The 54,852-nt window shown below is 71.6% G+C and carries 57 protein-coding genes and 1 pseudogene (1 of these 58 only partly in view); 24 read left to right on the forward strand and 34 right to left on the reverse strand.

Annotation, left to right across the window (positions count from 1 at the left end; genetic code table 11):
* Positions 1-145: 145 nt before the first annotated feature.
* Positions 146-319, reverse strand: a complete 174-nt coding sequence (locus ACIP5W_RS22105; RefSeq protein ID WP_366057331.1) for a CsbD family protein — start codon at positions 317-319, stop codon at positions 146-148.
* Positions 320-429: 110 nt separating this feature from the next.
* Between ACIP5W_RS22105 and ACIP5W_RS22110 the strand changes: the two genes are divergently transcribed.
* Together ACIP5W_RS22110 and ACIP5W_RS22115 are read left to right on the forward strand one after the other, a co-directional pair.
* Positions 430-684 carry a type II toxin-antitoxin system Phd/YefM family antitoxin gene (locus tag ACIP5W_RS22110; protein WP_401476075.1) on the forward strand — a complete coding sequence of 85 codons (255 nt, stop codon included), beginning with the start codon at positions 430-432 and terminating at the stop codon, positions 682-684.
* Positions 681-932, forward strand: a complete 252-nt coding sequence (locus tag ACIP5W_RS22115; protein WP_401476078.1) for a type II toxin-antitoxin system RelE/ParE family toxin — start codon at positions 681-683, stop codon at positions 930-932. The genes ACIP5W_RS22110 and ACIP5W_RS22115 overlap by 4 nt, the downstream gene beginning before the upstream one ends.
* A 1-nt stretch (position 933) precedes the next feature.
* Here ACIP5W_RS22115 and ACIP5W_RS22120 read toward each other — a convergent pair whose 3' ends face one another.
* Positions 934-1,728 (reverse strand): trans-aconitate 2-methyltransferase, encoded by a 795-nt coding sequence (locus ACIP5W_RS22120; protein WP_401476081.1) that lies wholly within the window; start codon positions 1,726-1,728, stop codon positions 934-936.
* A 176-nt stretch (positions 1,729-1,904) separates the two neighbouring features.
* Between ACIP5W_RS22120 and tamR the strand changes: the two genes are divergently transcribed.
* Entirely contained in the window at positions 1,905-2,402 is a 498-nt protein-coding gene (gene tamR, locus ACIP5W_RS22125) for a MarR family transcriptional regulator TamR (protein WP_356568718.1), read from the forward strand.
* Here the strand turns inward: tamR and ACIP5W_RS22130 are convergent.
* A complete protein-coding gene (locus ACIP5W_RS22130) occupies positions 2,361-3,149 on the reverse strand; it encodes a LuxR C-terminal-related transcriptional regulator (protein ID WP_401476084.1) in 789 nt (262 codons plus the stop codon). The two genes, tamR and ACIP5W_RS22130, sit on opposite strands and share 42 nt — an antisense overlap.
* A 262-nt stretch (positions 3,150-3,411) precedes the next feature.
* Here ACIP5W_RS22130 and ACIP5W_RS22135 point away from each other — a divergent pair, with 262 nt between their 5' ends.
* Positions 3,412-3,867: a GNAT family N-acetyltransferase gene (locus tag ACIP5W_RS22135; RefSeq protein ID WP_401476087.1), complete on the forward strand. Its 456-nt coding sequence runs from the start codon at positions 3,412-3,414 to the stop codon at positions 3,865-3,867.
* Between the two features lie 135 nt (positions 3,868-4,002).
* Here ACIP5W_RS22135 and galK read toward each other — a convergent pair whose 3' ends face one another.
* From galK to galT, 3 genes are read right to left on the reverse strand one after another with little or no spacing between them, the layout of a single operon-like run.
* Positions 4,003-5,160, reverse strand: a complete 1,158-nt coding sequence (gene galK, locus ACIP5W_RS22140; RefSeq protein WP_401476090.1) for a galactokinase — start codon at positions 5,158-5,160, stop codon at positions 4,003-4,005.
* Positions 5,161-6,129, reverse strand: coding sequence for a UDP-glucose 4-epimerase GalE (galE, locus tag ACIP5W_RS22145; protein WP_401476093.1), 969 nt, complete (start codon positions 6,127-6,129; stop codon positions 5,161-5,163).
* Positions 6,129-7,187: a galactose-1-phosphate uridylyltransferase gene (gene galT, locus ACIP5W_RS22150; RefSeq protein ID WP_401476096.1), complete on the reverse strand. Its 1,059-nt coding sequence runs from the start codon at positions 7,185-7,187 to the stop codon at positions 6,129-6,131. The genes galE and galT overlap by 1 nt, the downstream gene beginning before the upstream one ends.
* Before the next feature lie 180 nt (positions 7,188-7,367).
* On the opposite strand from galT, the gene ACIP5W_RS22155 reads away from it, so the two are divergent.
* Positions 7,368-9,047 (forward strand): sodium:solute symporter family protein, encoded by a 1,680-nt coding sequence (locus tag ACIP5W_RS22155; protein WP_401476099.1) that lies wholly within the window; start codon positions 7,368-7,370, stop codon positions 9,045-9,047.
* Positions 9,048-9,074: 27 nt separating this feature from the next.
* Positions 9,075-9,440 carry a hypothetical protein gene (locus ACIP5W_RS22160; RefSeq protein WP_401476102.1) on the forward strand — a complete coding sequence of 122 codons (366 nt, stop codon included), beginning with the start codon at positions 9,075-9,077 and terminating at the stop codon, positions 9,438-9,440.
* Between the two features lie 178 nt (positions 9,441-9,618).
* Here ACIP5W_RS22160 and ACIP5W_RS22165 read toward each other — a convergent pair whose 3' ends face one another.
* Together ACIP5W_RS22165 and ACIP5W_RS22170 are read right to left on the reverse strand one after the other, a co-directional pair.
* Positions 9,619-10,515 carry a hypothetical protein gene (locus tag ACIP5W_RS22165; RefSeq protein ID WP_401476105.1) on the reverse strand — a complete coding sequence of 299 codons (897 nt, stop codon included), beginning with the start codon at positions 10,513-10,515 and terminating at the stop codon, positions 9,619-9,621.
* A gap of 33 nt (positions 10,516-10,548) precedes the next feature.
* On the reverse strand, positions 10,549-10,962 hold the full coding sequence (locus ACIP5W_RS22170) for an ATP-binding protein (protein WP_401476108.1): 414 nt from the start codon (positions 10,960-10,962) through the stop codon (positions 10,549-10,551).
* 193 nt (positions 10,963-11,155) lie between these two features.
* On the opposite strand from ACIP5W_RS22170, the gene ACIP5W_RS22175 reads away from it, so the two are divergent.
* Genes ACIP5W_RS22175 through ACIP5W_RS22185 form a run of 3 tightly spaced genes read left to right on the forward strand, consistent with a single transcriptional unit; the run spans position 11,156 to position 12,459 of the window.
* Positions 11,156-12,007: a helix-turn-helix domain-containing protein gene (locus ACIP5W_RS22175; protein WP_401476111.1), complete on the forward strand. Its 852-nt coding sequence runs from the start codon at positions 11,156-11,158 to the stop codon at positions 12,005-12,007.
* Positions 12,004-12,210: a DUF397 domain-containing protein gene (locus ACIP5W_RS22180; protein ID WP_401476114.1), complete on the forward strand. Its 207-nt coding sequence runs from the start codon at positions 12,004-12,006 to the stop codon at positions 12,208-12,210. Before ACIP5W_RS22175 ends, ACIP5W_RS22180 begins: the two co-directional genes overlap by 4 nt.
* A 57-nt stretch (positions 12,211-12,267) precedes the next feature.
* Complete coding sequence (locus tag ACIP5W_RS22185; protein WP_401476116.1) at positions 12,268-12,459, forward strand: DUF397 domain-containing protein; 192 nt, start codon at positions 12,268-12,270, stop codon at positions 12,457-12,459.
* Between the two features lie 178 nt (positions 12,460-12,637).
* On the opposite strand, the gene ACIP5W_RS22190 is transcribed toward ACIP5W_RS22185, so the two are convergent.
* From ACIP5W_RS22190 to ACIP5W_RS22210, 5 genes are all read right to left on the reverse strand, one after another.
* The gene (locus ACIP5W_RS22190; RefSeq protein ID WP_401476119.1) at positions 12,638-13,072 is read right to left on the reverse strand and encodes a methyltransferase domain-containing protein; all 435 of its coding nucleotides are present in this window, start codon (positions 13,070-13,072) and stop codon (positions 12,638-12,640) included.
* Between the two features lie 176 nt (positions 13,073-13,248).
* On the reverse strand, positions 13,249-13,596 hold the full coding sequence (locus ACIP5W_RS22195) for a hypothetical protein (RefSeq protein ID WP_401476121.1): 348 nt from the start codon (positions 13,594-13,596) through the stop codon (positions 13,249-13,251).
* 308 nt (positions 13,597-13,904) lie between these two features.
* Positions 13,905-14,534, reverse strand: a complete 630-nt coding sequence (locus ACIP5W_RS22200) for a hypothetical protein (protein WP_401476124.1) — start codon at positions 14,532-14,534, stop codon at positions 13,905-13,907.
* Between the two features lie 47 nt (positions 14,535-14,581).
* Positions 14,582-14,929: a hypothetical protein gene (locus ACIP5W_RS22205; RefSeq protein ID WP_401476127.1), complete on the reverse strand. Its 348-nt coding sequence runs from the start codon at positions 14,927-14,929 to the stop codon at positions 14,582-14,584.
* A 112-nt stretch (positions 14,930-15,041) separates the two neighbouring features.
* Positions 15,042-19,241 carry a ricin-type beta-trefoil lectin domain protein gene (locus tag ACIP5W_RS22210; RefSeq protein ID WP_401476130.1) on the reverse strand — a complete coding sequence of 1,400 codons (4,200 nt, stop codon included), beginning with the start codon at positions 19,239-19,241 and terminating at the stop codon, positions 15,042-15,044.
* A 365-nt stretch (positions 19,242-19,606) separates the two neighbouring features.
* Here ACIP5W_RS22210 and ACIP5W_RS22215 point away from each other — a divergent pair, with 365 nt between their 5' ends.
* Positions 19,607-19,900: a hypothetical protein gene (locus ACIP5W_RS22215; RefSeq protein ID WP_401476133.1), complete on the forward strand. Its 294-nt coding sequence runs from the start codon at positions 19,607-19,609 to the stop codon at positions 19,898-19,900.
* Positions 19,901-20,118: 218 nt separating this feature from the next.
* Here ACIP5W_RS22215 and ACIP5W_RS22220 read toward each other — a convergent pair whose 3' ends face one another.
* Positions 20,119-20,352, reverse strand: a complete 234-nt coding sequence (locus ACIP5W_RS22220; protein WP_401476136.1) for a hypothetical protein — start codon at positions 20,350-20,352, stop codon at positions 20,119-20,121.
* 51 nt (positions 20,353-20,403) lie between these two features.
* Complete coding sequence (locus ACIP5W_RS22225; protein WP_401476139.1) at positions 20,404-20,817, reverse strand: ATP-binding protein; 414 nt, start codon at positions 20,815-20,817, stop codon at positions 20,404-20,406.
* Between the two features lie 198 nt (positions 20,818-21,015).
* On the opposite strand from ACIP5W_RS22225, the gene ACIP5W_RS22230 reads away from it, so the two are divergent.
* The 3 genes from ACIP5W_RS22230 (at position 21,016) to ACIP5W_RS22240 (ending at position 22,656) form a co-directional block, all read left to right on the forward strand.
* Positions 21,016-21,867, forward strand: a complete 852-nt coding sequence (locus ACIP5W_RS22230; protein WP_401476142.1) for a helix-turn-helix domain-containing protein — start codon at positions 21,016-21,018, stop codon at positions 21,865-21,867.
* Between the two features lie 9 nt (positions 21,868-21,876).
* Positions 21,877-22,086 carry a DUF397 domain-containing protein gene (locus ACIP5W_RS22235; protein WP_401476145.1) on the forward strand — a complete coding sequence of 70 codons (210 nt, stop codon included), beginning with the start codon at positions 21,877-21,879 and terminating at the stop codon, positions 22,084-22,086.
* Between the two features lie 108 nt (positions 22,087-22,194).
* Positions 22,195-22,656, forward strand: coding sequence for a pyridoxamine 5'-phosphate oxidase family protein (locus tag ACIP5W_RS22240; RefSeq protein WP_401476148.1), 462 nt, complete (start codon positions 22,195-22,197; stop codon positions 22,654-22,656).
* 489 nt (positions 22,657-23,145) lie between these two features.
* Here ACIP5W_RS22240 and ACIP5W_RS22245 read toward each other — a convergent pair whose 3' ends face one another.
* The 7 genes from ACIP5W_RS22245 to ACIP5W_RS22275 form a co-directional block, all read right to left on the reverse strand.
* Positions 23,146-23,472 carry a hypothetical protein gene (locus ACIP5W_RS22245; RefSeq protein ID WP_401476151.1) on the reverse strand — a complete coding sequence of 109 codons (327 nt, stop codon included), beginning with the start codon at positions 23,470-23,472 and terminating at the stop codon, positions 23,146-23,148.
* Entirely contained in the window at positions 23,469-23,816 is a 348-nt protein-coding gene (locus ACIP5W_RS22250; protein WP_401476154.1) for a hypothetical protein, read from the reverse strand. Before ACIP5W_RS22250 ends, ACIP5W_RS22245 begins: the two co-directional genes overlap by 4 nt.
* A gap of 206 nt (positions 23,817-24,022) precedes the next feature.
* On the reverse strand, positions 24,023-24,484 hold the full coding sequence (locus tag ACIP5W_RS22255) for a GNAT family N-acetyltransferase (RefSeq protein WP_401476526.1): 462 nt from the start codon (positions 24,482-24,484) through the stop codon (positions 24,023-24,025).
* A gap of 26 nt (positions 24,485-24,510) precedes the next feature.
* Entirely contained in the window at positions 24,511-25,218 is a 708-nt protein-coding gene (locus tag ACIP5W_RS22260; RefSeq protein ID WP_401476157.1) for a LuxR C-terminal-related transcriptional regulator, read from the reverse strand.
* Positions 25,219-25,504: 286 nt separating this feature from the next.
* Positions 25,505-27,706 (reverse strand): PQQ-binding-like beta-propeller repeat protein, encoded by a 2,202-nt coding sequence (locus ACIP5W_RS22265; RefSeq protein ID WP_401476160.1) that lies wholly within the window; start codon positions 27,704-27,706, stop codon positions 25,505-25,507.
* Between the two features lie 172 nt (positions 27,707-27,878).
* Positions 27,879-29,705: a PQQ-binding-like beta-propeller repeat protein gene (locus ACIP5W_RS22270; RefSeq protein WP_401476163.1), complete on the reverse strand. Its 1,827-nt coding sequence runs from the start codon at positions 29,703-29,705 to the stop codon at positions 27,879-27,881.
* A 325-nt stretch (positions 29,706-30,030) separates the two neighbouring features.
* Positions 30,031-31,836, reverse strand: a complete 1,806-nt coding sequence (locus ACIP5W_RS22275) for an ABC-F family ATP-binding cassette domain-containing protein (RefSeq protein WP_401476165.1) — start codon at positions 31,834-31,836, stop codon at positions 30,031-30,033.
* Between the two features lie 145 nt (positions 31,837-31,981).
* On the opposite strand from ACIP5W_RS22275, the gene ACIP5W_RS22280 reads away from it, so the two are divergent.
* The gene (locus tag ACIP5W_RS22280) at positions 31,982-32,587 is read left to right on the forward strand and encodes a Uma2 family endonuclease (protein ID WP_401476168.1); all 606 of its coding nucleotides are present in this window, start codon (positions 31,982-31,984) and stop codon (positions 32,585-32,587) included.
* 12 nt (positions 32,588-32,599) lie between these two features.
* Here the strand turns inward: ACIP5W_RS22280 and ACIP5W_RS22285 are convergent, their stop codons facing one another.
* The 6 genes from ACIP5W_RS22285 to rsmI all read right to left on the reverse strand — a co-directional run bounded on the left by ACIP5W_RS22285 (position 32,600) and on the right by rsmI (position 38,569).
* Positions 32,600-33,493, reverse strand: a complete 894-nt coding sequence (locus tag ACIP5W_RS22285) for a 4-(cytidine 5'-diphospho)-2-C-methyl-D-erythritol kinase (protein ID WP_401476171.1) — start codon at positions 33,491-33,493, stop codon at positions 32,600-32,602.
* Positions 33,490-34,386 carry a 16S rRNA (adenine(1518)-N(6)/adenine(1519)-N(6))-dimethyltransferase RsmA gene (gene rsmA / locus ACIP5W_RS22290; protein WP_401476174.1) on the reverse strand — a complete coding sequence of 299 codons (897 nt, stop codon included), beginning with the start codon at positions 34,384-34,386 and terminating at the stop codon, positions 33,490-33,492. The genes ACIP5W_RS22285 and rsmA overlap by 4 nt, the downstream gene beginning before the upstream one ends.
* A gap of 158 nt (positions 34,387-34,544) precedes the next feature.
* Positions 34,545-36,014, reverse strand: a complete 1,470-nt coding sequence (locus ACIP5W_RS22295) for a ubiquitin-like domain-containing protein (protein WP_401476177.1) — start codon at positions 36,012-36,014, stop codon at positions 34,545-34,547.
* Positions 36,015-36,142: 128 nt separating this feature from the next.
* Positions 36,143-37,021 (reverse strand): TatD family hydrolase, encoded by an 879-nt coding sequence (locus tag ACIP5W_RS22300; RefSeq protein ID WP_401476180.1) that lies wholly within the window; start codon positions 37,019-37,021, stop codon positions 36,143-36,145.
* A gap of 49 nt (positions 37,022-37,070) precedes the next feature.
* Positions 37,071-37,493: a hypothetical protein gene (locus ACIP5W_RS22305; RefSeq protein WP_401476183.1), complete on the reverse strand. Its 423-nt coding sequence runs from the start codon at positions 37,491-37,493 to the stop codon at positions 37,071-37,073.
* Between the two features lie 218 nt (positions 37,494-37,711).
* The gene (rsmI, locus tag ACIP5W_RS22310) at positions 37,712-38,569 is read right to left on the reverse strand and encodes a 16S rRNA (cytidine(1402)-2'-O)-methyltransferase (RefSeq protein WP_401476186.1); all 858 of its coding nucleotides are present in this window, start codon (positions 38,567-38,569) and stop codon (positions 37,712-37,714) included.
* Positions 38,570-38,697: 128 nt separating this feature from the next.
* Here rsmI and ACIP5W_RS22315 point away from each other — a divergent pair, with 128 nt between their 5' ends.
* The 3 genes from ACIP5W_RS22315 to ACIP5W_RS22325 all read left to right on the forward strand — a co-directional run bounded on the left by ACIP5W_RS22315 (position 38,698) and on the right by ACIP5W_RS22325 (position 44,126).
* Positions 38,698-40,449, forward strand: coding sequence for a dolichyl-phosphate-mannose--protein mannosyltransferase (locus ACIP5W_RS22315; protein WP_401476189.1), 1,752 nt, complete (start codon positions 38,698-38,700; stop codon positions 40,447-40,449).
* Between the two features lie 110 nt (positions 40,450-40,559).
* Positions 40,560-42,191, forward strand: a complete 1,632-nt coding sequence (locus tag ACIP5W_RS22320; RefSeq protein ID WP_401476192.1) for a penicillin-binding transpeptidase domain-containing protein — start codon at positions 40,560-40,562, stop codon at positions 42,189-42,191.
* 270 nt (positions 42,192-42,461) lie between these two features.
* Positions 42,462-44,126, forward strand: coding sequence for a penicillin-binding transpeptidase domain-containing protein (locus ACIP5W_RS22325; protein WP_401476195.1), 1,665 nt, complete (start codon positions 42,462-42,464; stop codon positions 44,124-44,126).
* Positions 44,127-44,201: 75 nt separating this feature from the next.
* Here ACIP5W_RS22325 and ACIP5W_RS22330 read toward each other — a convergent pair whose 3' ends face one another.
* A complete protein-coding gene (locus tag ACIP5W_RS22330; RefSeq protein WP_401476198.1) occupies positions 44,202-44,567 on the reverse strand; it encodes an SsgA family sporulation/cell division regulator in 366 nt (121 codons plus the stop codon).
* 195 nt (positions 44,568-44,762) lie between these two features.
* Here ACIP5W_RS22330 and ACIP5W_RS22335 point away from each other — a divergent pair, with 195 nt between their 5' ends.
* The 6 genes from ACIP5W_RS22335 to ACIP5W_RS22360 all read left to right on the forward strand — a co-directional run bounded on the left by ACIP5W_RS22335 (position 44,763) and on the right by ACIP5W_RS22360 (position 49,763).
* Positions 44,763-45,821 carry an energy-coupling factor ABC transporter permease gene (locus ACIP5W_RS22335; protein WP_401476201.1) on the forward strand — a complete coding sequence of 353 codons (1,059 nt, stop codon included), beginning with the start codon at positions 44,763-44,765 and terminating at the stop codon, positions 45,819-45,821.
* Between the two features lies 1 nt (position 45,822).
* Positions 45,823-46,584 (forward strand): cobalt ECF transporter T component CbiQ, encoded by a 762-nt coding sequence (gene cbiQ / locus ACIP5W_RS22340; RefSeq protein WP_401476204.1) that lies wholly within the window; start codon positions 45,823-45,825, stop codon positions 46,582-46,584.
* Entirely contained in the window at positions 46,572-47,330 is a 759-nt protein-coding gene (locus ACIP5W_RS22345) for an energy-coupling factor ABC transporter ATP-binding protein (RefSeq protein WP_401476206.1), read from the forward strand. Before cbiQ ends, ACIP5W_RS22345 begins: the two co-directional genes overlap by 13 nt.
* Positions 47,331-47,341: 11 nt before the next feature.
* Positions 47,342-47,809: a MarR family winged helix-turn-helix transcriptional regulator gene (locus ACIP5W_RS22350; RefSeq protein WP_401476529.1), complete on the forward strand. Its 468-nt coding sequence runs from the start codon at positions 47,342-47,344 to the stop codon at positions 47,807-47,809.
* 239 nt (positions 47,810-48,048) lie between these two features.
* The gene (locus ACIP5W_RS22355; protein WP_401476209.1) at positions 48,049-48,522 is read left to right on the forward strand and encodes an organic hydroperoxide resistance protein; all 474 of its coding nucleotides are present in this window, start codon (positions 48,049-48,051) and stop codon (positions 48,520-48,522) included.
* 74 nt (positions 48,523-48,596) lie between these two features.
* Positions 48,597-49,763: a serine hydrolase domain-containing protein gene (locus ACIP5W_RS22360; RefSeq protein WP_401476212.1), complete on the forward strand. Its 1,167-nt coding sequence runs from the start codon at positions 48,597-48,599 to the stop codon at positions 49,761-49,763.
* A 75-nt stretch (positions 49,764-49,838) separates the two neighbouring features.
* Here the strand turns inward: ACIP5W_RS22360 and ACIP5W_RS22365 are convergent, their stop codons facing one another.
* Complete coding sequence (locus ACIP5W_RS22365) at positions 49,839-50,114, reverse strand: DUF1876 domain-containing protein (protein ID WP_363086609.1); 276 nt, start codon at positions 50,112-50,114, stop codon at positions 49,839-49,841.
* Positions 50,115-50,513: 399 nt separating this feature from the next.
* Here ACIP5W_RS22365 and ACIP5W_RS22370 point away from each other — a divergent pair, with 399 nt between their 5' ends.
* Positions 50,514-50,912, forward strand: a complete 399-nt coding sequence (locus ACIP5W_RS22370) for a VOC family protein (RefSeq protein ID WP_401476215.1) — start codon at positions 50,514-50,516, stop codon at positions 50,910-50,912.
* Between the two features lie 57 nt (positions 50,913-50,969).
* Here ACIP5W_RS22370 and ACIP5W_RS22375 read toward each other — a convergent pair.
* The 4 genes and pseudogenes from ACIP5W_RS22375 to ACIP5W_RS22390 form a co-directional block, all read right to left on the reverse strand.
* Positions 50,970-51,158, reverse strand: a pseudogene (locus tag ACIP5W_RS22375) (YbaK/EbsC family protein); the annotation flags it as partial.
* A gap of 331 nt (positions 51,159-51,489) precedes the next feature.
* On the reverse strand, positions 51,490-52,074 hold the full coding sequence (locus tag ACIP5W_RS22380; RefSeq protein ID WP_401476218.1) for a lamin tail domain-containing protein: 585 nt from the start codon (positions 52,072-52,074) through the stop codon (positions 51,490-51,492).
* 315 nt (positions 52,075-52,389) lie between these two features.
* Positions 52,390-54,645 (reverse strand): MMPL family transporter, encoded by a 2,256-nt coding sequence (locus ACIP5W_RS22385; protein ID WP_401476221.1) that lies wholly within the window; start codon positions 54,643-54,645, stop codon positions 52,390-52,392.
* 124 nt (positions 54,646-54,769) lie between these two features.
* Positions 54,770-54,852: the end of a TetR/AcrR family transcriptional regulator gene (locus ACIP5W_RS22390; protein ID WP_401476224.1), read on the reverse strand. The gene runs 520 nt beyond the window's last position; only the last 83 of its 603 coding nucleotides appear in the window; its start codon lies off the right edge, out of view; the stop codon is at positions 54,770-54,772.

Here is a 54,852-nt window from a genome sequence, read left to right on the forward strand (position 1 = left end):
GCCCCGCGGGGCCCGGGGGGGGGGGGGGCGGGGGGCGCGCGGCCGCCCCCCCCCCCCCCCCCCGCCGGGCCGCCCCCCCCCCCGCCCCCCCCCCGCGGGGGGGCCCCCCCCCCCCCGCCCCCCCCCCCCTCTGTGCAGATCCGGGTCAGTGCTTGAAGACGTCCTTCGCCTTCTCCTTGGTCTGGCGGGCGTCGCCCTTGGCCTGTTCGGCACGTCCCTCGGCCTCGAGCCGCTCGTTGCCCACGGCCCGCCCGGCCGCTTCCTTGACCTTGCCCTTGACCTGTTCCGTCTTCGCCTTGGACTTCTGCTCGCCTGCCACGATCCATCACTCCCAGTGAGGTACGGGGTCCTGTCGTGTCACTACGGGTGACCCGCTTCAGGCATCCGAAACCACATGCATGAAGAGTAATGTTCTGTCACTATGTGCGCATGACTGAGATTGCGATCAGCGCGGCCCGTGCCCAGCTCGGCGACCTGGTCCGGCGTGCCGCCCACGGCCGCGAGACCATCGCCCTCACCGATCACGGGCATGTGGCGGCACTTCTCGTCTCACCGCAGGTGATAGAGGATCTCGAGGACGCCCTGGCGGTGTCCGACTACCGGCGACGCAAGGCCGAGGGCACGCTGCCCCCCGGCATCCCCATGGCGGAGGTACGCAGGCGGCTGGGGCTCGAGCAGAAGTGACCTACGAGATCGAGTTCGAGCCGCATGCCCTGGACGTGGCCACCCGGTTCCTGCAGGAGGACCCGAGCGGCCTCGCCCTGCTCCTCGACGGCATCGACAAACTGGCCCACGACCCGCGCCCGGCGGGATCGATCCCCTACGGGTCCCCCGACCTCCGTCGCCTCCGCATCGGCGACTACCGGGTCCTGTACGTCATCGACGACGCCGTGATCCGCGTTCTGGTCACCCACCTGAGCCGGACCCCGTAGCTCAGGCCCCCATGCGTGCCACCGCGAAGAGGCGGCGGAAGGGCAGGACCGTGCCGTAGGGGCGGGGCGGGTAGGCCTCGCGGAGCAGGTCGCGGTACTCGGTGACGAAGGCGTCGCGGGCTTCGGGGTCGTCGGCGAGGGCGGTGAGGACGGGGCGCAGGCCGGTGCCCCTGGCCCAGTCGAGGACGGGGTCCTCGCCCGTCAGGACGTGCTGGTAGGTCGTCGTCCAGACGTCGGCCGCGCAGCCGAGGCGGGCGAGGTGGTCGAGGTAGACGCCGGGGGCGTGGACGGAGTCGGCGGGGCGGAGCACCCCGTGGAGGCGGCTTTTCCAGCGGGGGGTGTCGGCGAGGTCGCGCATCAGGGCGTGCAGGGGCGCGTCGATGTTGTGGGGGACCTGGAAGGCGAGGGTGCCGCCGGGGGCGAGACCGGCCAGCCAGGCGGGGAAGGCGTCGAGGTGGCCGGGGACCCAGTGCAGGGCGGCGTTGGAGACGATCAGGTCGTACGTCTCGGTGGGCGCCCAGGTGGTGAGGTCGGCGTGGACGAAGTCGAGGTGTGCGCCGGCGTGCGCCCGGGCCTCGGCGAGCATCCGCGCGGAGTTGTCGTAGCCGGTGACGCGGGCGGTGGGCCAGCGGTCGGTGAGGCGGGTGGTGACGTTGCCGGGGCCGCAGCCGAGGTCGGCGATGCGGGGCGGGGTGCCGGGCAGGTCGGGGACGCGGGCCAGGAGGTCGGCGAAGGGGCGGGCGCGGTGGCCGGCGTGGCGCAGGTACTGGGCGGGGTCCCAGGCGGGGGAGGGCATGGGCGGCTCCTCGGGGTGAGGTCTGGATCGTTGTGGGGTCCGGGTCGTTGCGAGGTCCGGGTCGTTGCGAGGTCCGGGTCGTTCGCGGTGGTTCCACCGTCCCGCCGATTTACCTCGACGTCAAGAGACTCGACGTCAAGAGACTTCACGTCGACACAACCACTACACTGATCGTCATGGAGGACGAGGTCGATCGGCTGGTCGCAGCGTGGCGCCGGGAGCGCCCGGACCTCGACGTGGAGCCGCTGGAAGTACTCAGCCGGGTGAGCAGACTGGCCCGGCACCTGGACCGCGCACGCCGTCTGGCGTTCTCCGAGCACCAGCTGGAGCCCTGGGAGTTCGACGTGCTGACCGCGCTCAGGCGCGCCGGGCCGCCCTACCAGCTGTCGCCGGGGCAGTTGCTGACGCAGACCCTGGTCACCTCGGGCACGATGACGAACCGTATCGACCGGCTGGCGAAGAAGGGCCTGGTCGAGCGGCTGCCCGATCCCAGCGACCGGCGCGGTGTGCTGGTGCGGCTCACGGACGGCGGCAAGGACCGCGCCGACCAGGCGCTGGCCGGCCTGCTCGAACAGGAGCGGGCGATCCTCGCCGAGCTGTCCCACGCCCAGCGCGCCGAGCTGGCCGCGCTGCTACGCCAGCTGACCGCCCCGTTCGACAACATCCCCGGTTAGGGCCTGTCCCAGCTGCACCGGTCCGACGCCTGCCCGCCGGGCGAGGGCGACCGCGGCGAGCGTGGAGTGCACGCCGAGTTTGCCGAGGACGTTCTGCATGTGGGTGCGGACGGTGTGCGGGGACAGGAACAGCCGCTCGGCGACCGCCTTGCGTCCCAGCCCGGCGACCATGCAGCGCAGCACCTCGCGCTCCCTCGGCGTGAGGGACTCCACGAGCCGCTCGCTCTCGGTACGGTGCCTGCGCGCGGCGGTCAGCTCCTTGAGCACGCCGGTGAGCAGGGCGGGCGGCAGGTGCGTCTCCTCCCGCAGCACCCCGCGCACGACGGTGAGCAGCCGCGACAGCGAGCAGTCCTTCGCCACCCAGCCGGACGCGCCGGCCTGGAGGGCGAGGGCCGCGCGGCGCGGGTCGTCCTTCTCGGCGAGCACGACGATCCTGACGTGCGGCTGGGCGGCACGGACGCCGGCGACGAGGGAGAGCCCGTCGACCAGCCCGTCCTCGCCCACCTCCCGCACCTCCCGCACGGGCACGGCCGGCCGCACGCCGGGCAGGCGTCCGCCCAGGTCGGCGTCGACGAGCAGGACGTCGTAGCGGCGCCCCTCGGCGGCGGCGCGGTCCAGGCTGCGCAGGGCGGCCGGGCCGCTGCCGGCGGCGAAGACGTCGACGTCGGGCTCGGCCGCCAGGGCGGCGGCGAGCGACTCGGCGAAGATGCGGTGGTCGTCGACGACCAGAACTCGGATGCGAACCACGAAACCCCCCTCCCCCAGGCTCCTTCACGGAGCAGGGGATACCCCAGGCCCGGAGAACGACGACCGGCGCGGGGCCGGCGCCCGGGAGAGGTGTGCGACCGCACGGCCGCCGCCGTGCAGAGACTGCTACCCCCACCGCGGGCGTCGTACCCGGCTGTCTCGCCCCCTGATCAGCACCGGCCCCCACCGGTGCTGTCGAACAGAGTAGGGCCGTGCGGGGAGAGCGGAAGGGGAATCGCGGAACTGGCCGTCCTGCGCGTTTATGGTGTGCCGCATGTTCCGTCTTGAGGCAGAAGTCGACAGATCCCGACGCGATCTGCTCCGTTCCCGGCTGCGTGAGGCCAATACGGCGGCCTCTCCGGTCCTGCGTGCGCTGCGCGGCACCCCCGCCGAGCGCGAGGCGCCGCTGCACGTGTGGGCGTCGGACGACACCGGTGCGCTGGCCGGCGGCCTGGTCGGCCACACCTGGACGACCTGGCTGCACGTCACCTACCTCTGGGTCGACGAACGCCACCGCGGCACCGGCCTGGGCACCGGCCTGCTCGCGGAGGCGGAGCGCCTGGCCCGCGACGACCGCGGCTGCCTGCGCTCCCGCGTGGAGACCTGGGACTTCCAGGCCCCCCGCTTCTACCGCCGCCGGGGCTACGAGGTGGTCTGCGTGATCGAGGACTATCCGCCGGGCATCACGGAGTACACCCTGACGAAGCGGCTGGGGTGAGCGTTCGGAGTGGGGCGGCCGGAAACGGGATGCGGCCTGCCCGTCCACCGCGACCGGCGCGGTCGTCGCCCGCCGTCACGAAGAACGAGCGGCCCGCGCCCTCGGTGGGCGCGGGCCGCTCGGGACCGCCGGGGTTCAGACCAGGCGGCGGGCGCCCGCCGAGGGGACGGCCTCGAAGATCCTCGGGGCCGTGAAGCCCGCCGCCGCGAAGGCCTCCTCGACCGCCTTGCCGATGGTGTCGACGTCGGCCGTCTCCGCGAGGACGATCGCGGAGCCGCCGAAGCCGCCGCCGGTCATGCGGGCGCCGAGGGCGCCGCCGGCGAGGGCGGTGTCGACGACGAGGTCCAGTTCGGGGCAGGAGATGCGGAAGTCGTCGCGCAGCGAGGCGTGGCCCTCGACCAGGAGCGGGCCGATCGCGCGGGTGTCGCCGGACTCCAGCAGCGACACCACGCGTTCCACCCGCTGGTCCTCGGTCACGACGTGCCGGACGAGCCGGCGGACCTCCTCCTCGTCCCCGAGCCGCTCCAGCGCCGCGTCCAGCTCGGCGTAGGGGATGTCGCGCAGGGCGTCGACGCCCAGCAGGGCGGCGCCCTTCTCGCAGCCGGCCCGGCGCTTGCCGTACTCGCCGTCGCTGTGGGCGTGCTTGACCTGGGTGTCGACGACGAGCAGGCGCATGCCCTCGGCGGCGAGGTCGAAGGGGATCTGCTTCTGCGACAGGTCGCGGGTGTCGAGGAACAGGGCGTGGCCGGCCTCGCAACAGGCGGACGCGGTCTGGTCCATGATCCCGGTGGGGGCGCCGACGTAGACGTTCTCGGCGCGCTGGCACAGGCGGGCGAGCTGCCAGCCGGGCAGGCCCAGCTCGAACAGGTCGTTCAGGGCCAGGGCGACGACGACCTCCAGGGCCGCCGAGGAGGACAGGCCCGCGCCCGACGGGACCGTCGAGGTGAGGTGGATGTCGGCGCCGGTGACCGGGTGCCCGGCCTCGCACAGCGCCCACACCACGCCGGCGGGGTACGCCGTCCAGGAGCGGTCCGACTCGGGCACGAGGTCGTCGAGGCGCAGTTCGGCGACGCCGCCCTCGACGTCCGCCGAGTGCAGGCGCAGACGGCCGTCCGTGCGGCGGGAGACCGCGGCGATCGCGGTGTGCGGCAGCGCGAAGGGCATCACGAAGCCGTCGTTGTAGTCGGTGTGCTCACCGATGAGGTTGACGCGGCCGGGGGCCGCCCACACGCCCTCGGGCGCGGTCCCGTACAGCTCGGCGAAGCCGGCGCTGACCTGCTGCTCTGCCCCCACTTACCGCTCCTTTGCGATCTTCTGCGTGAACTCCCACGCGTCGGCGACGATACCCGCGAGGTCCGCGCGGGACGGGTTCCAGCCGAGCCGCTCGCGGGCGGTGGCGGCGGAGGCGACCAGGACGGCGGGGTCGCCGCCCCGGCGCGGGGCCATGACCTCGGGGATCGGGTGGCCGGTGACCTGGCGGACGGTCTCGACGACCTCGCGGACGGAGAAGCCGTTGCCGTTGCCGAGGTTGCAGATGAGGTGCTCGCCGGGGGTGGCGGCCTCGACGGCGAGGAGGTGGGCCTCGGCCAGGTCGGCGACGTGGATGTAGTCGCGGATGCAGGTGCCGTCCGGGGTCGGGTAGTTGTCGCCGAAGACGGAGATCGCCTCGCGGCGGCCCTGCGCGACCTGGAGGACGAGCGGGATGAGGTGCGACTCGGGGTCGTGCCGCTCGCCCTGCGCGCCGTAGGCGCCGGCCACGTTGAAGTAGCGCAGCGACACCGCGCCCAGCCCGTGGGCGGCGGCCTCGCCGGTGATCATGTGGTCGACGGCGAGCTTGGACGCGCCGTACGGGGAGGTCGGCGCGGTCGGGTCGGTCTCGGTGATGGGGGTGCTGACGGGCTCGCCGTAGGTCGCGGCGGTGGAGGAGAAGACGAGCTTGCGCACGCCCGCCTCGCGCATGGCGCCGAGCAGGGCCATGGTGCCGCCGACGTTGTTCTCCCAGTACTTCTCGGGCTTCACGACGGACTCGCCGACCTGTGAGAACGCGGCGAAGTGGAGGACTGCGTCGAAGGAGGCGTCGAGCCACTTCCCGGCGTCGCGGATGTCGCCCTCGACGAAGGCGGCGCCCGCGGGGACGCCCTCGCGGAAGCCGGTGGACAGGTTGTCGAGGACGACGACCTCGTGTCCGGCTTCCAGCAGGTGCTGGGCGACCACGCTGCCGACGTATCCCGCGCCGCCCGTGACCAAGTACTTGCCGCTCATCAACTCGCTACCTCTCGCAGTCGCTTCGCCGCGTGCTCCGGCGGCACGTCGTTGATGAACACGTTCATGCCGGACTCGGAACCCGCGAGGAACTTCAGCTTGCCGGACGTACGGCGGATGGTGAAAAGCTCGAGGTGCAGCGCGAAGTCGTCGCGGTTGACGCCCTCGAACTCCTCCAGCGCGCCGAACGGGGCCTGGTGCCAGGCCGAGATGTAAGGCGTGAGGGGCTGGTCCTCCCCGAAGATCCGGTCGAAGCGCCTCAAGAGTTCCAGGTAGACCTGGGGGAACTCTGTGCGCGCGTCCTCGTCGAGGCCGAGCAGGTCGGGCACCCGCCGCTTGGGGTACAGGTGCACCTCGTAGGGCCAGTGCGCGGCGTACGGCACGAAGGCGACCCAGTGTTCACCCTCGAGGACGACCCGGTCACCGGCGAGCTCGCGCTCGAGGACGGCGTCGAAGAGGTTCTCGCCGCCGGTGGCCTCCTTGTGGGCGGCCACCTGGCGCAGCATCAGGGCGGTGCGGGGCGTGGTGAACGGGTAGGCGTAGATCTGCCCGTGCGGGTGACCCAGCGTCACACCGATCTCGGCGCCGCGGTTCTCGAAGCAGAACACCTGTTCCACGGAGGGCAGATGCGACAGCTCGGACGTCCGGTCCGTCCACGCGTCCAGGACCAGTCGCGCCTGCTCCTCGGTGAGGTCGGCGAAGGAGGCGTTGTGGTCGGAGGTGAAGCAGACCACCTCGCAGCGCCCGGAGTCGCCGGCCAGCGAGGGGAAACGGTTCTCGAAGACGACGACGTCGTACGACGAGTCCGGGATCTCGCTCAGCCGGTCGCCCTGCGAGGGGCACAGGGGGCACTCGTCGGCCGGCGGGTGGTAGGTGCGCCCCTGCCGGTGCGAGGCGATCGCGACCGAGTCGCCGAGGAGCGGGTCCCGGCGTACCTCCGAAGTGGTGACCGTGGGATCCAGCGGACGCCGGTCCACCGCGTCGCGCACCGCGTCGTCCCGCAGGTCGTAGTAGATGAGCTCACGACCGTCGGCCAGGCGGGTCGAGGTCTTCTTCACCGCGGCTCTCCATCCGTACACGAGCGAAGCGTGTCGGGCTTCGCGTCGAGGGAGGCTCGCTCCCTACCGAACGGAGCGAGCAGAACAAGCTTCCAACAGAACTAAACACATCAAACCACAATCCCCCACGAGAGTCACCACCACAACCAAACAAAGACCACCAAGCGAAGTGAGCAGTGCATGCGAACCCCCACGTATCTCGCGGCTGAGCTACGGCTTCCGACCAACTGGCTCGACTACACGATCATGGCGATCTACTTCGTGGTCGTCCTCGGCATCGGCTTCGCCGCGCGCCGCTCGGTGAAGACCAGCCTCGACTTCTTCCTCTCGGGCCGCTCGCTGCCCGCCTGGATCACCGGTCTCGCCTTCGTCTCGGCGAACCTGGCGGCCACGGAGATCCTCGGCATGGCCGCCAACAGCGCGCAGTACGGCGCGTACACCGTCCACTGGTACTGGATCGGCGCCATCCCGGCCATGGTCTTCCTCGGCCTGGTGATGATGCCCTTCTACTACGGCTCCAAGGTCCGCTCGGTCCCCGAGTTCCTGCTGCTGCGCTTCGACAAGGGCGCGCACCTGCTCAGCTCGGCCCTGTTCGCCTTCGCCGCCATCCTCATCTCGGGCGTCAACCTGTACGCCCTCGCGATCGTCGTCGAGGCGCTGCTGGGCTGGCCGCAGTGGGTGGCGATCGTGGTCGCGGGCTTCTTCGTCCTGGCGTACATCACGCTGGGCGGTCTGTCGTCGGCGATCTACAACGAGGTGCTCCAGTTCTTCGTGATCCTGGCGGCCCTGATCCCGCTGACGGTGCTGGGCCTGAAGAAGACCGGCGGCTGGGACGGCCTGACCGACTCGCTGACGGCGGCCAAGGGCGACAACTTCGTCAGCGCCTGGGGCGGCACCGGCATCGGCAGCGACAACCCGCTGGGCGCGAACTGGCTGACGATCGTCCTCGGCCTCGGCTTCGTGCTCTCCTTCGGCTACTGGACGACGAACTTCGCCGAGGTGCAGCGCGCCCTGTCCGCGAGGAACCTCTCCGCGGCCCAGCGCACCCCGCTGATCGCCGCGTTCCCGAAGATCTTCATCGTCTTCCTGGTGATGATCCCCGGCCTGGTGGCGGCGGTCCTGGTCCCGAAGATCGGCACGGCCGACTCCGACCTGCAGTACAACGACGCGATCCCCTACCTGATGGAACAGCTGCTGCCCAACGGCGTGCTGGGCATCGCGGTGACCGGTCTGCTGGCCGCGTTCATGGCGGGCATGGCGGCGAACGTGTCGTCCTTCAACACCGTCTTCACCAGCGACATCTGGGCGAAGTACGTGGTGAGGGGCCGCGAGGACGCCTACTACGTCCGCTTCGGCCGCCTGATCACGGCGATCGGCGTGGTGGCGTCGATCGGCACGGCGTTCCTCGCCTCGTCGTTCTCGAACATCATGAGCTACCTCCAGACGCTGTTCTCCTTCTTCAACGTGCCGATGTTCGTCGTCTTCATCGTCGGCATGTTCTGGAAGCGGGCGTCGAGGAAGTCCGGCTTCTGGGGCCTGCTCGCGGGCACCACGGCCGCGATGGTCAACTACTTCGTCCTCTACAAGCAGGACGTCATCGGCATCCCCACCGACCAGGGCGCCAACTTCGTCTCCGCCATCGCGGGCTTCGTCGCGGGCGCGGTGGTGATGGTGGCGGTGTCCCTGTTCACCGCCCCCAAGCCGGCCGAGGAACTCCAGGGCCTGGTCTACGGCACCGTCTCCCCCGGCATGGCCGAGCCGGCCGCCGAGGGCGACGACGCCTGGTACCGCAGGCCCGCGCTGCTGGGCTGGGGCGCGATCGTCCTCGCCGCCGCCTGCTACATCCCGTTCTCGTTCTGAGCCCGACCGCGGGACGATGGAGGAACCATGTCAGAGCAATTCGAACCGTCCGAGCGGGCGGAGGCGGAGGAGCGGCTCCGCAGGGCCGGCTACTCCGAGGCCGAGGTCCAGCGCGAGGTCTCCGAGCTGGAGCAGAAGTCGGCGACCGCCGCCCGCATCTTCGACCTGCGCCGCATCATCGGCGGCCTGTTCGTCCTCTACGGCATCATCGTCACGATCGTCGGCCTCACCGACGACGACGCGGCGATCGACAAGGCCCAGGGCATCAACATCAACCTGTGGACGGGCCTGGGCATGCTGGCCCTGGGCATCTTCTTCCTGGTCTGGATGAAACTCCGCCCGTCGGTCCCGCCGGCCCAGCTGCCGCCGGAGGCACTGGAGCCGAAGGACTGAGAGGGATTTTCCTCGTACGGGGCCGGATTCCGCGCGGGTGGCGGGAGCCGGCCCCGTACGTGTGCGGCCGTGCGTACGGCCACGGGGCCGGCCGCCACCTCCGCCGGGGAACAGTCCGGCGAGCCCGGACGACCGACGGCCGAACCGGGCGAACCGGTGGTGAGAGACGGTGACGGGTCTACTCGCCGGTGAAGAGGTCGGCGGCGGTGGTGGCGTGAACGGCACGCTGGGACCAGGTGGTGAGCCGGGCGAGGTCGGTGCAGGCCTGGACCCGCGCGCGGACGTCGTCGGGCACATCGATGCCGCGCCAGCGCAGGATGTTCAGCGTCATTTCGGCGCGATCCTGGATTCGCCCCAACTCGACTCCCTCTTCGCGGCCTTGCCCGCGCACCTCCTCGGCGAGCGGGTGCCGCCAGAAGTACTGGATCGTCGCCATCATGTCCCTCCACATCTGCCGGGCCCGGGTGTCCGCCAGGCACGAGTCGACGAACTGCACGAAGACCGCGGCACTGTCACGGTCGATGGTCCGCAGGGCGGCTGCCAGCGATTCCAGTATGGCGGGAGCCTGACGTCCCCGGCCGTGCGTCATCGCCGACAGCACCGCAAGGGGGACGTCCCGCTCGGCCTCCCGCTCGTCCGCGATCACCGGCACGTTGTCCGGGCCGAGCACGAACGGGCGCACCGTCAACGACGGACACCCTCGCACCCCGAGGTGGATCGGCTCGGCCGCCCACCGGGCGGTGGCACTGTTCTGCGTGACCACGATCAGCACCGGTTCACACCGGTACTTCTCGTACAGATAGCTCAGGTAGTACGGCCAGCTGCCCCGCTTCCTCTCGTCCGGCTTGCCCTGCGACTCCACCACCAGCAGATACGCCCCCTCATCGGTCTCCGCCCGCAGCAGCGTGTCCACCCGCCGCTCGACGGGCTCGATCTCGGTGAGGTCGACGTTCATGCCGGCGAAGTCGTACGGCTCGGGGAAGGGAACGCCCAACACCTGTTGCAGGGCACGCGTCAGCAGCGCGGGATCCTTCTGGAAGATCCGGTGCATGGCCTCGTGCGACGAGCCGACCATCGGCTCTCCTCTCTGTGCGATGAGATCAACGAGCTATGCCGCCGGCACGTCACACCACACGAACTTCCCCCGGTGACCGAAGCGGGACAGCGGATGCCAGCCCCACACCTGCGCACAGGCCCGCACCAACGCCGTCCCCCTGCCGTTCTCCGCGTCCGCCAGGTCCGCCACCTCACGCGGCGGGTCGGGCGGCTCCGGGTCGGCGTCCCACACGCCCACCCGCAGCACGCCGTCCGCCCAGCGGATACGGAGCGCTGCCGGGCCCTTCGTGTGGAGTACGGCGTTGGACACCAGCTCCGAGGCGATCAGCTCCGCGGTGTCCACCATGCCGATCAGCCCGTGCACGGTCAGGATCAGGCGCAGGGTGCGGCGGCAGACCGGGACGGCCCTGACGTCGCTGGGGACGTAGAGGGAGTACTCCCACGTGTCGGGGGTGCTTTCGGGCATGCGTCAACTCCGGGTGGGAGGAGGGCGGGTGAGGGTGCGGTGGCAGTGCCGCGGCCGTCACAGCAGGACGGGGCGGTGCGCTTCCGCAACGTGTTCAACGCGTCACCGAAGGTAGGGGATAAATTTCTACCCTTGCAACTCCCTCGCGTAATCTGACACCCGAACGAGTAGTCCCAGAGAGGCTGTTGCTCGGATGACCATGCGGAACCAGCCCACCGCCCGCCAGGTTCGCCTGGGCTCCGAGCTACGCAAACTGCGGGAGGCAGCGGGCAGAACGGCCAAGGAGGTGGCCGCACTCCTCGGCTCGAGTTCGGCCCATATGAGCCAGATCGAAGCCGGAAGTTCAGCGATCAGCGAAGAACGTCTACGAAGGCTGGCAGCTCACTGTGCCTGTACGGACGGGAAGTTGATCGATGCCCTCGTGACGATGGCGACCGACCGCGCACGAGGCTGGTGGGACGACTACCGAGGAGTCCTGCCTCAGGTGAACCTCGATGTCGCCGAGGCCGAACACCATGCGGTGTTCCTCCGCGAAGTCGTCATCACCTATGTTCCGGGCCTGCTCCAGACCCCCGACTACTCGCGGGCGGTCTTCAGCTACATGCGTCCGGAACTACCCGAGAGCGAGCTGGCGCCCAGGGTCGAACACCGCATGCGGCGACGGTCGGTCATCGAGGGTGACAACCCGACACCGTACGAAACGGTCGTCCACGAGTTCGCCCTACGGGTGCGCGTGGCCGACCGGCAGACGTCCCTCCGACAACTCCGGTCGATCCTGGACCAGATCGAGCAAGGGCACGCCGTGGTACGCGTCATCCCCACCGACCAGGACGGTTTCGCCGGCGCCGGAGCCTCAATGGTGTACGCGGGCGGCCAGGTGTCCCAGTTGGACACCGTGCTGCGGGACGCTCCCACCGGTGTCGTCTTCATCGATGCCGCGGCGCAGTTGCAGCAGCTCCGAACACTCCTTCGTAGAGTGGAAGACGCGTCGCTCGACCCAGTGGCGTCAAGGGACTTCATCCACCGCCTGTCAAAGGAGCTGTGAGGCACACCATGGACCACGCCCTGCACTGGCAGAAGTCCACGTTCTCCGGTGGCGGCGAAGGAGACACCTGCGTCGAACTCGCCGCCGCCGGAGGAGGAGCGATCCACCTCCGCGAGAGCGACACCCCTGCCACCGCTCTCACCACCACCCCCGTCGCCCTCGCCCGCCTCCTCAAAGGCATACGCGCTGACGCAGGCAGCTAGCCGAGGTCACGATCTTCCCGTCATCCACCGTTTGGCGAAGGAGCTGCGAGGGACCCCATGGACCGCACCCTGCGTTGGCAGAAGTCGACGTACTCCGGAGGCGCCGAAGGCAACGCCTGCGTCGAACTCGCCGCCTCCCCCACCGCTCTCCACCTCCGCGAGAGCGACGCCCCCGTCACCACTCTCACCACCACCCCCGCCGCCCTCGCCCACCTGCTGAAGGGCATACAAGCGGGCGCAACCTGCTGAGCGCTGCCCCTGCGTCCGCCGGTGGGCGAGGGCGACTTCGGGAGGAAGAGCAGCGGCCCGTCATGAGAAGTCCGGGCTGACCGCCGTCCCGTCCGATCACGGCCGGCCGCCGTCCAGCAGCGGCCTCCGTACACTCCCGAGCCGGGCGTCGAAGATCTCCTGGGTGGTTTCAGATCGTTCAAGGCCGCGGAATGGGCAGTTCACGTAGTGGGTCGCCACCGTCGATGAAGAGCCGGGCGTTCGCCGTGGCTGCCATGGCGACCTGCTTCAGCACGTGCCGACCGGCCTCGGGGTGTCGCCCGTCGAGGGCACCGACGCGGACGGCGAACACGATGTCGTAGGGCTCCTCGTCCGGTTGCAGGACGAAGTCCTCGGCCGACACCTGGCGGACACTCATGCGGCCCGACCTGATCTCCTCCACCGCGGCGGTCCTCGCCCGGGTGATGGCGGCGGCGGATCTGTCGATGGCCAGGATGTGTCCGGTGGTGAGCCGGCCTGCGACTGCTCGTGCGGCTGCCCCGGGCCCGCACCCGATTTCGAGGACGCGGGAGTGCGGCTGGAGTGGAAGCGCGTTCACGATCGCGGCGAGACGCGGCGACAGGCGTACCGGCATGGACGAAACGATAAGCGCCGAGAGGTTTGCGCGCACTCGCGGCAGGGCGCACTGACCGAGCGCGGCTCACCTACTGCATTCGCGCGTCGGCCACGACATCGGGACCGCATCGCGGGCCGTCTGGGCCTTGAGGGTCCAGTCCATCTGCCAGGGCGGGCCCATGAACCCTGGATCGGTCACCGACCGGGCTCCAGCCTTTGCGCCTCGTGGCGGAGGTGGGAGACCTTTTCGAGGAGCGTCTTGGCCTCGGCGAGGTCGGTGGAATCGGCCGCCCGGTGTTCGAGGTCCGTCACCAGGGCATCGAGCCTCGCGTCACGGGCGATCGCGTACTCGCCCCACCACCTGGCCATGAACGCGGGCACGGTGCTGATGTCGTACGCGTCCGCGACGGCCCACTTCCCGTGCTCGTCGAAGTCGGCGAGCAGCTGTGGTGCGTGCTGGGCGATGGCCTCGCGCAACGCCTTCGGAGTCCGCTCGGGCATGGGCGGGACGGCCGGTACGGGTTCTGCGGCATGGGCCGTCATAACCGGGGATCCTCCTTCGTGCTCCATCTCGCGCCGTACGTATGGCCATGGCCCGGCTGTCGGCTCCGCCGAGGAGCACGCACAGACGGCCCCTCGAAGGAGTTACTCGCGGCGGCCTCTCCCTCGGCCGAGGCCCTCGGCAGCCCCGTTCCACGGTGCCTGTGGACGAGGGCGCCCGGTGGCGGCATCGGCACCGTCGGTTCCGCCGCCGCAGGCGGTGAGCACGGGGACGGAGGCGGGCGCGGAAGACGCGAGGGTGGTGGCACGAGTCACGGCCGTCAGCCGCGTCCGTGTTCAGCCGTCATCGCTCACGACAGCTTGACCAGCTGGGCGTCCAGGAGTGCGGCCGGGATCGACGGCGTGCCGCTGAGGTACGCCACCGTGTTGCCGGAGCGGAGGATCACGGCCTTGGCCGGAGTCTTCCTTCCGCCCCGCTCCACCGTGGCGCCCAGGCCCATCGCCTGGTCCGTGCCCTCGGGGGCGAGTTCCGGGGCTACCTTGCCGAGCTCGTGTTCCACGCCGTCGACCGTCGCCGTGAAGCCGGCCGTGCACGCGTCGAGGGCCGTGCCTATGGCGTCCATCGCCGCCCGGGCCTCGTCCGAGGCGTACTCGGCGAGGACCACGGTGACGGTGGCGCGCTCGCCGGACGCCTCCCGCACGACCGTGGACACCGGTTTGCCGACGGGTGTGCCGGACAGGGCGTAGCCGAGCGGGGCGCAGGCGTTCTCTGTCACCCGCACCTTGGGGCGGCCCGCCGATGTGGACACCGTGAAGCCGTCCGCGTCCCGGGCCGCCAACGCCGCACTGCCCAGCCCGCCCGCACGCATCGTCGCACCCGGCTGGGCGGTGGGCTTCAGCAGACTGTCGGTACTGCTGCCACCGCCGTCGCCCGCCACGCTGCAACCAGTCAGCAGGCCGACGATCAATGCTGCCGCCACGAGGCCTTGTGTGACACCCAACGCTCTCTCATTTCACTGGGAAGGAACTAGCCGGCAGAGAAAGTCTTCAAGACCTTGAGGTAGCTCTCTCCGGTGACAGAGTTGGAATAGTGCGAAGCCTCCCATCCCGCGGCACGTAGAATACCGAGAAGCGCTGTGTTCATGGCTTCCTGTGTAGCAGACCCCAGTGCGAGGGCCCGGGGGTCCGGGCCCTCCGGTCGAATGACCTGTCGCATCAGTTCTTGGCTGGGCGTCCACTTGACGTAGACACCTGCCGACTCATCGCAGTACGGCGCATGGAAGACAACGGCTCCAGCAATGCCCCTGCTGAGTCCGTCGAAAGAGCTGCCAGCGAAGACCGCGGAGATTCCTGCCTGCCGCAGGTCGTCAGTCACGCTAAGTGCGATACGCACCAGACGCAGCTCCGTCGCCGGTGAACACCTAAGGAGAGCTCCATCGAAGTCTTCAGTGCCAGCCATTCCTTGCTCCGCATTCTCTCGTATCTCGTCAGAACCTCATCGCCGGGAGTCCCCGCCGTCCGCGGGCTTGGTTGATCCAGCCACCGAGCGTCTCCGTCCAGACTTTGTTCATGAATTTTCCGTCCGGAGTCGACGGATCAGCGTATGGCATCGAATAGGTGATGGACGCATTCGCGGTGCGGGAGTCGCCTGCCAGGGCGGGAGCACATCGACCGGGACAGGGCGAGCGTTCCGTGTACAGGGCCTCGACCACGTCGTCCTTGCCGAGCTGACTGATGATGTGCTCCTCAGCGTGCCGACTGCCGCTGCTGAATCCGCGCACTACTCGCGTACTTCCGTCGGTGCTTCTGACCGTCGCGGCAGCGACGTTGTGGTCCGCTCCCCAGAACCCGGCGTCCACACGCGCCTCGAACGCGTCTGTAGCAAGGCCGCCGCTGTCGTAGTCGACCTGTGTCGCATTGCCGCAGTTGTGGACAAGGAGCGGCGTGGACTCCGCCACATAGTACGTGTGCAGGTCACTGACGGTGAGGTTGTGGACCGTGGCCCGCTGTGTGGTCCATCGCTCGACCGCAGTGATCTGGACGTACGTGCCGGCGCCGGTGCGCAGCCACTCGCCGGCCTTCAGGTCCGTGGCGTCGACCCACTCGCCCAGTTCAGGGACCCAGAACGGGTGTCCCTCGGTGGCGGTCACCTCGGCGGTCGTCGCCCCGTCACCACTTACGACGGTCACCTTGACCAGGCGCTTCACGCCCTCGCCGACGATCTCGGCCGTGACCGTCTCGACGGCGGTCTCGCCGGTCTCCGGGTCGGTCGCCAGGACCTTGTCGCCGTTCTTGACCTGCTCGATCGGCTTGGTGGTGCCGTCGGCCATGAGGACCGGCGTGCCCGGGACGAAGCTGTTGGCCTCCTTCTTGGAACAGCTTCCGCCACCGCCTGACGACTCTTCCCTCGCCTTCGCCTGCCGTGGCTTCGGCTCCGACTTCTTCGCCGCCGTCTTCCGCGCCTTCTGGACGGCATTGCCGGTCTTCTGCGCGGCCTTCTTGGCCTGCCGGGTGGCCGCTTCCTTGGCCTTCTTCTTCAGCTGTGCCGCCAGGGCGGCCGCCTTCTTCTTCGCTTCGGCCGCCTTGCGGGCCAGCTCACGCGCCTTGCGGGCCAGTTCGATGATCTTGCGGGCCTTTTCCTTGGCCTTCATCAAAGCGTTGATAGCGCTGGCGATTCGATACGCCGCTTTGAGAACTCCCGCGATCTTGTAGGCCTTCGTCCACGGGATGGCGTTGAGGAACAGCTCGCCGCAGGACCAGGCGTCGCCCCGGGAGAAGCAGCCCACCACGCTGTCCCAGCCGACGAACTCCTTCAGGGCGGCCCAGCCGATCGAAAGGATCACGTCCGACACCGACGTGTTCAGCTGCTTCTTCGCCCACGCCTCGGAAGACGACGACGGGGCTCCGCCCCCGCCCCCTCCTCCGCCGCCGGCGGCTGCCGACATCAGGCCCGTCGGATCGGCGAAGGTGACCGGGTTGTTCTCGCAGTAGACGTACCCGTTCATCTGGACCGGGTCCGCCAGGTCCAGCACCGGGTCCGGGGAGAGGAAGCGGCCCGTGTTCGGGTCGTACTCCCGTACGCCCAGGTGGACGAGGCCACCGCTCGCGTCCTCGTCGCCACCGATGTAGCCCTGGTGCGAACGCCAACTGGTCGACTCCGAACGCTTCACGCCGAACGGGTCGGTCTTGGAGAACTTGACCTTGTTGCCGGACGCCAGCGCCACGTTCACGTACGCCGTGCCGTTCTGGTCGGCCACCTGCACCGACAACTCCGCGGTGCCCGCGCCCTGTGCGTGCCGCATGACCGCCGGTGCGCCCGGCTGGGAGTAGTAGCGCTCGGTGTAGGCCGGACCGCCGGCCGCGTTGACGGAGATCGTCGACTCGCCGAGGTACAGGGTGCGCTCGGTGGCCGAGATCGCCATCAGGCGCGATCCGTCACCGCCGTAGACGTACTTCGTCTCCTTGTCCGGCACCCACGACTGCTTCGCCGACCCGTCGCACGTGTACAGCTGGAGGTCCGTGCCGTCGGCCGAGTTGGAGCTCGGGACGTCGAGGCACCTGCCCGAGGCGACGTGCTTCAGGGTGCCCGTCGAGGTCGCCGTCCACTGCTGGGCAGCCGCGCCCGTGCAGTCCGCGATGACGACCGGTGTGTTGTTGGCCGTGCCGCCGCCGGACGGGACGACGCACTTGCCGAGGATCTTCAGGGCGCCCGTCGACGGGTCCGCCGAGGAAGCCGAGTCGATGCGCAGCTTCTGCGCCTTGGTGCCGTTGCAGGTGTAGAGCTGGAGGGCCGTACCCGCCGTGGTCGAGCTGTTGGACAGGTCCAGGCACTTGTTCACCAGGCCCTTCCACGCGCCCGCGCCGTTCTCGCCGAAGCCGGTCACCTTCTCGACCTGGCCGTCCCAGGTCCAGGAAAGTGCCTGCTCGGAGCCGTCGTACGTGCGGGTCAGCGTGTTGCCCGCGTCGTCGTACGTCAGCGCCGTCGCCTTGGTGACCCGGGCGCCGGAGTCCGCCTTGTAGGTGGAGGACATGCCGGTCAGCGTGTGCGGCTGGGTGCCGTCCGCCTTGCCGTAGACGTAGTCGGTCGTGGCGTCCTTGGTGGTGTCCAGACCGGGGTCGTGCTCGACGAGCTTCTTGCGGTTGCCCATCGCGTCGTACGTGTACGACTGCCAGTAACCGCTGTTCGCCGCCGTGACGTTGGTCGTGCCGTCCGAGTACTTCGGCGCCGCCGTGGTCTTGCCCGTCGCCGTGCAGGACGTGGGAGCCGTCCACGCCTCGCTCAGCTGGCCCAGCGCGTCGTAGGTGAAGCACTGGCGGTCGGTCGTCGAGTTCGCGGTGTCCGCGATCGACGTGACGTTGCCGGCCGGGTCGTAGGCGTAGGTGCGGGAGTTGACGCGGTGGCCGGTGACGGCCGTGGTGTCGCTGGTCGACTCGCGGTCGACGATGCTCCGGGTCAGCTCACCCGTCGCCTCGTCGAACAGGTTCGTCGTCCAGACACGGTTGGGGTTCTCGCCGCTGACCGTGCGCAGGACCTGGCCGTACGGGGAGTAGGAGGTCTGCGCGGTGTACCAGGCCAGGCCCGAGGTGGAGACCGGCAGGCCGTCCTCGTTGTAGCGGATCACCAGCTTTTCGGCCGGAAGTGTGCCCACCGAGGGGAGGTTGACCGCGTTCAGCAGACCGGAATCCGAGTACTCGAAGCTGTAGACGTAGTCCTTCTGCAGGCCGTAGGAGAGCGCCACCGACTCGGGGATGGAGATCTTCTTGCCGGTCGGCTGGTAGTCGGCCGTGTAGCCGGTCACTGCGGTGGTGTACGCCAGCCCGTCCGTGTAGCGGGACTGCGAGGTCGGCAGGCCCACGCCGCCGATCAGCGTGTCGTAGGTGGTCTTCGCCAGGAGATTGCCGGTGGCGGAGTCCTCACGCTGCTCGGTCGCCCGGGACAGCTTGTCGTAGACGGTGTAGACGGCCGCGTTCTCGTCCGTGACCAGCTCGGGCCGGTCCAGGATGTCGTAGCGCGTCGTGGTCGTGCCCGCGTCCGGGTCGACGGCCTCGATCTCACGGCCCCGGGCGTCGTACTTCCAGGTCCACAGGTTGCCCTCGGAGTCCTTGGCCTCCACGCGGTCGCCGCGCTCGTCGTACTTGTACGTCGTCGAGCGGTACGCCGCCCGCAGCGCGTCCGTGAAGGTGTCGACGCGGACCGTGCGGCCCATGGCGTCGGACCAGGTGCGCTGGGCGGCGGCGCCCTGCGGGTTGACCACCGTGGAGTTGTCGAGGCCGTACTCGTAGCGGGTCGCCTTCGCCGGGACCTCGGTGCCGTTGAGGTACGGGGTCTCGGTGAGGGTGCGGCCCAGGCCATCGTAGGCGTAGAGCGTGGCGTTGGGGACTTGGTAGTCCGAGGCCAGCTCGAACAGGACGGTGGAGGGGTCGTCCTTGTCGTAGTAGGCGTTGTTGGTCTGCTTGATGGTGCCGTTGGCGCTGTACAGGGTGTCGGTGATGAGGCGTCCGCCGCCGACCGCCGGTTCCTGCTTCTGGCGTTCGCGGCCGAGGCCGTCGTAGATGACGGTGGAGACGCCGTAGTCGCCGGTGTCGGTGAGGGACTCGGTGGTGATCGAGACCGGCCGGCCGATGGTGGTGTCGTAGGTGATCTTCGCCGACGGGGACTTGGAGGTGGCGCGGCTGGGGTTCCACACCTGAGTGGCGCGGCCGAGGGCGTCGTAGGTGTAGGTGGTGACGCGGCCGTTGACGTCCTCGTCGGTGTCTGGCTGAAGCTCCGCCCGTCGGTCCCGCCGGCCCAGCTGCCGCCGGAGGCACTGGAGCCGAAGGACTGAGGGGTCCTTCCGAGGAGGCGTACGGGGCCGGAGTCCGCGTGGGGGGCGGGGTCCGGTCCCGTACGCGTGGGTGTGGAACCGGTGTGGTTTCCCTTCCCCCTCGGCCTGTCCGAGCGGGGGTGAGGGTGCCGCGGGGGTAGACAGGGGGCGTGGAAGAGGTTCTCGCCTACATCGCCGCGGGCCTGGTCGGCCTGTAGGGGATTTCGCACGCGGTCCCGACACGGTCCGTGGTCGCCGGGTTCGGGGAGATCAGCGCGGACAACCGCCGGGTGCTGGTCCAGGAGTGGCTCGCCGAGGCCGTGACCATGTGGTCGTTCGCGGTCCTGATCGTCGTGGTCACCGCGGTCGGCGGCGGGACGTCCGTCGCGCACTGGACCTACCGCGTCACCGCCGGGGCGCTGCTCGTCCTCGCGGTGCTGACGGCCCTCACCGGCGCCCGGACGCCGGTCGTCTGGTTCAAGATCTGCCCGGTGCTGCTGAGCGCTTCGGCGGTGCTGCTGCTGGTGGCTTCCCTGGGGTGAACCGGAGCTGTTGGGCGGCTGCGGGCAGCAAAGCCGGCCCGGCGTGGCCGCTGACACTGCTGACGCTGCTGACGCGCGGCGGATCGCCCCGCGAGCCGTTCGCGGCGGAGGAGGTCGTCGGCGCGACGGCGACCGGATCCCACGAGGAAACCCGGTCGCGGTGGACACGCCTCACGGACGCCGCGCCGACGCCGGGCGGGATCTGAAGGGCGGGGACGTCACTCTGCGGTGAACAACTGCTCCGCGTCGCTCACGTCCATGGCCCGTCGCGCCCAGAGCTTGAGCAGATCCTCGTCGGTGCACGTCTCCACACGGTGCCGAACCGCGTCGGAGACGGGGACACCCCGCCACTCGAGGATGTTCAGGGTCATCTCGACTGCCCCCTCAAGGCGCCCTTCCTTGCGTACCTGTTCCGCGAGCGGGTGTCGCCAGAAGTACTGGATCGCCGCCATCAAGTCCCTCCCGCCTTTCGGCTCTCGCCTCTGTCCGATGAGATCAACGAGCTATGCCGCCGGCACGTCACACCACACGAACTTGCCCCGGTGACCGAAGCGGGACAGCGGATGCCAGCCCCACACCTGCGCGCAGGCCCGCACCAGCGCCGTCCCCCTGCCGTTCTCGGCGTCCGCCAGGTCCGCCACCTCGCGCGGCGGGTCGGGCGGCTCCGGATCCGCATCCCACACACCCACCCGCAGCACCCCCTGCGCCCAGCGGATCCGCAGGGCCGCCGGACCCTTGGTGTGCAGGACGGCGTTGGAGACCAGCTCCGAGGCGATCAGCTCCGCGGTGTCCACCATGCCGATCAGCCCGTGCACGGTCAGGATCAGACGCAGGGTGCGGCGGCAGACCGGGACGGCCCTGACGTCATTGGGGATGTGGAGGGAGTACTCCCAGGGATCGAGGGTGCTTTCGGGCATACGTCAACTCCGGGTGGGAGGAGGGCGGGTGAGGGCGCGGTGGCAGTGCCGCGACCGTCGTGGCAGGACGGAGCGGTGCGCTTCCGCAGAGCGATGTTCGCGCCACTCACGGTAGGTCTGAAATTTATGACCATGCAAGTCTTCCCGTAATCTGACGCCCGAACGAGTCACCCCGGCGAACAAGTTGAGGACTTGTACATGGCAACCCGACGCCACCCCACGGCCCGACAGGCACGTCTCGGGGCCGAGCTGCGCAGACTTCGGGATGCCGCAGGCCTGAAAGCGACCGAAGCCGCGGCCATGCTGGGAGTGAGTTCGGTCCAGATGAGTCAGATCGAGTCCGGCGTGGCGGGCGTCAGCGAGGAACGCCTCCGTCGACTTGCGGCCAATTACGCCTGCTCGGAAACCGAGTTGATCGATGCACTGGTCGACATGGCCACCGACCGGACACGCGGCTGGTGGGAGGAGTACCGAGGTGTCCTCCCTGCCGCCTACCTGGACCTCTCCGAACTCGACCACCATGCAACGTTCCGCCACGACGTGGCAGTCATCCATGTGCCCGGCCTCTTCCAGACGGAGGCCTATGCACGCGCCCTGTTCTCCTACATGAACCCCGAGTTCCCTCAGAGCGAGGTGGAGCACCGGGTGAGCCACCGAATGAGACGGAAGACCGTCGTCGAGCGCCCCGATCCGATTCCCTACGAGACCGTGATCCACGAAGCGGCGCTCCGCATCAGGGTGGCCGGCCGGGCCGCCTACCGCGCCCAACTGGCACGCGTCCTGGAACTGTCCGAGGCGGAGCACATCACCGTCCGCGTCGTCCCGTTCGGTCTGGACGACTTCGCCGGTGCCGGGAGCGCCATGGTCTACCTCGGTGGAGCGGTGCCGCACTTGGACACCGTCGTACGCGACGCTCCGCACGGGACCGCGTTCATCGACTCCGCAGCCCAACTGGAGCACTTCCGGAAGCTGTTCCGTAGGGTTAAAGCCGCGTCACTCGGTCCCGAACAATCGCGCGATCTGATCCACCGGCTCACCAAGGAACTGTGAGGAGCAGCCATGACCACCCGCCTCATATGGAAGAAGTCGTCCTTCTCCGGCGGCGGCGAAGGCAACGACTGCGTCGAACTCTCCGCCTCCCCAGGAGCGGTTCACCTCCGCGAGAGCGACACCCCCGCCGTCACCCTCACCACCAGCCCCGGCGCTCTCGCGTATCTCCTGGAAGGCATACGCACGGGGCGCGACCGTCGGCGCAGCACGACCAGCTGAGCGCCGAAGTCGGCCGCCCCGAGCCAAAATCCGAGCAGTCCATCAGTCGTCGGGAGTAGGTCCTGCGCCTCAGGCACGCTTCGTACGTGCTGGCTAGGGTCGGGCCTCATGAAGACCACGGGAATCGTCCGTCGTCAGACGGCGGAGCGTAAGCACAACGTTCTGGGGCGGCTCGTCACCGAGCGGGACGTATGGGTGTCGACAGCACACCCCGATCACGGGCCGCACCAGGTGCCGCTGTGGTTCTTGTGGGACGGGCGAGCCGTGTGGATGTGCACCAGTGCCACTTCCGCGACCGCGCGGAACGTCCGCGAGGAGCCGCGCGTGCGCCTGGCGCTGCCTGACACCTTCGACGTGGTGCTTCTCCAGGGTGAGGCGGAGTGCTTCCTGGACCAGGATGTGCCCGGAGGCGCGGCAGAGGCGTTCGCCGCCAAGTTCGGGTGGGACCCACGGGCGGAGGAGGGCTCCTTTCTGTATGTACGCGTGGCGCCGAAGAGCGTGCGCGCTTGGCGCGGCGAGCCGGAACTGCGCGGCAGAGTCATCATGCGCGACGGGATGTGGCTGGGATGACAGCCGTCCCTCTCGGTCCGAGCGGAAAAGGGACCAGCTCCCCAGGGAGGCTCCCGTCAGCTGAGGCAGATCTGGTGCCGAACCCCATACCCGCGTTCTGCACGGTCGAGCAGAATCGTTTTCCGGACAAAAGAGGACAGTCGCCGAATCCTCGGCACCCTGTCATCCCCCATGCCTCACCGGCCGGTCACCTTCGACCTCCGCGGAGGTCTGCCGACGAAGCGGGAGCGAAAGGCGCTGGTCAGCCGGTCAACGGCAGGAGAGCGAGTCGTACGGGAGCTGTGGTGATCCCGCAGGACCACGGTCAGCGGCGCGCCGGGCGGAGAGCGCGGCTCCGACTGGCCGTAACAAGCGTGGTGGCCGGGGCCCTCCGTGCGTCTCGCCGCCGGTCTCGATGAACGGGGTCCGGACCGAGTCGGAGATCTTCGGCATCTGCCGGTGGATGATTCAGGTCTCGGCTGCCGTTCGTGGCCCGGCATCCGTGCCGGGTCACTGCCAGAAGATCTCTTCGACGATGATCTGCGGGTCCTCCACCCGCCGCACGAATGTGTACCTGAGCCAGCCATGCCCGTGGTCGAAGAAGAAGAGGCGAGAGCCCTTCGGATCGCTGGAGCGGACCGGCCGGACCTTCATGTCGTCGGGAAGGTGTGCGTCGGCATCGATGCCCCGGTAGTAGGGGTCGGCCGCGGTGACCATCTCCGCGCGCGCCGCGTCGACCATCTTCCGCACGCGCTCCGGCAGCACATCACGGGCCGTCTGGGCCTTGAGGGTCCAGTCCATCTGCCAGGGCGGGCCCATGAACCCTGGATCGGTCACCGACCGGGCTCCAGCCTTTGCGCCTCGTGGCGGAGGTGGGAGACCTCTTCGAGGAGCGTCTTGGCCTCGGCGAGGTCGGTGGAATCGGCCGCCCGGTGTTCGAGGTCCCTCACCAGGGCATCGAGCCTCGCGTCACGGGCGATCGCGTACTCGCCCCACCACCTGGCCATGAACGCGGGCACGGTGCTGATGTCGTACGCGTCCGCGACGGCCCACTTCCAGTGCTCGTCGAAGTCGGCGAGCAGCTGTGGTGCGTGCTGGGCGATGGCCTCGCGCAACGCCTTCGGAGTCCGCTCGGGCATGGGCGGGACGGCCGGTACGGGTTCTGCGGCATGGGCGGTCATGACCGGGATGCCTCCTTCGTGCTCCATCATCGCGCCGTACGTATGACCTTAGCCCGGTCGTCGGCTCCGTCGAGAAGCATGCGCGAGCGCCCCTCGAAGGAGTTACCCACGTCGCCCTCGCCGGGACGGCCGGTACACCTCTGAGACTGGCCACCGTGTCGCCGGAACGGAGGATCACGGCCTTGACCGAAGTCCTCAGCCCTGCTTCAGGCCCGGACGGCGACGACCATCCGCGGCAGCACCCTGCCGGCGATGGAGCCCGAGGGAATGCTTCCTGTACGGACTGCGCCCATCGCGCGGTAGAAGGGCTCGGCATTCGGGTCGGCGTCGATCGTGATCCGGGTGAACCCCAGGTCCCGTCCGGCGGCGACGGTGTGCTCGAACAGCAGGCGGCCGATTCCCCGGCCGATGGCCCGCGGATCGACGAACATCATGCCCAGGACGCCCGTGGGCGGTTCTCCTTCAAGAGTCGTGAAGCCCAGGATGTGGCCGTCTCCGTCAGCCACCGTGGTTCGTCGGAGTGTGACCTCGTTCGCGGCGACGGTGAGCTCGTCGCGACACGCTTCCAGGAACTCGGCGTCATAGCCCCAGTGCGCCTTGGACCGCAGTGCCAAGTCGGTGAGCATGCCGGCTTCCGCCGCCCGTGCGGGCCTGAGCAGTACGTCCATCCAGGTCTCCCGGTCTGTTCCTACGATCACTCCGGCCCCGCCTCCCCGCCGCCGACGAGCCCCCGCGTCAGCGGCCCCGCGCGGTCCAGCAGGCCCGTGCGGGCCGCCAGGGCCGCCGCCTCCAGCCGTGAGCCCACCTCCAGTTTCATCAGGACGCGCTGGACGTGGGTGCGGGCCGTGGAGGGGGCGATGCCCATGCCGGCGGCGATCAGGCGGGTGTCCTCGCCGTCGGCGACGCGGACCAGGACCTCCACCTCGCGCGGGGTCAGGAGCTGGAGGAGTCGCTGCCCCTCGTCGTCGGGCTGGGCCGCGGGGTCGAGCAGCTCGCTGAAGGCGTCCTGCAGGAGCTGGGGGGCCACCGCCGCCTCCCCCGACCGCGCCTTCATGATCGCCCGTTCCACTCCCTCGATGCGCTCGTCATGGCGTACGTAGCCGGAGGCGCCCGCGGCGAAGGCCGCCGCGATGCCGCGCGGGTTCGGCACCGGGCCCAGGACCAGGACGGCCACCTGGGGCCGTTCCCGCTTGATGCGGACGACCGGGTCGAAGAAGCCCGGCCCGTCCGGGGTCGCCGTGCCCAGCAGGCACACCTCGGGCGCCCGGGTGATCACCAGTTCCGCCGCGCCCGCGGCGGGCGCCGTCGCGGCGAGCACCCGGTGCCCCCGCAGTTTCAGCGCCGAGGCCAGCGCCTCGGCGAGCAGTCGGTGGTCGTCGACCACCATCAGCCGCACTCCCATCGAGCAACCCCACCCCCAGTCCCCCCTTGAATGCCCACACGGGCACACAGGCAAAGCCAGTACCGGCACACGTGCCGACAGGCACGCGCGGACAGACAGAAGGTGCCCCCCGGCACCCCGTCATCATGCCCCCGGAAGCTACACGCTTGTTCGACGCCTCGCCCCCCTACCGGCGAGAAGGGCCCCGGATCGTCGAAGTTCCCCGTATGCGGGGGTGTCGAGCGGTACGCGTACGGCCCCGCCCCCAAAAAACGGGGACGGGGCCGTCACGGCGGCTGCGGGACGATCAGCCGGTCGCGCCGAACGCCAGCGCCAGGTAGTCCTTGTCATCGGAGCCGGAGCCGGAGTCGTCCGCGTACACCGCGGCCATGTACAGGTGGCCCTGCGAGTAGATGATCTCGGAGTACTCGGGCAGCATCCTGCTCTCCGCGTCCCGCACCGCCTTTGTCGACGGGTTCTGGAGCAGCGTGGTCTGCTTGAACGTGCCGCCGTCGATGCTGACGACCTGGCCGCCCTCGTCGTACGGCGGACGCTTGTACGCGATGACGTTCTCGCCGTCCGTGCGCAGCGGGGTCAGGACGTAGCCGTCGCCGGCGTCGGCGCGCTGGCCGGTCTGCTTGCCGGTGGTCAGGTCGAAGGCGACGACCTCGTTGGTCCGGCTGTACTCTCCGGTGCCGTCGTGCTCCTCCGTCGGCAGGTAGAGCCGGTTCGGGCCGACCGCGATGCCGGAGCACTTCTCCATCTCGGTGATGCCGTCGCAGCGGGCCGCGAACTGCTCGCCCGGCGCGGAGATCCTGGTCAGCAGCTTGCCGGTCTTGTTGTCGATGGAGAAGAAGTCCGAGATGCCGCTGCCGTCCTGGGCGCTGTCGCCGACGTCGGCGGCCACCACCAGCGGGTCGGTCGACACGACGCTCGCGTACTCGATGCCGGTCGCCATCCTGTACTCCGAGAGCACCTTCCCGGTGGCCGGGTCGATGGTCTGGATGTGCAGTTCGCGTGCGTCGTACTTGCCGCACTTGCGCACCGCGACCAGCTTCGCGCCGCCGCCGTAGCCGGCGTCGTAGCAGGTGTCGGCCGCCTTGGGGGACCACAGCAGCTTGCCGGTGGTGATGTCGAAGGCGCTTCCGCCCTCGGTGGCGCCCAGGGCGACGGTGTTCGCGCTGACGGTGACGTTGTCGAAGGTGACCGGGTAGTCGCCGACCGTGACGTTCTTGTGCCACAGCTGCTTGCCCGCGTCGAGGTCGATCGCGGCGACCTCGCTGCACCCGGCGGAGGAGTCCTTGGCGGGCATCTTCGGCTGGAAGACCACCGCGGTCTTCCCGTCCGTCGTGGTCTTGCGGCTGGCCGTGCACACCGGGCCGGGCAGCTTGATCGTCCAGAGCTTCGTGCCCTTGTCGGGGTCGTAGCCGACGATCTCGGCGACGCCCGACTTCACGTACGCCTTCTCGGTCAGCCAGGAGCCGCTGACGACGACGCTGTCGTCCTTGGCGACGGCGGGCGACGGGATCTGGAAGAGGACCTCGGAGGCCGGGTCGCCGGGCACCTTCTCGGTGCCGCCGGCCGACGTCGTGCCGCCGTCGGCGCCGCCCTTGCCGTCACCGCCCTCGCCGCCTCCGCCGGTCGTACCGGCGGTGCTCGCGGTGTCGTCCTTCTTGCCGCCGGAGTTCGCGTACCAGACGCCGCCGCCGATGATCAGCGCGATCGCGACGACGGCCGAGACAATGATCGCGACCTGGGCGTTGACCTTGCGGCCGCCCCCGGCGGGCGGCGCCTGCATCGGCACGGTGGGCCGGCCGGGGTAGCCCGGGTAGGCCGGCTGCGTCGGGTAGCCGTGCGGGTTCGGGTAGCCCTGCGTGGCCGGCTGACCGGGCTGCCCCGGGTAGCCGTAGCCCGGCTGCTGGCCGTACGGCGCCTGCTGGCCGTAGGGGGCCTGCGGGGCGTAGGGGGCGGGGGGCTGCTGGGCGTACGGGTTCGGCTGGCCCGGCTGAGCCGGCTGGCCGGGGTAGCCGTAGCCGGGGCCCGCCGGGGGCTGGGGCGGCTGGACGGGCGGGGCCGCCTGCGGATAACCGTAGCCGGGGCCGGCCGGGGACTGGGGCGGGCCCGCAGGGGCCTGCGGAGGCCGGCCGGGGTAACCGTAACCGGCCCCGGCCTGCGGGGACTTGCTGAGCTGCGGGCCCGCGGGCGGAGCCGCCGGGGCCGCGGGGGCCGAGGGCTGGGATGCCTCGGGCGGCGGGATCTGGGATGCCGCCGGGGCCGGAGGCTGCGGTGCGGGCGCACCGGAAGCGTCCTGCGGCGGGGGCGGGGCGTCCTGCGGCTGCGGCTCCTCGGGAGCCGCGGGGGTGCCCTGCGAAGGAGCCGCGTCCTGAGGCGGGGTGTCCTTCGGCGGGGTGTCCTGGGGTGCGCCGGAGGTGCCCTGCTGCTGCGGGGGCTGGTCCTCGGGGGTGCCCTGGGGCGGCTGGTTCGGGGGCGGAGGCGGCGGCTGGGTCATGGTGTGGGTACCTCGGGGTGACGCGGGGAAAAACGGGGACGGGAGTACGGGACCTCGCGGACGCGGGGTGGACGGGCGACGGCGAGAGGGCCGCGCGCTCCGGGCCGTGCGGCCCGGGGTGGCGGCCCGGCCGCCCGGCCGTGGCGGACCGCCACGGCCGGGTTCGCCCGCCTCACTTGCCGTAGGCGAGCATCAGCTTCTCCTTCGAGTCGTCGTTGCCCGCCAGCCGGGTGGTGGAGAGGTAGAAGCGGCCGTCCGCCCAGGCGAGGTCGCGGGAGAAGAAACTGTTCTCGAGCCGGCTCGTGCTCTCCGGCAGCTGGAGCAGCGTCGACGGCGTGTGCGTGGCACCGGCGGTGGGGATCGACACGACCCGCCCGGCGGCGGCGTACGACGGCTCGATGTAGGCGACGAGGTTGCCGCCCTCGACGGTCACCGGCAGCATCGACTCGTCCGTGGGGGACTTCACCCGCCACTTCTCCTTGCCGGTGGCGAGGTCGATCGCGACGATCTCGTTGGCCCCGGTGGTCGCCTTGGTCGGCAGGTAGAGGGTGTCGGCGTCGGCGGCCGTGCCCTTGCAGCCGGTCAGGTTGCGCTGGAGGATCGCCCAGCCGCACTCGGGGGCGAAGTCCTCGTCGACGCCGACCTGCGAACGGAACGTGCCGTCCGGCTTGAGCGTCGAGATGTTCCAGGCGTTCTTGTCCTTGTTGGTGCTGTAGACGACGAGCGGGTCCAGGGAGTAGACGCGTGCGACCGTCCAGCCCTTGTCGAACTTCTGGGTCCACCTGACCTTGCCGGTCGCCGGGTCCAGTTCCTGCAGCTCGTCGTGCTCGCCGGCCTTGGTCGCGTCGCACGAGGCCACGGAGATCAGCTTGGCGCCGCCCGCGAACGCGGTCGGGAAGCAGGCGTCGCCGTACTTCTTCTTCTCCCACAGCTTCTTGCCGGTGTTCACGTCGTACGCGGTGCCCGACTGCGAGCGGCCCACCATCAGCGTGTTGCCCGCGACGGACAGCTCGATGGTGATGGCGCTGTCGAACAGCGCGCCGTCGGGAACCGTCCCCGTCCAGCCCTTGGCCCCGGTATCGAGGTCGATCTGCTGGAGCTGGTTGCACTTGGCGCGGTCGCTGGTGCCGTTCATGTACGCGACGACGACCTTGTCGGTGGCCGTCTTGCGCGGGGTGACCGCGCAGATCTTCTGCGGCAGGGCGATGGTGTCCCAGGCGGGCTTGCCGTCACCGACGCCGTAGCCGACGACCTCCTTATAGGCGGCCTTCACCGCGGTCTTGGAGGTGATCCACATGCCGGGGGCGTCGGCGCCGGAGGCGGGCGCGTCGGGCGCCTCCTTGTACCAGAGCACCTTGGCCTCGCCGGACTTGCGGTCGGCGTTGAAGTCCTCGGGGTCCTCGCCGCCGTCGCCGCTGCCGTCACCGGGGTTGACGGGGCTCTCGCTCGCCGACGGCTTGCCGTCGTCGCTGGGCCCGGCGACCGGCTTCTTCTCGCCGCCGCCGTCGTCACCGCTGGTGACCGCGAACACCGTCCCGCCGATCACCAGCAGCGCGGCCACCGCGGCGCCGACGGCCAGGGCGGGCTTGCCCTTGAAGGGGTTGCGGGAACCGGGCTGCGGAGTGCCGGGGGCGCCGGGGAACTGGGGCGCCGGGTAGCCGTGGCCGGGCTGCTGCCCGTAGGGACCGGCCGGCTGTCCGTACGGCCCCGGTGCGGTCGGCTGTCCGTACGGCCCCGGCTGCGGCGGCTGCCCGTACGGCCCCGGTGCGGCCGGTGCGCCGTAAGGGCCGCTCGGCTGGGCGTACGGCCCCGGCTGCGGGGGCTGCTGCGGGTAGCCGTAACCGGGCTGCGGGGCCTGCGGCGGCTGGGCGGGCGGGCCCTGCGGCGGCTGGGCCGGCATCTGCGGCGCGCCGAAGCCGCCCTGCGGCGGCTGGGGCGGCTGGTCCTGCGGTGCTCCGAAACCGCCCTGCGGCGGCTGCTGGTTGGGCGGCTGAGTCATCAGCGTCTCCCCCTCGCTCACTGATTTTTAGCCACGCCCTGAGGCTCGTGACGGGCCCGGACTCGTGCTCGGAAAGTCCCGGACGGCCCTTTCTATCACCCGGGGCCGACGGCGAAGGGGCCCGCGTCCGCCCCTGTTCCCAAGGGAGGACCGGGCCGTGATACCGCCGTTATGCGCCTTCACGCCCCCTTCACGCGGCGCGCGCGCCGCCACCGCGCGCCGTCACCGCACACGGGGTCGCGTGGCCGTGCCCGCCCCGTACGTCCGCCGCCTGCCCGCGGATTCACCGGCTCCCCGTGCGCGCGTTTCGGCCACGTCGGTCGGTTCACGCGTCCTCGGCCAACTCCAGCCAGCGCATCTCGAGTTCCTCGCGCTCACCGGCCAGGGTGCGCAGTTCGGCGTCCAGTTCGGCGACCTTCGCGAAGTCGGTGGCGTTGTCGGCGATCCGGGCGTGCAGCTTGGCCTCCTTCTCGGAGACCTTGTCCAACTGGCGCTCGATCTTCTGGAGTTCCTTCTTGGCGGCGCGCTGGTCGGCGGCGCTGCGCTCCGGTGCCGCCTTCTGCTGTGCGGCGGGCACGGCGGCGGCAGCGGCCTCCTCCATCCGCAGGCGGCGTTCCAGGTACTCGTCGATGCCGCGCGGGAGCATGCGCAGTGCGGAGTCGCCGAGGAGGGCGAAGACGCGGTCCGTGGTGCGCTCGACGAAGAAGCGGTCGTGGGAGATGACGATCATCGAGCCGGGCCAGCCGTCGAGGAGGTCCTCCAGCTGGGTGAGGGTCTCGATGTCGAGGTCGTTGGTGGGCTCGTCGAGGAAGAGGACGTTGGGCTCGTCCATCAGCAGCCGCAGGATCTGCAGGCGGCGGCGCTCACCGCCGGACAGGTCCCCGACCGGCGTCCACTGCTTCTCCTTGCCGAAGCCGAACGTCTCGCACAGCTGCCCGGCGGTCATCTCGCGGCCCTTGCCGAGGTCGACGCGCTCACGCACCTGCTGGACGGCCTCCAGGACCCGCAGGTTCGGGTCGAGTTCGCCGACCTCCTGGGAGAGGTAGGCGAGCTTGACGGTGCGGCCGACGACGACCTTCCCGCCGGCCGGCTGGGCCTCGCCCCCGGTGCGGGCGGCGTCGGCCAGGGCGCGCAGCAGGGACGTCTTCCCGGCGCCGTTGACGCCGACCAGGCCGATGCGGTCGCCGGGGCCGAGCTGCCAGGTGACGTGCTTCAGCAGCACCTTGGGGCCTGCCTGGACGGTCACGTCCTCCAGCTCGAAGACGGTTTTGCCGAGCCGTGACGAGGCGAACTTCATCAGCTCGCTGCTGTCCCGGGGCGGCGGCACGTCGGCGATCAGCTCGTTGGCGGCCTCGACCCGGAAGCGCGGCTTGGACGTGCGCGCGGGGGCGCCGCGCCGCAGCCAGGCCAGCTCCTTGCGGACCAGGTTCTGCCGCTTGGCCTCCTCGGTGGCGGCGATCCGCTCGCGCTCGGCGCGCGCGAAGACGTAGTCGGAGTAGCCGCCCTCGTACTCGTGGACGGCGCCGCGCTGCACGTCCCACATGCGGGTGCAGACCTGGTCGAGGAACCAGCGGTCGTGGGTGACGCAGACGAGCGCGGAGCGGCGCTCGCGCAGGTGCCGGGCGAGCCAGGCGATTCCCTCGACGTCGAGGTGGTTGGTCGGCTCGTCGAGGACGATCAGGTCCTGCTCGTCGATCAGCAGCTTGGCGAGCGCGATGCGGCGCCGCTCGCCGCCGGAGAGCGGCCCGATGACGGTGTCCAGGCCCTGCGGGAAGCCGGGCAGGTCGAGCCCGCCGAACAGGCCCGTCAGGACGTCGCGGATCTTGGCGTTGCCGGCCCACTCGTGGTCGGCCATGTCCCGGATGACCTCGTGCCGCACGGTCGCGGCCGGGTCGAGGGAGTCGTGCTGGGTGAGGACGCCCAGGCGCAGCCCGCCGGAGTGGGTGACCCGCCCGGTGTCGGCCTCCTCCAGCTTGGCGAGCATGCGGATCAGGGTGGTCTTGCCGTCGCCGTTGCGGCCCACGACCCCGATCCGGTCCCCTTCGGAGACGCCGAGCGAGACACCGTCGAGCAGCGCACGGGTGCCGTACACCTTGCTGACGTTCTCGACATTGACCAGGTTGACGGCCATTTTTCTCCTGCGCATGGGGGTCGGTCAGCCTTCTAGCCTAGGGCCTGCGGGGCCGGGGACGGGGAGCGAGGATTCGGTCACTCTTTGTGATGACGTGATCGGGGAAGGGCCGCTACCGTGGAGGACGGGCAGCAGGATCGCGTCCATGGGAGGAACCATGACCGCCGAGTCCGTGCCGCACCGCGTCCAGTGGCCGGTGCCGCCGCAGGACGGCTACACCGTGGACGACCTGTTCACGCTGCCCGATCTCCCGCCGCACACCGAACTGGTCGACGGGAGCCTGGTCTTCGCGAGTCCGCAGCGAGCTTTCCACGCCGATGTGATCGACCTGCTGGTCACCGGTCTGCGCGGCGGACTGCCGGCCGCGTTCAAGGTCAGCCGCGAGATGACCGTCGTCCTCGACGACCGCAACGGCCCCGAACCCGACGTCAGCGTGATCCGCGCCGGCGCGGTCACCGGGCCGGACGAGACCGGCTACCGCGCCGAGGACGTGCTCCTCGCCGTGGAGGTCGTCTCGCCGGACTCGGAGTCCCGGGACCGCACGACCAAGCCGCAGAAGTACGCCGCCGCCGGCATCCCGAACTTCTGGCGCGTCGAGCAGGGCGGGACCGGCGGCAGGCCCGTCGTCCACGTCTACGAACTGGACCCGCTCACCAAGGCGTACGTCCACATGGGGATGCACCGGGACCGGCTCAAGGTCGACGAGCCCTACGACGTCTCCATCGATCTGACCGCCGTCGACGAGCTCTGAGCGGAGTCCCGCTCAGAGCACCGTCGCCCCCGGTGCCGGGCCCGACGCCGTGCGCACGCTCCGGCACGTGCCGGACGTCCGCAGCGCCTGCGCGATCCGCTCCGCGGCGGCGGTGTCGCGCGCCAGGAACGCGGTGGTGGGGCCCGAGCCCGAGACGAGGCCGGTGAGCGCGCCGGCCGCCTCCCCCGCCGCGAGGGTGTCCGCGAGTTCGGGGAAGAGGGAGAGGGCGGCGGGCTGGAGGTCGTTGGAGACGTTGGCCGCGAGCGCGTCCGCGTCGCCCTTCGCGAGGGCGTCGAGGAGGTCGCGTGAGGCGACCGGCTCGGGGATGTCGCGGCCTTCGACGAGGCGGTCGAACTCGCGGAAGACCGCCGGGGTCGACAGTCCCCGCTCCGCCATCGCGAACACCCAGTGGAAGGTGCCGCCGGTCTCCAGCGCCGTCAGCCGCTCGCCGCGGCCGGTGCCGAGGGCGGCCCCGCCCACCAGGCTGAACGGCACGTCGCTGCCCAGCTCGGCGCAGATCTCCAGCAGTTCGCCGCGGGAGGCGCCGGTGCCCCAGAGCGCGTCGCAGGCCAGCAGGGCGCCCGCGCCGTCCGCGCTGCCGCCCGCCATGCCGCCGGCGACGGGGATGTCCTTGGCGATGTGCAGGTGCACGTCCGGGGTGCGGCCGTGGCGCTCGGCGAGGGCGATCGCCGCGCGCGCGGCGAGGTTGGTGCGGTCCAGCGGGACCTGGGCGGCGTCGGGGCCCTCGCAGGTGACGCGGAGCTCGTCGGCCGGGGTGACGGTGACCTCGTCGTACAGGCCGACCGCCAGGAAGACGTTCGCCAGGTCGTGGAAGCCGTCCGCGCGCGCGGCGCCCACCGCGAGCTGGACGTTGACCTTGGCGGGCACGCGGACGGTGACGCTCACGCCGTGTTCTCCTGCTCGTGCTCGGCGGTGTTCTCCTGCTTGTTCTCGGCGATCCGGGCGAACTCCTCGACCGTGAGGGCCTCTCCGCGCGCCTGCGGGGACACCCCGGCGGCGACCAGGGCCGCCTCGGCGGCGGCCGCCGACCCGGCCCACCCGGCGAGCGCGGCCCGCAGGGTCTTGCGGCGCTGGGCGAAGGCCGCGTCGACGACGGCGAAGACCTCCTGCCGGGAGGCCGTGGTCCTGATCGGCTCCGCCCGTCGCACCAGCGAGACCAGCCCGCTGTCCACGTTCGGCGCCGGCCAGAAGACGTTGCGCCCGATGGCGCCGGCCCGCTTGACGTCGGCGTACCAGTTCGCCTTCACGGACGGGACGCCGTACACCTTCGAGCCGGGTCCGGCGGCGAGGCGGTCGGCGACCTCCGACTGGACCATGACGAGGGTCCGCTCGATGCTCGGGAAGGTCTCGAGCATGTGCAGGAGCACGGGCACCGCGACGTTGTACGGCAGGTTCGCCACCAGGGCGGTGGGGGCGGGGCCCGGCAGTTCGGTCACGTGCATGGCGTCGGAGTGCACCAGCGCGAAGCGGTCCGCGCGAAGCGGCATGCGGGCGGTGATCGTCGCGGGCAGGGCGCTCGCCAGGACGTCGTCGATCTCCACGGCCGTGACGCGGTCGGCGACCTCCAGCAGCGCGAGGGTGAGGGAGCCGAGGCCCGGGCCCACCTCGACGACCACGTCCTCGGGGTGCACCTGCGCGGTGCGGACGATACGGCGGACCGTGTTCGCGTCGATCACGAAGTTCTGGCCGCGCTGCTTGGTGGGCCGCACGCCGAGGGCTGCCGCGAGCTCGCGGATGTCGGCGGGGCCCAGGAGGGCGTCGGGGGTGGGGCTGGTCACGGGACAAGGGTACGGGGGTGCGGGGGGCCGGATTGCAGGTCCCCGGCCGGGGGCCGCGGCGGCGGGCCGCGCCTGCCCCGGCTGGACGGCACGCGTCCGGCGAGGGCGGTGGGTGAGGGCGGTGGGTGAGGGGGCGCGGGGCGCTGCCCGCCCGGGGGTCAGTTCTGGAGGTGGGTGCCGCAGTGGGGCCAGGGGGCGGCGCCCCGGCGGATGTAGAGCTTCTTCGCCCGGAAGGTCTGTTCGGCGGCGGGGGCGTCCTGGGGGCGGCCGGTGCCGCCGAGGCTGTGCCAGGTGCGGGTGTCGAACTGGTAGAGGCCGCCGTAGGTGCCGGACGGGTCCACGGCGTCGGCGCGGCCGCCCGACTCGCAGGCCGCGAGCGCCTGCCAGTCGAGGTGGTCGGCGCCCCGCACGGAGGCCGGCCGTGGCTTCGTGCCGACCTTGACCACCTGCGCGCGCGGCTCGCGCACGATCTCGGTCCGGATGCGTCTCGGCTTCTGCCGGACGCCGTTGACGGTGCGCAGGGCGTAGGTGACCCGCAGCAGCCCCGGCCGGCCGGCCCGCTCCACCACCTCGGTGCCCCGGAACAGCGCGGGGTCGTCGGTGCGCCGTACCAGGAACGGGATCGCCTCCTCCCGCACCTCCCTCGCCCCGGTGATCCGCAGGACCGTGATCGTCTGGCCGTCGCGCGGGAAGCTGCCGGGCGGGACGGACGTGGTGTCCTGGCCGCGCAGGGTGATGCCGGCCTCCTCGACGGCCTCGCCCACGGTCGCCGCGTTGGTGCGGACGGTGCGGGCCCGGCCGTCGGCCATGACCGTCACGGCGCGTTCGGTACGGACGTCCAGCGCCAGCCCCTCACGTCCGATGCGCCGGGAGCGGGAGACGGAGAGGTGGGCGCCCTCCGCCCGCACGCCGAGTTGTCCGAGCGCCTCCTCCACGGTGCGGGCCGTCGTCCACACCTCGCGCCGATGGCCGTCGAGCGTGAGCCGGAGGGGGCGGCCGTGGCGCACGGCGATCTCGTCGCCGCTGTCGAGGGCCGTGCCGAGGGAGGGCGCCACCATGTCGTGCGCCCCGACCCGCACGCCCTCCTCCGCCAGCAGCTCGCCCACGTCGTCGGCGAAGGTGTGCAGGGTGCGCGGCCTGCCGTCGACGGTCAGCTCGATCGCCTTGTCCTTGGCGACGAAGGCGGTGGTGCCGCCCGCGAGGAAGGCGACGACCAGCGCCTGCGGCACCAGGGGGAGCAGGGGCAGCAGCCGGCGCATCGGGGAGTCCGCGCGCTCGGCGTCGCGCGTCCTGCGCCGGCGTGCGGCGCGCCCCGTGCCGGTGCCGCCGGCGTACCGCGCTCCGTCCGTCCGGCGCGGCAGCGCCGGCCCGGACGCCTCCGGCGGCACCGCGGGCAACGCGGGCACCGTGGGCGCCGCCGGCTCGTAGGCGGGCCGGTAGGTGTCCTGGAGGGCCTCCGGCGTCCCATGACCGCCGGGGGTGCCGCCGGGGGTGCCGTCGGGGGTGCCGCCGGCGCCCTGCTCCCAGGGGGCCGCGTACACCCCGTGGGTGAGGGTCTCGGCGTTGTGGACGTCGACGTACGTGCCGTCGGCGCCGTACGCGTTGCGTGGGTGGTGCACGTTGCTCACGCAGACACGCTCCAGGGGTCCTGGGTCCGAAGGAGTCCGGATCGGGCCCCCAGAACCTAGCGGAGCGGCCGTCACTCTCCAAAGCGACGCGGCTACCCAGGGTGGTGTTCGGATGCGGTGCCCGCGGGTCAGTAGCCGAAGGCGCGGGCCGTGTTGGCGGCCAGGGCGCCCGCCAGGGTGTCCTCGTCGATGCCGCGGACGGCCGCCATGGCGCGGACCGTGACCGGCACGAGGTAGGGGGCGTTGGGCCGTCCGCGGTAGGGCGCCGGGGTGAGGAAGGGCGCGTCGGTCTCGACGAGGACCAGCTCAAGCGGGGCGACGGCGAGGGCGTCGCGCAGGTGCTGGGCGTTCTTGAAGGTGACGTTGCCCGCGAAGGACATGAAGTAGCCGGCGCGGGCGCAGATCTCCGCCATCTCGGCGTCGCCGGAGTAGCAGTGGAAGACGGTGCGCTCGGGGGCGCCCTCCTCCTTCAGCACGCGCAGCACGTCCGCGTGGGCGTCGCGGTCGTGGATGACGAGGGCCTTGCCGTGCCGTTTGGCGATCTCGATGTGGGCGCGGAAGGAATGCTCCTGCGCGTCCTTGCCCTCGGGGCCGGTGCGGAAGTGGTCCAGGCCGGTCTCTCCGACGCCCTTGACCTCGGGGAGCGCGGCGAGGCGGTCGATCTCGGCGAGCGCCTCGTCGAGCGCCCCGGCGCCGCCGGCCGCGCGCGCCCCCTGCCGCGACCAGCCGTCGGCATCTCCGTGGACGATGCGGGGCGCCTCGTTGGGGTGCAGGGCGACCGCCGCGTGGACGCTGTCGTGCGCCGCCGCCGTCTCGGCCGCCCAGCGGGAGCCGGCGACGTCGCAGCCGACCTGGACGACCGTCGTCACGCCGACCGACGCGGCCTTCGCGAGGCCCTCCTCGACCGTGCCGGACTGCATGTCGAGGTGGGTGTGGGAGTCGGCGACCGGTACCCGCAGGGGGGCCGGGAGCGGCGGCGCCGCGTTCTTGTCGGCGTTCGAAGGCATGCCCCGATCCTACGGAAGGGGCACGCCCGGCCGTCGGCCGCCGGCCGGCTCAGCTGGCCCGGCGCTGGAAGGGGTGCAGGAGGTCGGACAGGTGCCAGTGGTGCTGCCGGCGGGTTTCCCCGGGGCCTGCGGCCACCGGCGCCTCCGCCGGGCCGGCCGCCGGCGCCGGACGGGGGCGGACCGCGCCGAGCACGGAGGAGACCTGGCCGGCCCGCATGATGCGCAGGAGGTGCCCGTCGCAGTTGTGGCAGGCGGGGCGGCTCAGCGGGGACGGCACCGGGCGTCCGTTCGCCACGTACCGGACGGACTCGTTGCCTTCCGCGTCCGTGTGGTGCTCGATCTCGTACGACTGTTCCCAGCCGTGCCCGCAGCGCATGCAGGCGAAGGAGTACGACTCGTGCACGACGGGGATCGCCGCGCGCGGGCCGCCGCTCCGCCCGGTGATCCCGTCGATCCCGCTGGTCTCGCTCATGCAGGCTCCTCTGGTCCGCTGGAAGCCGGGACGGATGCGTCCCTGCCGTCCAGTGGACCGCTCCGCCGGGGCGGGCGCAGCCGACCTGTCGAGTGTTGGGCCCGTTTTGGGCGTTCCTTGCCGAAGCGGGACGGGGGGCGACTCGTGGGCTTTGCCGTCGGCGACACTTCTTTACCGCCTGCTGGGCATACCTCCCGCCGGGCGGCCCGGGAGGCTTCTCATCCCGCGGCGTTCTTGGCCGCGACGACCGCGTCGAAGACCTCCCGCTTGGGCACCCCGGCCTCCGCGGCCACCGCCGCGATCGCCTCCTTGCGCCGCTCGCCGGCCTCCTCGCGCACCCGCACCCGCCGGACCAGTTCCGCCGCGTCGAGTTCGCCGGGGCCGCGCTCGGGCGCGCCGGTCACGACGACGGTGATCTCGCCGCGCACCCCCTCCGCCGCCCATTGCGCCAGCTCACCGAGCGGGCCGCGCCGGACCTCCTCGTACGTCTTGGTCAGTTCGCGGCAGACGGCGGCGCGCCGGTCGGTGCCGAACACCTCGGCCATCGCGGCGAGGGTGTCGTCGAGCCGGTGCGGGGCCTCGAAGTAGACGAGGGTGCGGCGCTCCTCGGCGACCTCGCGCAGCCGGGACAGCCGCTCCCCCGCCTTGCGCGGCAGGAAGCCCTCGAAGCAGAAGCGGTCGACGGGCAGGCCGGACAGCGCGAGCGCGGTGAGGACGGCGGACGGGCCGGGTACGGCGGTGACCCGGACGTCCTTCTCGACGGCCGCGGCGACCAGCCGGTAGCCGGGGTCGGAGACGGACGGCATGCCGGCGTCGGTGACGAGGAGGACGCGGGCGCCGCCGAGGAGGTGGTCGACCAGCTCGGGGGTGCGGGCGGACTCGTTGCCCTCGAAGTAGGAGACGACGCGCCCCTTGGGCGTCACGCCCAGCGCCTGCGTGAGCCGGCGCAGCCGGCGGGTGTCCTCGGCGGCGATGACGTCGGCGCCGGCCAACTCCTCCGCGAGCCGGGGCGGGGCGTCCGCGATGTCCCCGATGGGCGTGCCGGCAAGGACCAGGGTTCCGGGTGCGACTGTCACGTTTCCATCCTCGCAGGGGGCGAGGGGCCCTGTCCGACCGGCCGGGCCGGATCGCCCGGAGCCCGGCGTGGCCGGTCGAACAGGCCCATGCACGGGACTCCCACAGCCCCGTTCCCTACGATGGCGCGGTGACCAGTACCGCGTCCTCCACGGACTCCACGGACTACCGGCAGGACCAGGCACCGCAGGACCGGCGGCCGGGGTGGCAGTCGCGGCTGCGCCGGTTCGGCTACGCGGCGGCGTCGGACGGCGACGTCCGGGAACGGCTGGTGCCGCCGTTCGCCGAGCCGGGCCCGCGGCTCTGGCAGGCGCTCGGAGTGCCGGCCGGGCTCGCGGGCCGGATCACCCGCTGGTCGGGCTGGCTGGGTCCGCTGCTGGTCACGCTGGTGGCGGGCGTGCTGCGGTTCTGGAACCTGGGCAGCCCGAGGAAGGTGATATTCGACGAGACGTACTACGCCAAGGACGCGTGGGCGCTCGTCCACCGCGGCTTCGAGGTCAACTGGGACAAGAACGCCAACGACGTCATCCTGAACAGCGGCGGCCACGTCACGATCCCGACGGACGCGGCGTACGTCGTGCATCCCCCGGTCGGCAAGTACGTCATCGGGCTGGGCGAACTGGTCTTCGGGTTCGATCCGTTCGGCTGGCGGTTCATGACGGCGCTGCTGGGGACCCTGTCCGTCCTCCTGCTGTGCCGGATCGGGCGCCGCCTGTTCCGCTCCACGTTCCTGGGCTGTCTGGCGGGCGCGCTGATGGCGGTGGACGGGCTGCACTTCGTGATGAGCCGCACCGCGCTGCTCGACGGGGTGCTGATGTTCTTCGTGCTGGCCACGTTCGGCTGTCTGGTGGTCGACCGGGACCGGGCGCGCGCGAGGCTGGCGGCCGCGCTGCCGACGGACGCCGACGGCCGCTGCCGTCCGGACGCGCACGTCGCCGAGACCACCCGCCTGGGCCTGCGCCCGTGGCGCTGGGCGGCGGGCGTGATGCTGGGGCTGGCGATCGGCACGAAGTGGAACGGCCTGTACATCATGGTCGCGTTCTGCCTGATGACGGTGTTGTGGGACGTCGCCGCACGCCGGGTGGCCGGGGCCCGGCACCCGTACCGGGTGGTGCTGAAGCGGGACACGGGCCTGGCGTTCCTGGCGACCGTGCCGGTCGCGCTGGTCACCTACCTGGTGTCGTGGACGGGCTGGATCCTCTCCTCGGACAGCGGCTCGGGCGGCTACTACCGCAACTGGGCGGCGACCGACGGCAAGGGCGGCAGCTGGACCTGGCTGTTCCCGGACTGGCTGCGCAGCCTGTGGCACTACGAGCACGAGGTCTACGAGTTCCACACCCACCTCACCTCGCCGCACACCTACCAGTCGAACCCGTGGAGCTGGCTGGTCCTGGGCCGTCCGGTGTCGTACTTCTACGAGTCCCCGGCGCCCGGCACGGACGGCTGCCCGGTGGACGCGGGCAAGAAGTGCGCGCGCGAGGTGCTGGCGATCGGCACGCCGATGCTGTGGTGGGCGGCCTGTTTCGCGGTGCTGTTCGTCCTGTGGCGCTGGTTCTTCCGCCGCGACTGGCGGGCGGGCGCGATCGCGTGCGGCATCGCGGCCGGGTACCTGCCGTGGTTCCTGTACCAGGAGCGCACGATCTTCCTCTTCTACGCCGTCGTCTTCCTGCCGTTCCTGTGTCTGGCGGTGGCGATGATGACCGGGGCGCTCGTCGGCCGGCCGGGGTCGAGCGACACCCGGCGGGTGGTGGGCGCGACGGGCGCGGGCGTCCTGGTGCTGCTGATCGCGTGGAACTTCATCTATTTCTGGCCGATCTACACGGGGACCGCGATCCCGATCGACGACTGGCGTTCACGTATGTGGTTGGACACGTGGGTCTAACGATTGCGGCAACTCCTGTCCCGTGGAGCTCTCTTCCGCTTACTGTGACCCCTGGGGGAGCTTTCTGAACGCGTTCAGAAAGACCTGTCGGGTCAACGGGGAGGACGGTCATGCGCAAGGGGGCCAAGGCGGCGGTCGTCGGATCGGTGTTCGCCGTCATGGTGGGCGGGGCCGGGTACGGCGCCTTCAACATCGTGAACGCGCTGGACGGTGACGGCGGCGCACCGGGCGCGAGCGGGCCGGAGCCCGTGAAGACCGGGCCGCCGAGCGCCGCCGAGGTGAAGGAGACCAGCGCCGCGTTCTTCGCGGCCTGGGAGAAGGGGCAGGCGGCGAGCGCGGCGGCGCTCACGAACAACGCCGGCAAGGCGGGGCCGCTGCTCACCTCCTACGGCCAGGCCGCGCACATCACCGGTGTGAGGATCACCCCGGGCGCGCCGGCCGGGCGCAGCGTGCCGTTCACGGTGAAGGCCACGGTGTCGTACGGCGGGAAGTCCGAGCAGCTCGCCTACGGCAGCCGGCTGACCGTCGTGCGCGGGGTGACCACCGGCAGGGCGCTGGTGGACTGGCAGCCGTCGGTCGTGCACCCGCAGCTCAGGGACATGGACGACACGCTGGTCACGGGCGAGTCGGCGGCGCCGCCGATCGAGGCCGTGGACCGCGACGGCAAGGTGCTGACGAAGGAGAAGTACCCCTCGCTCGGGCCGATGCTGAACGAACTGCGCGCCAAGTACGGCGACAAGGCGGGCGGCACGGCCGGTGTCGAACTGGCGATCCGCCACGCCGCCCCGGACTCCGCGGACACGCCGCTGCTGACGCTGGCCGAGGGCAGGGCGGGCCGGCTGCCCACCACGCTCAGGGCGAGCACGCAGGCGGCCGCCGAGAAGGCGGTCCTGAAGTACCCCGAGTCGTCGGTGGTGGCCGTCCGGCCGAGCAGCGGCGAGGTGCTGGCGGTCGCCAACAACCGCAACGACGGCTGGAACGCGGCCTTCCTGGGGCAGGTGGCGCCCGGCTCCACCATGAAGATCATCAGCGCGGCCGCCCTCATCGACAACGGCATCACCACCGCGACCGGCCCGGCGCCCTGCCCGGCCGAGGCGACCTGGCAGAGCCAGACCTTCCACAACATCAAGAACACGCCCCCGGACGAGGACGCGACCCTCTCCGAGAGCTTCGCGCGCTCCTGCAACACCGCCTTCGTGAAGTACGCGGACGAGGTGAAGGTGGACTCCCTGACCGACGAGGCCCGGAACCGTTTCGGGATCGGCCTCGACTGGAAGACCGGCGTCCCCTCCTTCGACGGGTCCGTCCCGGCCTCCGGCGGCCCGGACACCGCGGCCGACATGATCGGCCAGGGCCGGGTCCAGATGAACCCGCTGAACATGGCGTCGGTGACGGCGACCGCGATGACGGGCGCCTTCCGGCAGCCGGTGATCGTGCCGCGCAGCCTCGACGGCCGCGAACTCGCCCACGCGCGCGGACTGCCGGCCGGCACCGTGGAGCAGTTGCGCGCCATGATGAACCGCACCGCGACCAGCGGCACGGCGGCCGGGGTGATGTCCGGTCTGAGCGGCCGGATCGGCGCGAAGACGGGTTCGGCGGAGGTCGACGGGAAGGCGAGTTCCGACAGCTGGTTCACCGGCTACCGGGGCGACGTCGCCGCCGCGGCGATGGTCCAGGACGGCGGTCACGGCACCGACGCGGCCGGACCGATCGTCGCGGCCGTACTGCGGTCGGGCACCTGAGGACACCCGTACGGCGTGGGTGACGCCACACGTGACGCCACACGTGTGGCGTCACCCCGCGGGCGGGGACCCCAGGGTCTTTCGTCGGGACCAGGCCGGACCCCGCTCCCTGATCCGGCCCGGTCCCGACGAGAGGCCCTAGGCTGGGCGCCGTCGTTGGTGCCGGTGGGGAGGACTCGCACCGTCGGTGGGGCGACCCACCCGGCGGGAGAGTCCAGCGGGGACAGTGGGGCGAGGCGGCCCCCCGTAGAGCACGGAGGATCGCGGGCTGTGGGCAAGAGAAGGCGCGTCGCCGAGCGACGGAGCAAGCGGCCGGCCGTGGTCGGCGGCGTGATCGCCGTCGTCGTCGCAGGCGCGGGTCTCGGCGGCTACGCACTGTACGGCGGCGGAGCTGCGGCCCAGGACGGTTCGGCGGCGGCGAGGAAACCAAAGGTCCCGACCGGTCCGCTGTCGGCGACCGAGGTCACCACCGCCGCCAGGGCGTTCCTGTCGGCCTGGCAGCAGGGCGAGGTCGCCGAGGCCGCCGCGGCCACCGACGATCCGGCGGCCGCCACCGCCCTGCTCACCGGCTGGACCAAGGACGCCCGCATCACCGGCGCCACCCTCACGGCCGGCCCGCGCGCCGGCGTCAAGGTCCCCTTCGCCGTGAAGGGCACGGTCACCTTCGGCAAGACCGCGAAGCCGGTGGCGTACGACAGCGCGCTGACCGTGGTGCGGCGGGCGAAGGACGGCAAGCCGCTCGTCGACTGGCACGCGTCCGTGGTCCACCCCGACCTGGCCGACGGGGACACCCTGGTGACCGGCGAGGCGGGCGATCCGCCGGTCAAGGCGCTCGACCGGGACGGGGGTGAGCTGACCGCGAAGAAGTACCCGTCCCTGGGCACCGTCCTGGACGGACTGCGCGAGAAGTACGGCAAGAAGGCCGGCGGCACGGCGGGGGTCGAGCTGCGGGTGGTCCGCGGCAAGGCGTCGAAGGCCGGGAAGGCCTCCGACAAGACGCTGCTGGAGCTGAGCGAGGGCACCCCCGGCACCGTGAGGACGACACTGAGCCCGTCCCTCCAGGCCGCCGCCGAGAAGCAGGTCGCGAGCGCCGCGCGGGCGTCGGTCGTGGTGACCCGCGCCTCCACCGGCGAGATCCTGGCCGTGGCCAACAGCAACCCCAACTTCAACACGGCGTTCCAGGGCTCGCTGGCGCCCGGCTCCACCATGAAGGTCATCACCTCCTCGCTGCTCATCGAGAAGGGCCTGGCGTCGGCGAACAAGGCGCATCCGTGCCCGAAGTACTTCAGCTACGGCGGCTGGAAGTTCCAGAACGACGACAAGTTCGAGATCAAGGGCGGCTCCTTCAAGGCGAGCTTCGCGCGCTCATGCAACACGGCCTTCATCAGCCAGGCGGGCAAGCTCGACGACGACAGCCTGACCAAGCAGGCCCAGCAGGTCTTCGGCCTGTCGTCGAACGACTGGGCGATCGGCGTGCCGACCTTCGACGGCTCGGTGCCGGTCCAGAAGGCGGCCCAGAAGGCGGCGGAGCTGATCGGCCAGGGCGGGGTGCGGATGAACCCGCTGAACATGGCGTCGGTGGCGGCCACCGTGAAGTCGGGCACCTTCCACCAGCCGTACCTGGTCGCCCCGTCGGTCGACGGCCGCAGCCTGGCCAAGGCCTCGCGCACGATGTCCGCGGACACGCTGTCGCAGTTGCGGGAGCTGATGAACTACACGGCCGCGCACGGCACGGCGGCCAAAGCGATGGCCGGGCTCGGCCCGGACTACGGCGCCAAGACGGGCTCCGCCGAGGTCGACGGGCAGAAGCAGCCCAACGGCTGGTTCACGGCCTACCGCGGCGACCTCGCGGCGGCGGGCGTGGTGCAGAAGGGCGGTCACGGCAGCGAGTCGGCGGGACCGATCGTGGCGGCACTGCTGAAGGCGGGCGCCTAGGACGGACGGAACGGGCGAGCCGAGCCGGAACGGCCGAGCCAAGCCGGAACGGCCGAGCCGGGCCGGGCCGGGCGGCTAGCGGGTCAGTTGCCGGCCCGCCGCGCTCGCCGCCGTGTAGGTGCGGCGCAGGAAGCGCAGCAGTTCCTTGGACTCGAACTGCACGACCGAGACGCCCTGCGCGGAGTGGAACTCGACGATGGCCTGGACACGCCCACAGGGCCAGACGCGGACCTCTCCGCTGCCGGCCGGGGTGCGCAGGCCCTGTTCCAGCAGAGTGCGGGCGATGCTCCACTCACGGCCGCCGGGGAGTCCGACACGGACGGTGCGCGGGTCGTCGTCGGGGTCGTAGTGCAGGGCGACGGGAACGGCGCTCCGTTCCTCCTCGGTCAGGTCCGCGTCCGTGACGATGTGGGCTCGCGCGTACTGCTCGACTACAGACATCTGCCGCCCTCTCACTCTGCGTGACCTGTGCGGAATCTGTGCGTCCACCCCTTTTCCAATGTCGCACATTTTCCGGGCCCCGCCCGGCGGGCCGGGCGCATCTCACATGTGCGATACACGAACTTCACCGTGTGTCCCACAGCAGGACTCCCTCGCTCTTGCAACCTATTCGCATTAAGCCACTATCATCGAACGGTGCACGTACCCGACGGATTCATCAACGCCCCGACCTCCGCCGTGACCGGAGTCGTCGCCGCGGGCGCCATCGCCGTGAGCCTGCGAGGGGCGCGCCGCGAACTCGACGAACGCACGGCACCGCTGGCCGGCCTGGTGGCCGCCTTCATCTTCGCCGTACAGATGCTCAACTTCCCCGTCGCGGCCGGAACAAGCGGCCATCTGCTCGGCGGTGCCCTCGCGGCGATACTCGTGGGCCCCTTCACCGGGGTCCTGTGCGTGTCGGTCGTCCTGCTGATGCAGGGCATCCTCTTCGCCGACGGCGGCCTGACCGCGCTCGGCGTGAACATCACCGACATGGCGGTCGTGACGACGGTGGTGGCCTACGCCGTCTTCCGCGGACTGCTGAAGGTCCTGCCGCGCACCCGCCGTTCCGTCACGGTCGCCTCCTTCGCCGCCGCGCTGCTGTCCGTGCCGGCGGCGGCCCTCGCCTTCACGCTGGTGTACGCGGTCGGCGGCACCACCGACGTGGCGATCGGCAAGGTGGCCACCGCGATGGTCGGCGTGCACGTGCTGATCGGCGTCGGTGAGGCCGCGATCACCGCGCTGACGGTCGGCGCCGTCATCGCCGTACGGCCGGATCTCGTGTACGGGGCGCGCGGGCTGCGCCAGCGGCTCCAGCTGCGGGTGCACGGCGAACTCGTGGACGTGCCCGCCGCCGAGGGGGCGCGCACGGCGCCCGTCGCGGCGCGCGCCTCCCGCCGCACGCTGTGGGTGACCGGCCTGGTCACCTCCCTCGTCCTCGCCGGCTTCGTCAGCTTCTACGCCTCCTCGGCCCCGGACGGCCTGGAGAAGGTCGCCGCCGACAAGGGCATCGACGACAGGACCGAGGAGCACGCCGCCGCGGACTCCCCCCTCGCCGACTACGGCGTCGAGGACGTCGACGACGCCCGGCTGTCCGGCGGACTCGCGGGCGTCATCGGCGTCGGTGCGACCGTCGTCGCGGGCAGCACCGTGTTCTGGGCGGTACGCCGCCGGCGCGGCGCCGACGCGTCCCCGACCGCCGTCGAGAACGTCTGACATGGGCGCCGGGCACGCCCACCGGCTCTACCGGCACGGGCACTCGCCGGTGCACGCCCTGCCGCCGCACACCAAGCTCGCCGCCACGTTCGCGTTCGTCGTGGTCGTGGTCTCGACGCCGCGCGAGGCGGTGTGGGCGTTCGGCCTGTACGCCGTCCTGCTCGGCGTCGTCGCGTTCCGGGCGCGCGTCCCGGCCGGCTTCCTGCTGAAACGGCTGCTGATCGAGGTGCCGTTCGTCACGTTCGCCGTGCTGATGCCGTTCGTGGCCGAGGGCGAGCGGGTGGACGTCCTGGGGCTGTCCCTCAGCGTCGACGGGCTCTGGGGCGCCTGGAACGTGCTCGCCAAGGGCACCCTCGGCGTGGCCGCCTCGGTCCTGCTGGCCTCCACCACCGAACTGCGCGAACTCCTCCTCGGCCTCCAGCGCCTGAAGCTGCCGCCGCTGCTCGTGCAGATCGCCTCCTTCATGATCCGCTACGGCGACGTCATCACGGACGAGATGCGCCGCATGCGGATCGCGCGGGAGTCCCGCGGGTTCGAGGCGAGCGGCGTCCGGCACTGGGGCGTCCTCGCGAAGTCCGCGGGCGCCCTGTTCATCCGCTCCTACGAACGCGGGGAGCGCGTGCACCTGGCCATGATCAGCAGGGGGTACGCCGGTGCCATGCCGGTGATCGACGAGGTGACCGCCTCGCGCACGCAGTGGTCGTACGCCCTGACCCTGCCGCTGGCCGCCCTCGTCGTCTGCGTGCTGGGATGGACCCTGTGACTGCTTCCCTCGAGGTCTCGGGCCTCGCCTTCGCCTACCCCGACGGCCACCAGGCCCTGTTCGGCGTGGACTTCTCGATCGCGCGCGGGGAGCGGGTGGCGCTGCTCGGGCCGAACGGCGCCGGCAAGACCACCCTAGTGCTGCACCTCAACGGCATCCTGACCGGCGGCGCCGGCACGGTGACGGTGGCCGGGCTGCCCGTCGGCAAGCGGCACATGGCCGAGATCCGGCGCAAGGTCGGCATCGTCTTCCAGGACCCCGACGACCAGCTGTTCATGCCGACCGTGCGCGAGGACGTGGCGTTCGGGCCCGCGGCGGCCGGGCTGAAGGGCGCGGAGCTGGAGGAACGCGTGGACCGGGCGCTCGCGCAGGTCGGCATGGCCGGCTTCAAGGAGCGTCCGCCGCACCACCTGTCCTTCGGGCAGCGCCGCCGGGTCGCCGTCGCGACCGTGCTGGCGATGGAGCCGGAGATCCTCGTCCTGGACGAGCCGTCCTCCAACCTCGACCCGGCCTCCCGCCGCGAACTCGCCGACATCCTGCGCTCCCTCGACGTGACGGTCCTGATGGTCACGCACGACCTGCCGTACGCCCTGGAGCTGTGCCCGCGCTCCCTGATCCTCAGCGAGGGCGTCATCGCGGCGGACGGGCGCACGGGCGAACTGCTCGCCGACGACGCGCTGATGCGGGCGCACCGTCTGGAGCTGCCGTTCGGATTCGACCCGCGCTCCGTGACAATGGGAGCGTGACGAACGCGCGCGTGACCCACCAGGAGCGGGCGGGCGACGGCCCGCTGTCGCTGGACGAGCAGCTGTGCTTCGCGCTCTACGCGGCCCAGCGGGCGGTGACGGCCGCCTACCGGCCGCTCCTCGACGACCTCGGCCTCACCTACCCGCAGTACCTGGTGCTGTTGGTGCTGTGGGAACGCGGCGAGACCACGGTCAAGGACCTGGCGGCGGCCCTGCGGCTCGACTACGGCACGGTGTCGCCGCTGCTGAAGCGGCTGGAGACGGCCGGGCTCGTGCACCGGGAACGCTCGGCGCGCGACGAGCGCTCGGTGCTCGTCGCCTGCACCGGGCGCGGGGAGCAACTGAGGGAGCGCGCGGAACGGGTGCCCGGCGCGCTGCTCGCGTCGACCGGGCTCGGCGCGGCGGAGGCCGTGCGGTTGCGCGAGGAGCTGTGGGGGCTCGCGGAGAAGGCGCAGGGGGCGGCCGAGCGGGGCCGCTGAGGCCTCGGAGCGGGGCCGCTGAAGCCTCGGAGCGGGGCTGTTGAAGCCTCGGAGCGAGACCCCCGGGCCCTCCGCGGGACCTCCGGGACCTCCGAGTCCTTCGAGTCCTCGGCGCGAGGCCGCCGGGACCTCGGGGCGACGCTCTTACCTGCGGTTACCGCCCCCTCGGCCGAGCCGTTCTCCACCGACAGGTACCTTGTGCACGATGTAATTGGGCACAGTTCCGGGGAGGTCCCGCAGTGACCGAAGGCGCCGCCGTCGACACCGTCAGCACCGTCGACGCGATCGACACCCGTCCGACGAAGATCATGTATGTCGCCGAGGCGACCGCCCACGGCGGCCGGGACGGCTATGTGACCAGCCAGGACGGCCGGATCGACCTGAAGGTGGCCATGCCGCCGGAACTGGGCGGCGACGGCGACGGCACCAACCCCGAGCAGCTCTTCGCGGCCGGCTACAGCTCCTGCTTCCACAACGCGCTGATCCTGGTCGGCAACCGGGCGGGATACGACCTCACCGGCTCCACCGTCGCCGCGAAGGTCGGCATCGGCCCCAACCGGACCCTCGGCTACGGCCTCGCGGTCGCCCTCAGCGTCTCGCTGCCCGTGCTCGACGCGGGCCTCGCAGCGCAGCTGGTGGACGCGGCGCACCAGGTGTGCCCGTACTCGAACGCGACCCGCGGCAACATCGACGTAACGATTCTGCTGGGCTGACCGGAGACCGGAATCGCGGGCCCGGCGAGGGCGTTGTCCCCTCGGTCGCAGGTGAGCCGAGAGGACGTACGGACGTGGATGTGCACGGCACGGTGACCGCCGGCTTCGAGCCGGTCGGGGAGGCGTTCGCCCGCAACTTCGACACGCTCGGGGAGCGGGGCGCGGCCGTCGCCGTCTACCGGGACGGGCACAAGGTCGTCGACCTGTGGGGCGGCAGCCGGGACGTCGACGGCGGGGCGCCCTGGGAGCGGGGCACCGCGCAGATCGTGCGCTCCGCGACGAAGGGTGTCGCCGCCGCCGCCCTGCTGATGCTGTGGCAGCGCGGGGAGCTGGACCTGGACGCTCCGGTGGGGGCGTACTGGCCGGAGTACAAGGCGGCCGGCAAGGACCGGACCCTCGTGCGGGACGTGCTCGCGCACCGCGCCGGGGTGCCCGTGCTGGACCGGCCGCTGACGCCGGCCGAGGCCGCCGACCCCGATCTCGGCGCCGCGGCGGTCGCCGCGCAGGCACCGGCGTGGGAGCCGGGGACGGACCACGGCTACCACGCGCAGACCTACAGCTGGCTGACCGGCGAGCTGGTGCGACGGGTCACCGGGCGGACGATCGGCGCCTGGGTCGCCGAGGAGATCGCCGCACCGGCCGGGGCCGAGCTGTGGCTCGGCCTGCCGGAGCACGAGCGGGCGCGCGTGGGACGCGTGGGGCGGACCGAGGCGCCCGCGCAGGCGGGTGCGCTGCGCACGCGCCCCAAGCGCGCGGTCGCCGACGCCTACGCCGACCCCGACTCGCTCACCCGCCGCGCCTTCGCCGCCATCACCCCTCAGGCCGACGAGAACGACCCCGCCTACCGGGCGGCGGCCCTGCCCGCCTCCAACGGCATCGCCACGGCGGACGGCCTGGCCCGCTTCTACGCGTCGCTGATCGGCGGGGCCGACGGCGGCCGCCGCCTCCTCGCCCCGGAGACGGCGGCCGCGGCACGCGGTGAGCGGTCGGCCGGGGCGGACCGGGTGCTCGTCGTGCACACCCGCTTCGGCCTGGGCTACATGCTGCACGGCGCCGCGTCGCCGTTGCTGTCCCCCGCCTCCTTCGGCCACCCCGGCCGCGGCGGCCCTCTGGGCTTCGCCGACCCGGAGTCGGGCATCGCCTTCGGTTACGTCACCAACGGCTTCCGGTCGAGCGTGACGGCGGATCCGCGGGCGCAGGCACTCGTACGGGCCGTACGGACGGCGACGACCGGCGGCTGACGGCCGTCCCCCCTCGTCCGCCGAGTCCGCTGCGTCCGCCGGGTCAGCCGCGTCCGCCGGGTCCGCTGCATCCGCTCACACGTGGATCGGGTGCGAGGTCCTTCCCGACGCGTCGTCGATCTCCATGTGGGCCTTCGTCAGCAACTGCATGGCGATCTCGTTCAGCGCACGGGCGCCGGCGATCTCCTCGCCCACCCGCGGCTGGTTGGGGTCGACCCGGTGGCGGCTGGCGTGCCCGTGGGCCCGGACCTCCGACCCGTCGGGCAACCTGACCAGCGCGACCGCGCGCGTGTGCTGATCGTCCTCCTCGAACTCCAACTCGACGTGCCATCCGACTGTGGTGTGCATCATGACGATCACCTCCGGAACACCTGCTTCCAGGGTGCGCCTCGACGCGCCGGGGCGCATCCACTCGGGTCCCGGCAGCAGGCTCGGGCAGTCGTCCGGTACGCCGGTGCCGAAGTCCTCGGCGAGCGCCTCGCGCACCTCCGCGTCCCGCGTCGGTTCGCGTCGCGGGGACACCGGTGATCCGGCCCGGCCGGAAACGTCATTGCGGCCGACCGGTACGGCCACTACCGTCCCTCGGGTGACTGCCGGGTCGGCCATGGGCCGTGCACGAGTGAGGCGCCCGGCCCCGGCGTGAGCGCGAGGCGGGCCAGGGGCCCGCCGTCCTGTCTCCGCGTCCTTCCTTCCCGCCCTCCCCCGCGAGGGCACCACCCTGGACACCGAGACCGGAGACCTTCCCTCACCATGCCCGCCCGGACCCCGCTCCCCCAGCTGAACCACCTCGCCGTGCACGCCCATGACCGGCAGCTCTCGGCCGGCTTCCTCGCCGCGATCCTGGGCCTGCCGGTCGGCGCGCCCTTCGGCCCGTTCCTGCCGGTCGACCTCGGCAACGGCGTCACCCTCGACTTCTACGAGAAGCGCGACGAGCCGATCCAGTCCCAGCACTACGCGTTCCTCGTGGCGGAGGAGCAGTTCGACACGATGATCGCCCGCCTGGACGCCGTCGGCGTCACGTACTACGCCGATCCCCGGCACACCGAACCCGGCCGCACCAACCGCCTGTTCGGCGGCCGGGGCGCGTACTTCGCCGACCCGGACGGCCACAACCTGGAGATCATGACGCGGCCGTACGCACGGCCGTAGGGCCGGCTTCGCCCGCCGCCGCCCTCACCCCGTGTGCAGCATCAGGCCGATGCCCACCACGAGGAGAGCGGCCTCGGCGGCGGTCCGGGTCGCGTCGGGGAAGCGGCGGATGCGCGGGTGCAGGTCGCCCAGTCCGAGGGCGTCCAGGGCCTCGGCGAAACGGGGGTGGGCTCCGGAGGTCCCGGCGGTCCCGGCGGCCGTGGAGTTTCCGGGCTCGTCGGCGTCAGTGGCGGCTGTCGTCGTCATGGACCGCACGGTAGCGGTGCGGGGAACGGGCGGGCGAACGGATCGACCGCCGCGTACGCCGCCCGTCGCATACGCCGCCCGTCGTGGCGGGCCGTCCTCGCGAGGGGGCCGCGCACGTCAGGGCGGGGGGGGGGGGGGGGGGGGCGCCGGGGCGGGGGGGGGGGGCGGCGGGGCGGGGGGGGGGGGGGCACGGCGCGCCCGCCGGCGGCCGGCGCCCGGGGCCCCCGCCCGGGGGGGGGGGCGGCCGCCCCGGGGGGGGGGCGCGCCCCGGGGGGGGGGCGGCCCCCCCCCCCGGTTGGGGGGGGGGGGCCGCGCCGCCGGTGAGGGTGCGTCAGTGACGGTCGCCGCGGTCGTGGCGGTCGCCACCGTGGTGGCGGTCGTAGCGGTCACCGCCGTGGTGACGGTCCCCGCGGTCGTAGCGGTCACCGCCGTGGCGACGGTCGTCGCGGTCGTAGCGGCCGCCCCAGGACTCGGCGTCGACGAAGCGGTTGCGGTCGTTGCGCAGGGTGGCCGTGTCGGCGCGGTTGTCCCACATCTCGCGGCGGCGGTCCTGGAACAGGTCGGTGCGGGTGTCGCGGCCCTCACCGGTGTGGATCCTGACGGTGGCGCGGGGGGCCAGGCGGTAGTCGTCGAAGGTGTAGACGCGGCCGTCCCGGTTCGACAGCCTCCACCCGTCCAGGTTGACCGCGTGGCGGGTGGTGTTGGTGAGCTCGACCCATTCCCTGTTCAGGGAGCGGTTGGAGCGGTCGTCACGGCCGCCCGGCGCGTCGTACTGGACGTCGCTGATCTCCACCTTCGGCCGATCGGCGCGCGAGTGGTCGGCGGCGGACGCCGGCAGGGCCACGGCACCGACCACGGCGGCGGCCGCGAGGCCGGCGGCGGCGAGACGACGGGCGGAAACAACGGAAGCAGACACAAGGTCTCCTATTTTTCGTGCGAGTTGCGACCGTATCGGCCGCAGAACCCACACTTGACCACCACACGTCCCGCAAGCAGCCGATTGACGCCTCACGTTACGAATCATCCATATTCCGGTGACAGTAGCCTTCTATGTCCATCTATGCGGTGAAGGCACGGGACCGTTGCCAGGTCTGCCCTGCGGGCCCTCCCGGTGACCGGGCGTCACCCGAAAGTGGGTCACAACGGGCGGGGCGGACAAAGGGCCGGTGAGGGCGCCCCGTCCCCACGGGGCCCTCACCGGCCTTCTCCGCCGCGCCCGCTCAGCGCGGCGTCATGCGCGGACCAGTTCCCGGTCCTTGCCGGGGTCCGGGTCCGCGTCGCGGGAGTCGAGGGCCTTGAGTCCCTCGCCCTCGACGTCCACGTCGGGCAGGGCCCGGTCCAGCCACCTCGGCAGCCACCAGGCCTTCTCGCCGAGCAGGGCCAGGACGGCCGGGACGATCGCCATGCGGACCACGAACGCGTCGAAGAAGACGGCGATCGCCAGTCCGAAGCCGATCATCTTGATCATCTGCTCGCCGGCGGTGATGAAGCCGCCGAAGACGGCCATCATGATGATCGCGGCGGCGGCCACGACCCGTGAGCTGTGCCGGAATCCGGTGACGACGGCCTGGGCCGGCGTCTCGCCGTGGACGTGGGCCTCCCGCATGCGGGTCACCAGGAACACCTCGTAGTCCATGGCGAGACCGAAGACCACGCCGACCATGAAGATCGGCATCATCGACATGACCGGGCCGGTCTCCTCGACGCCGAGCAGGCCGCCGAGCCAGCCCCACTGGAACACCGCGACGACGGCGCCGAGCGCGGCGAGCACGCTGAGCAGGAAGCCGAGGGCCGCCTTCAGCGGGACCAGGACGGAGCGGAAGACCACGATGAGGAGGAGGAAGGCGAGGCCCACCACCAGTGCCAGGTAGGGGATCAGCGCGTCGTTGAGCTTCTGCGAGAAGTCGATGTTCATCGCGGTGGTGCCGGTGACCAGGACCTCCGCGCCGTTGTCGGCCTTGACGCCGGCGCCCTCGGCACGGATGGCGTGCACCAGGTCCTCGGTCCGGGCCGAGGACGGCTTGGAGTCCGGGATCACGGTGATGGTCGCGGTGTCGCCGGCCTTGTTGAAGGCGGCCGGGGTGACCGTCACGACGTCCTCGAGGCCCTTGATCCCGTCGGTGACGGTGCTGACAGCGCCCCGCGGGTCGTCGCTCTCCCGGGCGTCCACGACGATCATCAGGGGGCCGTTGAAGCCGGGTCCGAAGCCCTCCGACAGCAGGTCGTAGGCCCGGCGCTGCGTGGTGGACGTGGGCTGCGAGCCGTCGTCGGGAAGGCCCAGCTCGAGCTGGGTGGCCGGGACGGCGACCGCCCCGAGGCCGACCACGCCCAGCAGCAGGACGGCGGCCGGGCGGCGGACGACGAAGCTCGCCCAGCGGGTGCCGAGGCCGGGCCTGGCCGGGGTCGCCGGCCGGGACGCCGCCGCCTTCCCGGTCCGTGCGGCCGGGCCGGTGCCGCGCCGCTCGCGCTTCTCGCCCACCGGGCGGATCCTGCGGCCCGCGTAGCCGAGCAGCGCCGGGATCATGGTGAGGGCGATGAGGACGGCGACGACGACCGTGCCCGCGGCGGCGAGGCCCATCTTGGTGAGCATCGGGACGTTGACGACCGCGAGGCCCGCCAGGGCGATCACGACGGTGAGACCGGCGAAGACCACGGCCGACCCGGCGGTGCCGGTGGCGCGGCCGGCCGCTTCCTCCCGGTCCCGGCCGTCGGCGAGTTCGCCGCGGTAGCGGGAGACGATGAACAGCGCGTAGTCGATGCCGACCGCGAGGCCGATCATCAGCGCGAGGGTGGAGGTGGTGTCGCCGAGGTCGAGCGCCTCGGCGAGGGCGGTGATGGTGGAGACGCCGATGCCGACGCCGATGATCGCGGTCAGCAGCGGGAGTCCGGCCGCGACCAGCGAACCCAGGGTGACGACGAGGACGACCGCGGCGATGGCGATGCCGACGATCTCACCGGCCGCTCCGGGCTCGGCCCCGGCCTGGAGGGCGTCGCCGCCGATGTCGACGGTCAGTCCGGCGGCCCGTGCGTCGTCCCCGGCCGCCTGCAGGGCGTCCCTGGTGGTGTCGGCCAGTTCCATGCCGGGGACGTCGTACTTGACCGACGTGTAGGCGACCGTGCCGTCCTTGCTGACGGCGTTCGTGGTGAACGGGTCGGTGACCGAGACGACCTCGGAGCCGGCGCCCAGTTCCTCGACGGTCTTCGCGACGGTCGCCCTGTTGCCGGCGTCCGTCATCTTCTGGCCCTCGGGCGCCTTGAAGACGATGCGGCCGGTCCCGCCGTCGGCGCTGGCACCGGGGAACCGCTGTTCCAGCAGGTCGAAGGCCTTCTGCGCTTCGGTCCCCGGGATGGAGAAGGAGGTGGTGCCCGGTGCGGGCGCGGAGGCCGCGCCGACGCCCGCGAGCGTCAGCAGGGCGACCCATATCAGGGCGACGAGGTGCCGTCGCCGGAAGGCGAGCCGGCCCAGACGGTAGAGGAACGTGGCCATGGAGGCGTACTCCCGGTCAGGTCGTGGGGTGGAGGGGCAGGGGTGGTCGCCCCGGCGGGGAGGCAGGGGTGACCGGCCCGACGACGTGAGCGGTGGCGTCAGGAGGGGTGGACCGCGGGGACGGTCAGGAGGTGGCGGGGATGCCGAGGGCGGGGAGGACCACGGCGTCGATGTACGAGGTGAGGAAGGCCTGGGTGGGCGGCTGGT

The organism is Streptomyces sp. NPDC088766, from assembly GCF_044750845.1.
Lineage (GTDB): Bacteria > Actinomycetota > Actinomycetes > Streptomycetales > Streptomycetaceae > Streptomyces.

What these genes read in the sequence shown, in the direction of transcription:
- ACIP5W_RS22160 (WP_401476102.1), top strand. Translation starts at nt 9,075, where the DNA reads ATGTCAGAGCAATTCGAACCGTCCGAGCGGGCGGAGGCGGAGGAGCGG.
- ACIP5W_RS22250 (WP_401476154.1), bottom strand. Translation starts at nt 23,816, where the DNA reads ATGACCGCCCATGCCGCAGAACCCGTACCGGCCGTCCCGCCCATGCCC.
- ACIP5W_RS22220 (WP_401476136.1), bottom strand. Translation starts at nt 20,352, where the DNA reads ATGGCGGCGATCCAGTACTTCTGGCGACACCCGCTCGCGGAACAGGTA.
- ACIP5W_RS22280 (WP_401476168.1), top strand. Translation starts at nt 31,982, where the DNA reads ATGGGAGGAACCATGACCGCCGAGTCCGTGCCGCACCGCGTCCAGTGG.
- ACIP5W_RS22225 (WP_401476139.1), bottom strand. Translation starts at nt 20,817, where the DNA reads ATGCCCGAAAGCACCCTCGATCCCTGGGAGTACTCCCTCCACATCCCC.
- ACIP5W_RS22370 (WP_401476215.1), top strand. Translation starts at nt 50,514, where the DNA reads ATGCCCGCCCGGACCCCGCTCCCCCAGCTGAACCACCTCGCCGTGCAC.
- ACIP5W_RS22135 (WP_401476087.1), top strand. Translation starts at nt 3,412, where the DNA reads ATGGTGTGCCGCATGTTCCGTCTTGAGGCAGAAGTCGACAGATCCCGA.
- ACIP5W_RS22305 (WP_401476183.1), bottom strand. Translation starts at nt 37,493, where the DNA reads ATGAGCGAGACCAGCGGGATCGACGGGATCACCGGGCGGAGCGGCGGC.
- ACIP5W_RS22345 (WP_401476206.1), top strand. Translation starts at nt 46,572, where the DNA reads ATGGACCCTGTGACTGCTTCCCTCGAGGTCTCGGGCCTCGCCTTCGCC.
- ACIP5W_RS22155 (WP_401476099.1), top strand. Translation starts at nt 7,368, where the DNA reads ATGCGAACCCCCACGTATCTCGCGGCTGAGCTACGGCTTCCGACCAAC.
- ACIP5W_RS22330 (WP_401476198.1), bottom strand. Translation starts at nt 44,567, where the DNA reads ATGTCTGTAGTCGAGCAGTACGCGCGAGCCCACATCGTCACGGACGCG.
- ACIP5W_RS22120 (WP_401476081.1), bottom strand. Translation starts at nt 1,728, where the DNA reads ATGCCCTCCCCCGCCTGGGACCCCGCCCAGTACCTGCGCCACGCCGGC.
- ACIP5W_RS22235 (WP_401476145.1), top strand. Translation starts at nt 21,877, where the DNA reads ATGACCACCCGCCTCATATGGAAGAAGTCGTCCTTCTCCGGCGGCGGC.
- ACIP5W_RS22365 (WP_363086609.1), bottom strand. Translation starts at nt 50,114, where the DNA reads ATGATGCACACCACAGTCGGATGGCACGTCGAGTTGGAGTTCGAGGAG.
- ACIP5W_RS22175 (WP_401476111.1), top strand. Translation starts at nt 11,156, where the DNA reads ATGACCATGCGGAACCAGCCCACCGCCCGCCAGGTTCGCCTGGGCTCC.
- tamR (WP_356568718.1), top strand. Translation starts at nt 1,905, where the DNA reads ATGGAGGACGAGGTCGATCGGCTGGTCGCAGCGTGGCGCCGGGAGCGC.
- ACIP5W_RS22265 (WP_401476160.1), bottom strand. Translation starts at nt 27,706, where the DNA reads ATGACCCAGCCGCCGCCTCCGCCCCCGAACCAGCCGCCCCAGGGCACC.
- ACIP5W_RS22300 (WP_401476180.1), bottom strand. Translation starts at nt 37,021, where the DNA reads ATGCCTTCGAACGCCGACAAGAACGCGGCGCCGCCGCTCCCGGCCCCC.
- ACIP5W_RS22170 (WP_401476108.1), bottom strand. Translation starts at nt 10,962, where the DNA reads ATGCCCGAAAGCACCCCCGACACGTGGGAGTACTCCCTCTACGTCCCC.
- galE (WP_401476093.1), bottom strand. Translation starts at nt 6,129, where the DNA reads ATGAGCGGCAAGTACTTGGTCACGGGCGGCGCGGGATACGTCGGCAGC.
- ACIP5W_RS22255 (WP_401476526.1), bottom strand. Translation starts at nt 24,484, where the DNA reads ATGGACGTACTGCTCAGGCCCGCACGGGCGGCGGAAGCCGGCATGCTC.
- ACIP5W_RS22230 (WP_401476142.1), top strand. Translation starts at nt 21,016, where the DNA reads ATGGCAACCCGACGCCACCCCACGGCCCGACAGGCACGTCTCGGGGCC.
- ACIP5W_RS22385 (WP_401476221.1), bottom strand. Translation starts at nt 54,645, where the DNA reads ATGGCCACGTTCCTCTACCGTCTGGGCCGGCTCGCCTTCCGGCGACGG.
- ACIP5W_RS22270 (WP_401476163.1), bottom strand. Translation starts at nt 29,705, where the DNA reads ATGACTCAGCCGCCCAACCAGCAGCCGCCGCAGGGCGGTTTCGGAGCA.
- cbiQ (WP_401476204.1), top strand. Translation starts at nt 45,823, where the DNA reads ATGGGCGCCGGGCACGCCCACCGGCTCTACCGGCACGGGCACTCGCCG.
- ACIP5W_RS22240 (WP_401476148.1), top strand. Translation starts at nt 22,195, where the DNA reads ATGAAGACCACGGGAATCGTCCGTCGTCAGACGGCGGAGCGTAAGCAC.
- ACIP5W_RS22190 (WP_401476119.1), bottom strand. Translation starts at nt 13,072, where the DNA reads ATGCCGGTACGCCTGTCGCCGCGTCTCGCCGCGATCGTGAACGCGCTT.
- ACIP5W_RS22165 (WP_401476105.1), bottom strand. Translation starts at nt 10,515, where the DNA reads ATGGTCGGCTCGTCGCACGAGGCCATGCACCGGATCTTCCAGAAGGAT.
- ACIP5W_RS22320 (WP_401476192.1), top strand. Translation starts at nt 40,560, where the DNA reads ATGCGCAAGGGGGCCAAGGCGGCGGTCGTCGGATCGGTGTTCGCCGTC.
- ACIP5W_RS22260 (WP_401476157.1), bottom strand. Translation starts at nt 25,218, where the DNA reads ATGGGAGTGCGGCTGATGGTGGTCGACGACCACCGACTGCTCGCCGAG.
- ACIP5W_RS22275 (WP_401476165.1), bottom strand. Translation starts at nt 31,836, where the DNA reads ATGGCCGTCAACCTGGTCAATGTCGAGAACGTCAGCAAGGTGTACGGC.
- ACIP5W_RS22185 (WP_401476116.1), top strand. Translation starts at nt 12,268, where the DNA reads ATGGACCGCACCCTGCGTTGGCAGAAGTCGACGTACTCCGGAGGCGCC.
- ACIP5W_RS22195 (WP_401476121.1), bottom strand. Translation starts at nt 13,596, where the DNA reads ATGACGGCCCATGCCGCAGAACCCGTACCGGCCGTCCCGCCCATGCCC.
- ACIP5W_RS22110 (WP_401476075.1), top strand. Translation starts at nt 430, where the DNA reads ATGACTGAGATTGCGATCAGCGCGGCCCGTGCCCAGCTCGGCGACCTG.